The organism is Streptomyces tritici (assembly GCF_048500665.1).
GTDB lineage: Bacteria > Actinomycetota > Actinomycetes > Streptomycetales > Streptomycetaceae > Streptomyces > Streptomyces tritici.
In genome coordinates this window covers 6,601,895-6,658,726 of record NZ_CP183183.1, presented here as the reverse complement: position 1 = coordinate 6,658,726, position 56,832 = coordinate 6,601,895, and the positions used below count along the sequence as shown (strand labels likewise).

Here is a 56,832-nt window from a genome sequence, read left to right as displayed (position 1 = left end):
GCACAGGCGGTGCCAAGGGCCGTGCGCCAGGAACTCGTTGAGGACATGACTGCGCCCCGGCCTCCCTCCTGGAAGGCCGGGGCGCGGTCGACGGTCAGCCCCTCCGCAGGGCGCCCAGCCGGCCGGCCGGGCGCTCCACGGGTTCGTCCCGGGCCTCCGCCCACAGGGAGCGGACGTGGCCCAGGTGGCGCAGCATGCAGGACTCCACGCCCGCGACGTCCCGGGCGAGCATCAGGTCGAGCAGTTCCACGTGCTCCTCGGCCGAGGAGACCAGCTTGCCGGCCTCGTCGAGGCCGGTCAGTCCGTAGAGCCGGGAGCGCTTGCGCAGGTCGCCGACCGTCTCCACGAGCCGGTCGTTGCCGGCGAGGCCGAGCAGGGTGAGGTGGAAGCGGCGGTCCGCCTCCAGGTAGCCGATGAGGTCGTGGGCCCGGGCCTTGGCGACGATCTCCTCGGCGAGCGGGCGCAGCCCCTCGAGCTGGTCGGTGGTGGCCAGTTCGGTGATCCGGACGACCGTCGGGACCTCGATCAGCATGCGCAGCTCGGTGCACTGGTCGAGTTCCTTCTCGCTGACCTCGGTGACCCGGAAGCCCTTGTTGCGCACCGGCTCCACCAGCCCCTCGCGCGCGAGGTCGAGCATCGCCTCGCGCACGGGGGTGGCCGACACGCCGAGCTCGGCCGCGAGGCCGGGGGCGGAGTACACCCCGCCGGGCTTCAGCTCACCGGCGATCAGGGCCGCCCGGAGCGCATGACCGACCTGGTCGCGCAGCCGCTCCTGCGCCTTGACGAGACCGTGCTGTTTCAGGTCACCCACGCTGTGCCTCCGAGAACTCGCGGAGGCACAGCGTACAATGTCACGTTCCGCAGCGACGGCCCGGCCCGTGCGGCGAGACGTCCGGCCAGGGCACGTCAGCTGCGCAGCGGACCCTCGCAGGTGTAGTCCGAGGTGCCCGCCTTCCGCGTCGACCAGATCTCGACCGGGCCGAAGGAACAGTTCATGTCGGCCAGGTTGTTCGAGGCGGCGCCGGCCCGGTCGAGGAGGAAGTAGTCGACCGTCTCGGACATGTCCTTGAAGACCGTGTCCTCACTGCGCCAATTGCTCAGGTTCGCGGTGATGCGTCCCGTGCAGACGAAGCGCCGCATGCCCGGGTCGCCGTTCTCCGCGCACTCGGGCGTGTTCGCGGTGGCGGCCGTGAAGGAGGACCGGACCGCGGCGAGCGAGGCGTCGCGGAGCTGCGCGTTGGGCGTGTAGGTCGTGTTCGGCACGAACAGGTCGTCGACCTTGGCGATCTGCGCGTCCAGGAAGCGGTCGTAGTCCCGCTGGAGGTAGGTGTCCGCGCCGAGGCGGTGCCGCCAGGCGTCGTACTTCGCCACGTCGTTTGCCCGCAGATGCGTGTACATCTCGCGGAGCAGCGAGGGCCGTTCGGTCCACAGGAACTCGAAGAACGTGCCCGCGTAGGCGTAGAAGCGGAACCCGTCGCCGTCGTAGGTGGCGTTGAGCAGCTGCTCCACGCTCATCCGGGGGCCGCCGCCGGCGGTGTCCTGGATGATGCTGCGCACCAGCGACTTGCGGACGGCGATGCCGTCGTCGCGGGTCGCGCCGTCGAAGAACTCGGCGGTGCCCTCGTCCATCGCGGTGGTGCGGTCGCCCTCGTACCAGGGGCCCTCGCCGAAGAAACCGGGGACGGCGAAGCGGCCGTTCAGGTAGTGCACGTACTCGTGCCGGAACAGCTCTTCGAGGGTGAGCGAGGAGTCCTGCGGGACCCGGCGCTGGTACGTGTAGAAGGTGGCGCCGCGCTCGATGTAGATGCCGCCGTTGTTCGTGCCGTACCCGGTCAGGATCGGGTGGTACGTGACGTAGTCGGCGCGGGAGCCGTAGAGCACGATGTTCAGGGTGGTGTTGGGGTCGCCGGCGAGCGGCCGCTCGGTGCCGAGCACGCGGTGGTACTGCGCCTTGACCTGCTTGGAGGCGTAGTAGAGCTGGTCGACGGTGGCCCGGTCGAGGCCGGTGCGGACCTTGATCGCGCCGTTGTCGTAGGTGTACGTGTACGGGAAGATCCGCTTCTCGATGTCGGCCTTGCAGACGCCGTACGGGGTGCACGCCTCGTAGAAGTTGAGCCAGCCGACCAGGCTCGCCCACGGCTCGCTGCCCAGGCCGAAGGCGGACTCCACGGGCGCGAGCAGGGTGCCGAGGTCGGGCACGATCCGGTCTTCGAGGCCGTCGATCTGCGCGAAGCGGCCGTACTCGGCGAGGGCGTCGCGGACCACCCAGGCGTTGACCGTGCCCTTGAGGTGGGTGTGGCCGGAGAAGGCGCGGAAGGCGGCGCGGTACGCGGGGTCGGCGGCGACGGCGGCGTGGAAGGCGCGGTCCTCGTTGCCGGGGTAGACGCCGAGGTAGTTGACGGACAGCGCGGCCAGCGCGGCGCCCGCCCAGGCCGGGTCCTTGTGGGTGGCTTGGTGTGCGGCGTCCATGGTGGCCAGCACCTTGGTGATCAGACCGAGTTGGTGGTGGCGCAGGCCGGGGGCGCTCGCCGCGTACAGGGCCTCGCGGAGGGTGACGGCGTTGCTCGGCGTCGCGTCGAAGGTGCGGGCGGCGGTGCCGAAGTCGGCGACGGCGCGGCGCATGGCGTCGACGGTGGGGGCGTCGGTCAGGTCGATCTCGCTGCGCGAGAAGTCGTGGTAGGCCGCGGCGTGCAGATACGTGAACATCTCCACCAGGTGCGAGGAGTTGCGTCCGTCGTGGCTCGCGGCGAGCGCGGATATGCGGCGGGAGACGGCCTGGACGTGCCCGTCGGACATGACCGGGGTCAGGCGGGCGTCCCAGGTCCAGATGAGGCCGCGCAGACAGCCGTCGGCGAGGACGGCCGGGTCGGCGAGGAAGTCGGCGAAGCGCTCCGGGTCGAGGCCGGTGATGCCGTCGAGGGTGCAGGGGACGCCGGCGGCGGTGCGCCCGGCGGCGCCGCGGGCGGCCGTTGCGGAGGTGGCGGGCCCGGGGACGCGCGCCTGGGCGTGCTTGCCGCCGGGCGCGGGGGCCGGGGCGGGCTTCGCCGAGCGGGCGGTGGCGTACCGCTCCACCTCGTCGAACGGGTTGGGCGCGGGGGCGGCGGGCGCGAGGGCGGCCCGTCCGGTCTTGGCGGCGGGCGGCTCGGCGGCCTGGGTGACGGCCTGCCCCGCGGAGGCGACGAGGGTCACCGCGACGGCGGTGGCGAGCAAGGAGGAACGCACGACTCTGTGCTGGGACACCAAGGACTCCTGGTCTGCGGAGAAGTGGGGGACATGGTGCGTGGAGCGAAGAAGCGCAGCGCGCTGCGTGAGCTGTAACATAGTAATGTGAAATTGCACTGACAACCCTTCTGCGCCCACGAGTTGGGCCGGAGAACGGTCGACGCCACAGCGCCCGCCGGTTGGTCGAACCGGCGGGCGCTGTGGTGCGGGTCGAAGTGACGGTGGATCAGGAGCGGTGGACCGTCACCTCGTGGAGCGAGTAGCCCCACTCGGTCGCCCGGCGCTCCCCGTGCACGCGGACGTACCGGGCCGGCTGGGAGTCGAACGTGGCGGTGTCGTAGCCGCCGTCGCCCGCCTCCGTGGACCAGACGGTCCGCCAGTCCGTGCCGTTCTCGGAGAGTTCGATGCGGTACGCGCGGGCGTGCGCCCGCTCCCAGTCCAGGGTGACCCTGCCCACCCGGTGCACGGCGCCCAGGTCGAGCCGCAGCCACTGGTCGTCGGACCACTCGCTCGCCCAGCGCGTGCCGGTGTCGCCGTCGGCGGCCCGGCCCGCGGAGTAGCTCACGAAGGGGTTCCACCACTCGGTGGTGCTGGCCGAAGCCGGCGCGTGCGCCGCGAGGTTGACGCCGAGTTCGTGGTCCTCGGTCTTCTTCATCGTGGTCAGGTACGACTCGGCGCCCTTCGCCAGTTCCTCCACGACCGCGGGGCCGCCGGGCGTGAGCCGGATCTGCTCGACCCAGTCCGGGACGAGGCCGTTGTGCGCCGCGCCGTCGGTGTTGAGGTCCCAGGTGCGCTGGCCGGTGACCTGACGGTCGAGCACCGCGCCGCCGTCGAAGCTGCGGAACGGGTATTTCACCGCGTTCGGCGCGTCCGCGCCGACCGGTCCGGGCCAGCCTCCGACGCCGTTCATGTCGGTTCCGTAGCCGAGGCCGACCTTGTACTTCTCGCGCAGCGCGGCCTTCTGCTGCGCCTCACCGATGAAACCCTGCGCGCCGTGCATGTACGGGGCGATGAAGCCGCCGAGCCGGTAGACGCGCTCGCTCCAGTCGAGGTCCATCCAGCTGTGGCTGGAGATGACGCCCGGGTACTCCTGGGACTCCAGGATGTCGAGGGCGCGGCCGGCGGCCTTGACGCTCATGTGGTCGAGCTCCAGCATCATGCCGCGCTCCATCATCCCGCGCAGGGCGTACTCGCCGAGCCGGGTGAGGCCCCGCTTGTTGCACCGGGCGTCGGAGGCGTACGAGGGCACGCTCACCCCGGCCGGCAGCTTCTCCGCCATGGCCGGCGGAGCGGCCGCGAGACCGATCGGGTTGTCGTGCTGCGGGCCGGCGCACTTCTCCGTGGCCCAGAAGGTGCCGGTGGACAGGAACTGGCCGATGTTCACGGCGACTCCGGTGGTGCCGCTGTCGAAGCGGACGCCGCAGAGCGCGTTGTCGAACTTGTGGCACAGGAACATGCTGCGGACGCCCAGGCCGTACAGCTCGTCGAGGCCGCGGTCGATGTCCGCCTGGTCGCACTGCGCGACGTCGAGGATCATCTTGCAGCCGAACGGCTCCGAGGTCTCCACGCCGAGCACGACGGCGAGCTTGCCCTGCTCGATGACCGAGCGGGCCTGGTTCGCGCTGGTGACGATGCGGAACCAGCCCTTTCCGGGGCCGCCGTACATCTTGTCGACGTAGTCCTGCAGTTCGTAGGTCTTGCGGGCCTGGAGCCGGATGGAGGTCATCTCGTCGCAGCTGCGGTCCCGGGGCAGGAGCGAGCAGATCAGGCCGTTGGTGACGAGGTCGTTGACGAGGACGCGCTGGCCGCCGCGCCAGGCGCGCTCCACCCAGGCGTAGTAGTTCTGCTGGTGGCTCAGGGAGTCGTGGGCGGGCCAGTCCTTGAAGGTGGGCCAGCCGACGGGGTCGTGCGTGCCGTCGTCGCCGCCGGTCAGGTGCTCGAAGATCGCGCCGCGGCCGTCGGGGTAGTGCTCGGGACAGTCCTTGAGGGCCTCGGCGATGCCCTGTTCGGAGAAGGTCTGGCCGCAGATCATGCGGCCGCCGAAGCCCTCGTTGGACATCAGGTGGTTGTGCGCGTCGACGAAGCCGCGGACCTTGCCCCCGGCGTCCTTGCCGGTGAACGGCGCGCCGGTGACGTTGGTCTGAGAGTCGGGCGCGGGGCGGGCGGTGGGCTCCCACCAGGTGCCGTCGGCCGCGGCGGGCACGGGCGCGGAGCCGAGGAGCACCGCGGCCAGGGCGAGGAAGAGGGTCAGGAGGGCGAACCTCCCGCGGCGGTTGCGTGGGGCGGATCGAGTCATGGGCACGCGCCTTCGGTCGGTGGGGGAACCGGCTCAGCGCCCAGAGGATCGCGGGAATCAGACAGTGAGTCAATAGTCCGGGACAAGCGACCTGTTGACGATCTGCGGAGCCCCGCCGCGCCCGTGTCGCCAGGGGTCGCGGGTGTCAGTGCTCGATCAGGGAGACCAGCTGGTCGGCGGTGATGTCGAGCTGGGCCGCGGCGGCCTGCTCGTCCCGGAGCACGAGGTACTGGAGGGTCAGCCCGTCGATCGTCGCGGCCAGGGACTGGGCGATCAGCGCGACGGGGACCCGCGGTTCGATCCCGCGCACCGCGCTCACCTGCTCGACGAGCGCGGTCGCCGAGGCCACGTACTGGCGGTACTGGGCGCGGGCGAGCGGCTCGAAGCCCGGCTCGCGCAGCGCGTACTGGGTGAGGTCGTAGGTGAGCATGTGCTCGCCGGGGTGGGCGACCAGGTGGTCCCAGTACGTCTGCAGGGCGCCGCGCACCGTCTCACGCAGGGTCCCCCGGGGCTCGACGGCCCGCATGACCCGGGCGACGTAATTGCCGGTGATGGTCTCGATCGCGGCTTCGAGGAGCGCCTGCTTGGAGTCGAAGCAGTAGTGGAACACGCTCAGCGACACCCCGGCCTCGGCGCAGATCGACCGCGTCGTCGTCCGGGCGACGCCGTCCCGCGTCATCGCCCTGATCGCCGCCTCGACCAACTGCCGGCGTCGTTCGGCCGACGGCATCCGCGCCATGCGCACCTCCTGGGATCCGGCCACAGACTAGCCGCTGCCCCCTCCGGGGCCGTCCCGGTCCCCGGGATCGGACGGGGCCCGGCGCTCTCCCTGACATGCAGGTCCGTGGCCGTCGGCCGACCATGAGGAGAGGGGCCGACCTCTGGAGGGGCCTATGAGGCACGTGTCCGTCCTCGTCGTCGGCGCCGGGCCCGTCGGGCTCACCGCCGCGGCCGCGCTGCGCCGCCGCGGTGTGGACGTACGGATCGTCGACCGGCTCAAAGCCCGGCTGCCGTTCGCCAAGGCCGTCGGGATCCAGCCGCGCACCCTGGAGATCTGGGACCTCATGGGCTGCGTGCGGCCCGTCCTGGACGCCGCCGAACCGCTGCGCGGCCAGCTGGCGTACGTCGACGGCGTCGAGCAGGCCCGGATCCGGCTCGCCCTTCCGCCGGAGCTGCCGTACGGCTTCGCCGCGCTGCCGCAGTACGAGACCGAACGCGTCCTGGAGGAGCACCTCGGCGGCTTCGGCACCCGGGTCGAGCGCGGGGCGGAGCTGGTCGCCTTCGAGCAGGACGAGGAGGGCGTCACCGCCCGGCTGGCCTGGGCCCGCGCCGGCGGGGGCGCGACGGAGGAGGAGGTGCGGTGCCGGTATCTGGTCGGCTGCGACGGGGCGCACAGCACCGTGCGCAAGGGGCTCGGCCTGGCCTTCGAGGGCGGCGCGTTCCCCGAGTCGTACCTGCTCGGCGACGTGCGGGTCGACTGGGACCTGCCGGCCGGGTACGCGCTGCGCGCGATGCACCGCGGCGCGGACGGCGCGATCGACGACGTGCTGGTGGCCGTGCCGCTGCCGGGGCACGGCCGGTACCGCGTGTCGGCGACGGTTCCCCCGGAACTGGCCCCGGCCGACCCGGCCGACGGCGTGGCGCACGGCCCGGAGGGCGGACGGGCCCCGGCGCTCGGGGACATCCAGGCGGTCCTGGACCGGCTCTCACCGCAGCCGGCCACCGCCTCGTACCTGCGCTGGTCGTCGGTGTTCCGGATCAGCCACCGGCTGGTGGACCGGTACGGCGAGGGGCGGGTGTTCGTGGCCGGCGACGCCGCGCACATCCATCCGCCGACCGGCGCGCAGGGGATGAACACCGGGATCCAGGACGCCTGGAACCTGGCCTGGAAGCTGGCGCTCGCGGTGGAGGGCGGGGCGCGGGCCGGGCTGCTCGCGAGCTACGACGCCGAGCGCCGGCCGGTCGGCGCCGAGGTCGTCGGACGGACCGTGCGGCACGCCGCCGAGGGCGTGCAGGCCGACCGCACCGACCCGGAGACGCTGCTGCTGCGCGAGGCGCAGCTGCTGGTGACGTACCGCGGCAGCCCGGTCGTCGGCCCCGCGGACGCCTCCGCCGGCGGCGGCCCCGAGCCGGGCGACCGCGCCCCGGACTGCGGCGGGCTGGCCGGCGACCTCGCCGCCTATCCCCTGCGGCTGTACGACCTGCTGCGCGGCCGCGGGCACGTGCTGCTGCTGTACGGCGACGGGAGGTCGGCCGCCGAGCTGCACCGACTCGCGTACGCGGCCGGGCTGTTGTCGCGCGGCCGGGTGGAGTCCTGCGCGGTGCTCGCGCACGGCGGGGCGCCCATCGGCGGCACGGGGCTGCCGGTGTACCGCGACGCGCGCGGCGAGTTCGCGCAGCGGTACGCGGTGCGGGTGCCCACGGCCTTCCTGGTACGGCCCGACGGCCACCTCGGCGCGCGGTTCACGGCGCTGGGCGTGGGCACGCTGGCGGACCGTCTGGCGGCCGTCTTCCGCCGCTGACGCGACTGCGGGCGTCGGAAGCGGACCGAAGCGGGCGTCAGAAGACGGAGAGGCCGGTGAGGGTGGTGAAGCGGTCGAGGGCCGTCACTCCGGCCACCGAGTTCCCCCGCGCGTCCAGGCCCGGGCTCCACACGCACAGGGTGCAGCGGCCGGGGACGACGGCGATGATCGCCCCGCCCACCCCGCTCTTGCCCGGCAGCCCCACACGGTAGGCGAAGTCGCCGGCCGCGTCGTAGGTGCCGCAGGTGAGCATCACCGCGTTGACCTGCTTGGCCTGGCTGCGCGTCAGCAGCCGGGAGCCGTCGGCGCGGATGCCGTGCCGGGCCAGGAAGCCGGTGGCGACGGCCAGATCCGCGCAGGAGGTCTCCACCGAGCACTGCCGGAAGTACTCGCGCAGCAGCGTCGGCACGGGCGTGCTGATGTTGCCGTACGAGGCCATGAAGTGGGCCAGCGCCGCGTTGCGGTCGCCGTGGGCGGTCTCGGAGGCCGCGACGTCCCGGTCGAAGTCGAGGTCGGCGTTGCCGCTCTCGGCCCGGAGGAAGTCCCGCAGCGCGCCGGAGGCGTCGCCGGTGAGCCGGTGCAGCCGGTCGGTGACGACCAGCGCGCCCGCGTTGATGAAGGGGTTGCGCGGGATGCCGTTCTCGTACTCCAGCTGGACGAGGGAGTTGAACGGGTTGCCGGAGGGCTCGCGGCCGACGTGCTCCCACAGCAGTTCCCCCTCGTGGGCGAGGGCCAGGGCGAGCGTGTAGACCTTCGTGACCGACTGGGCGGAGAACGGCTGCTGCCAGTCCCCCACCCCGTACACCGTGCCGTCGAGTTCCGCCACGGCCATGCCGAAGCGGTGCGGGTCGCCGGCGGCGAGCGCCGGGATGTAGTCGGCCGGGCGGCCGCGGTCGCCGAGGCCGCGGATCTCCTCGGCGATCAGTTCGAGCACGGGTTGGAAGGACAGCACCATGATCGGCATTGTCCCCTGCGCCCGAGCGCCGCGTCGCACCCCCTCAGTCGGAGTGCCGCCCGAGTCGGCGGCCCGCCCAGCCCAGGGCGGCCCGGAGCAGGGACACCGCGGTGAGCACCCACACGGCGGCGAACGCCCACAGCAACGCGGGCGCCTCCGTGGCGACCGCGAGCACGAGCAGGAGGACCGTGGCGGCGCACAGCAGGGCGACGACGGCCGAGGGGAGGCGCACGCCGGGCACACGCCAGTGGCCGCGCATGCTCCGCAGGCTTCGTTCCAAGGGCTCGTCGTCGCGCAGGGCGTGCTCGATCTCGTCGAGGATGCGCCGCTCCCGCTCCGAGAGCCGGGCGTCGTCCCTTCCGGAATCCATCCCGACACCTCCTCCCGGTCCGGCGGAAGCCGTGGACGGCGACCGCCACCGCACCGCGGGACGCGCTCCCGCCCCCTGCTGGTACCCGTTCCGGGGGCGCTCAGACCCGGAACGAAGCCTTCCGCACGCGTAGAATCGGTGGCGACGAGGAGCACGTCCGGGATGTCCGCAGGCCGTGCGGGGAGTCACGACGGGACGAAGTCCTCCGGCGAGGAACGGAGACCGGCTTGACCAGCTCTTCCGGGGCGTACGCGCCCCGGTCGCCGTCCGGGTACCCCGACCTGCTCGCCGAGAACCGGCGGCTGCGGGCCCGTGCCGCGCACCGCCATCTGCTCGATCTGGCCACCGGCATCCTGTCCGTCCAGCTCCGTCTGTCCCTGCGGGACGCGGCCGAGCACCTGGAGAGCCTCGCGGAGGCGACCGGGCTCCCGGTCGCGGACGTGGCCGCCGACGTGGTCAACGCGGCGTCCGGGAACGGCAGCCCCGTGGTCGCCGCGCCGCCGGACGGCGGGGCGCAACGGCCCGCCGCCCCCGGCGACGGCGAGCGCGTCGTGGAGGCGCGCCGGGAGCGCCGCGCGGCGGCCGCCGCGGAGACCGCCGGCGACGTCGGCGAGGCGGCGCGCGCCCTGCTGGAGGGCGGGCTCGCCCCGCTCGGCGCGACCAGTCTGTGGCTGTGGCACTGCACCCCGGTCGGGGGGCTGCGGCTCGCCGGTCACGCGGGCGTCGGGGCCACCGAGGCGACGGCCTGGCAGTGGCTCCCGCCGTCCGTCGGCGAGCCCTTCCGCACCGTGCTCGCCGAGGGCATGCCCGCCTGGCGGGACGAAGGCCCGACCGGCAGCGAGGTGCTGCCCGGCGCCGCCCCGGACGCGGCCCGCGCGCTGGTCCCGCTCCGCCGCCGCGGCGCGACGCTCGGCCTCGCCCTCGTCGGCTGGCCCGGCCCCACGACCCTGGAGCCGCGCGTACGGCGGGCCGTCGACGGCCTCCTGGAGGTCGCCGCGACCGTGCTCGGCGGCGAGCCGTCGCCCGGCACGGACCTTCCGCTGCTCACGGATCTCCTCGACGCGCTCGTCCACCCGGCGATGCTGCTGCGCACCCCCGGCCGGTCCGACGCCCCGGTCGTGGAGCACCTCAACGAGGCAGCGGTCTCCGCGCTCGACGGGCCCGAGGTCCCCGAGATCCGCTCCCTGGCGCTCGCGCTGCCGCTGGTCCACAAGGACCTCGCCCGGCTCGCCCGCCGGGCCGCGGCGAGCGGACGGGTCCAGCGGGCCGCGCGGCTCCCCGCCGTCGCCCGCCCGGACGAACCCGCCCCGCTGCTGGACGTACGGGTGCTGCCGGGCGGCGAGGACCGGTCGGTGGTGCTGTGGCACACCCGCGGCGACCCCCGGCTCGCGACGGAGCGCGCCGTCGCACAACTCCAGGGCGTGGCGACCTTCCAGGACAGTCTGACCGGCGGCGGCACGGTCTGGTCCGATCAGGCGTACGGCCTGTTCGGCCTGGGCCGGGACCAGTCGCCGATCCCGCTCCTGGGGCTGCGCTCCCGGCTGCACGACGGCGACGGGGAGGCGCTGTCCGAGCTGCTGCGGACGCTGACCGAGCGCAAGACCGGCGCGCACGCGGTGCTCCGGCTGCTGATGCCGGGCGGCGCGGTACGGCACGTCCGGGTGGCGGCGCAGCCGCTGCTCGACGGTTCGGACGTAACCGGCTTCGCCGGCGTCTACCAGGACGTGTCGGACACGCTGCGCACGGAGGCCGCGCTCACGGCGACGTTCGACCATCTCACCCTGGTCCGCAACCAGGCGGAGGTGCGGCGGCAGTTGGCGCTCCAGCTGCAGCAGGCGATCGTGCCGGAGGTGCCGAACGTCCAGGAGCTGCCGGGCGAGCTGGAGGTCGCCGCGCGCTACCGGCCGGCCGGTGAGGAGTACCAGGTGGGCGGCGACTGGTACGACGTGCTGCCGCTGCCGAGCGGCCGGATCCTGGTCGCGGTGGGCGACATCGCGGGCCACGGCATCGAATCGGTCACCGGCATGGTGGCGCTGCGCAACGCCGAGCGGGCGCTCGCCTTCACGGGCAGTTCCCCACGCCGGCTGCTGAGCTGGCTCAACGAGGTGACGCTGCGGACCGGCGGCGGCACCACCGCGACGGCGGTGTGCGCCCTGTACGAGCCGGAGGGGCGGACGCTGCAGTGGTCGAGCGCCGGCCACCTCCCGCTGCTGCTGCTCCGCGAGGGCCGGGCAGAGCTGCTCGACCCGCCGCAGGACGTCCTGCTCGGCGCGGTGCCCGAGGTCACGTACCAGGAGCAGCGGACGGTGCTGCGGCCCGGTGACACGCTGCTGCTGTACACGGACGGGCTGGTCGAGCGCCGGCACGACGGCCTGGGCTCGGGCCTGTACGAACTGGCCGAGGAGGCGGAGCGGCTGGCGGACCTGCCGCTGGACCGGCTGCTCGACGGGCTGCTCGGAGCGGCGACGGGCGACACCGACGACGACACGAGCATCGTCGCGCTGCGGGTCGGGGGCGGGTGGGAGACCTCAGCTCAGGAGGAGGCGGGCGACGCTTCCTGACGGTTCGTCACTCAGCTGACGGGGCGTCACTCCGGGATCCAGCGCCGGATCCTGCTCATCAGCTCGGCCCCGTCCACCGGTTTGGGCAGGTAGTCGTCCGCCCCGGCGTCCAGCGCCTGGGCCCGGTCGCCCGGCATCACCTTGGCGGTGACGGCGATGACCGGCAGGGCGGCGCGGCCGGAGTGCCGCCGGATCGCCCGGATGGCGGTGTACCCGTCCATGCCGGACATCATCACGTCCATGAGCACGAGCCGGATCTCCGGGTGCGCGTCGAGCAGGTCGAGTCCGGCCTGACCGCCGCCGGCGGTGAGGACCCGCAGCCCGTTGCCCTCCAGGACCTCGGTGAGGGCGTACACGTTGCGCGGGTCGTCGTCGACGAGCAAGACCGTCGGCCGGTCCTGCTCCGCGTCGCCGACGGGCGGGCCGTCCGCGGCGGTGCTCACGGGGGCCTGCCCCGAGTCCTCGCCCTCGGCGCCGCCGTCGGCCTCGGTCGCGGTGCCGCCGGGGGTCTGGGGGTGCTCCCGGCCGGTGGCGGAGCCGGGGAGGTAGAAGGTGAACCGGCTGCCGTGGCCGGGGGTGCTCTCGGCGCGGATGGTGCCGCCGAGGAGTCCCGCGACCTCGCGGCTGATGGACAGGCCGAGGCCGGTGCCGCCGTAGCGGCGGGCGGTGGTGCCGTCGCCCTGCTGGAAGGCCTCGAAGATGTGCTCCAGGCGCTCGGCGGGGATGCCGATCCCGGTGTCCACGACCCGGAAGGCGAGGACGGGCCGGTCGCCGCGCAGCGCGACCGGGAGTTCGTCGGGGACGGCGTGCTCGACGGTGAGCGTGACCCGGCCCTCGTCGGTGAACTTCAGCGCGTTGGACAGCAGGTTGCGCAGGATCTGCCGGACGCGCGCCTCGTCGGTGGTCAGCTCCTCCGGCAGGTCGGGGGCGACGCTGAGGGTGAACTCCAGGGCGCGTTCGTCGGCGACCGGGCCGAAGGTGGACTCCAGGTACTCCAGCAGTCGGCGCAGCGAGAACGGCTCGTGCCGGATGTCCATCTTCCCGGCCTCGACCTTCGACAGGTCGAGGATGTCGTTGATCAGCTGGAGCAGGTCGGAGCCGGCGGAGTGGATGACCTCCGCGTAGTCGACCTGCTTCTCCGACAGGTTGCCCTCGGGGTTCTGCGCGAGCAGCCGGGCGAGGATGAGCAGGCTGTTGAGCGGGGTCCGCAGCTCGTGGCTCATGTTGGCGAGGAACTCGGACTTGTACATGGAGGTACGCGACAACTCCTGGGCGCGCGCCTCCAGTTCCTGGCGGGCCTGTTCGATGACCCGGTTCTTCGACTCGATGTCCTTGTTGCGCTGGGCGAGCAGCGCGGCCTTCTCCTTCAGCTCCGCGTTGGAGCGCTGGAGTTCCTGCTGCCGGGCCTGCAACTCCTGCGAGCGCGAGCGCAGTTCGTCGGCGAGGCGGCGGGACTGGCCGAGGAGTTCGTCGGTGCGCAGATTGGCGACGAGGGAGCTGAGGACGGCGCCGGCGCTGTCGACGAACCGGTCGAGGAAGTCCCGGTGCAGGGCCGTGAACGGCTGCAGCGAGGCGAGTTCGACCGCGCCGAGGACCTGGTCCTCGACCACCAGGGGCAGCACGATCAGGGTGCTGGGCTCGCGTTGGCCGATGCCGGAGGCGACGGTCGCGTACCCGGCGGGCAGCCCCTCGACGACGAGGGTGCGGCGGTCGTGAGCGGCCTGGCCGACGAGGGACTGGCCGAGGGCGAAGCGGCGCGGCTCCCCGCCGGGCGGCTGGGGCGAGCCGTAGGCGGCGGTCATGACCAGGTCGGGCCCGTTCTCGCCCTCCTCGGCGAGGAAGAACGCGCCGTACGGGGCGGAGACCAGCGGCGGCACCTCCGCCATGATCAGTTCGGCGATCTCGGGCAGGCTGCGGGTGCCCTGCAGCAGGGCCGTGATGCGGGCGAGGTTCGACTGGAGCCAGTCCTGCTCCTGGTTGGCGCGGGTGGTGGCGCGCAGCGACTCGACCATGGCGTTGATGTTGTCGCGCAGGTCGCCGACCTCGCCGGGGGCGTCGACGGTGATGGACCGGGTGAGGTCGCCCTCCGCGACGGCGCTGGTGACCTCGGCGATGGCACGGACCTGCCGGGTCAGGTTGCCGGCCAGTTCGTTGACGTTCTGGGTGAGCCGCTTCCAGGTGCCGGAGACGCCTTCGACCTCGGCCTGGCCGCCGAGTCTGCCCTCGGTGCCGACCTCGCGCGCCACGCGGGTGACCTCGGCGGCGAACGAGGACAGCTGGTCGACCATCGTGTTGATGGTGGTCTTCAGCTGGAGGATCTCGCCGCGCGCGGAGACGTCGATGCGGCTGGTCAGGTCGCCCTGGGCGACGGCGGTGGTGACCTGGGCGATGTTGCGGACCTGGTTGGTGAGGTTGTCCGCCATCGAGTTGACGTTGTCGGTGAGGTCCTTCCACGTGCCGGAGACGCCGTGGACGGTCGCCTGGCCGCCGAGGTTGCCGTCGGTGCCGACCTCGCGGGCCACCCGGGTGACCTCCTCGGCGAACGAGGAGAGCCGGTCGACCATCGTGTTGATGGTCTCCTTCAGCTCCAGGATCTCGCCGCGGGCGTCGACCCGGATCTTCTGCGTGAGGTCGCCGCGGGCGACCGCGGTGGCGACCTGGGCGATGGACCGGACCTGGGACGTGAGGTTGTCCGCCATGGCGTTGACGCCGGAGGTGAGTTCCTGCCAGGCGCCCTGGGCCCGCGGTTCGCGGACGCGGCCGCCGAGCAGGCCCTGGCCGCCGACCTCGCCGGCGACGCGGGTGACCTCGGAGGTGAGCAGCGAGAGCCGGTCGACGGTCTCGTTGTAGACGGCGACGATCTCGCCGAGCAGGGGGTCGGAGGAGCCGGCCGGTTCGGTGAGCCTGACGGACAGGTCCCCGTCGCGTACGGCGGTCAGTCCGGCGAGCAGCTGCCGCAGTCCGTCCCGTCCGGACTCGTGCGCCGGCGCCGGTGCGGCGGGTCCCGGGTCACGGTCGCGGGCGTCCGGCCCGGCGGGCCCCGCGTCACGCGCGTACGGCCCGGCGGCGTCGCCGGGCGGTCGGGGGTCGTCGGGGCCTGTTCGGTGCTCTGCCATGGGTGCCTCGCTGGTTCCACTCTAGGTCGCCCGCGCCGATCGGGCCTTGGGCTCACCCGTACGGCCCGGCCGGGACGCCGTGCGCACCCGCGAGCGCGCAGGCTGGTTCGGTCGGGCGTCGGGACGGGAACATGGATTCGGGGAGGTCGACGTGAGCGGAAGCGTGAGTGCGGATACGGGCGGCACGCCCCCTCGGGTGGCGGCGCGGTGGCTGGCGCGCTGTGCGCTGCTCGCGGCGGCGGCCGCCGTGGTGGTGCTGTTGCTCGGACTGGGTGACGGCGGGCTGCTCGTCGTGGGCGGCGGGCTGCTGGGGCTCGGCCTGTGCGCGGCCGGCATGTGGTGGTTCGTGGCCCACCGGGGCCTGGTGCGGCTGGGCGGGGTCCTGCTCGCGGTCGCCGCGCCGGTGGCCGTGCTGCTGCTGTTCACCCTGGACGGGCTGTGGCAGCTCGCGCTGGTCGCCTGCGCGTTCTGGGGCCTGGCCCTGGTCTGCGCCCGCGCGGCGCTGCGCGGCACCCGGCCGAAGAAGACCCGGCACGGCAAGGCCGTACCGGCGCCGCGGCGGCCGGTCCTGATCATGAACCCCAAGTCCGGCGGCGGGAAGGTCGAGCGCTTCGGACTCGTGGAGAAGGCGGAGCGCCTCGGGGCGCGGGTGATCCTGCTCGACCCGTCGGACCCGCAGGACGTCGCCGCGCTGGCGCGGCAGGCGGTGGCCCAGGGCGCGGACCTGCTCGGCGTCGCCGGCGGCGACGGCACCCAGGCGCTGGTTGCGGCGGTGGCCGCCGAGCACGACCTGCCGTTCCTCGTGATCTCCGCCGGCACCCGCAACCATTTCGCCCTGGACCTCGGCCTGGACCGGAACGACCCGTCGCGCTGCCTGGACGCGCTGGCCGGCGGCGAGGAGCTGCGCATCGACCTCGGCGACGTCTCGGGCCGGGCGTTCGTCAACACCGTGTCGTTCGGGGTGTACGCGGACGTGGTGCAGCGGCCCGAGTACCGGGACGACAAGGCGGGCACGGCGCTGAGACACATGCCGGACCTGCTGACCGGCGAGGGCGTGCGGCGGCTCGACGCGCGGGCCGACGCCACGGAGCTGTCCGGCCGGCAGGCGCTGCTGGTCAGCAACAACCCGTACATCACCCCCGACGCCTGGGGCGGCGGCGGCAGACGGCCGCGGCTGGACGGCGGCGAGCTGGGGGTGCTCGGGATCCGGGTGGAGGGCGCGGCGCAGGCCGCGGACCTGGCCGTACGGGGCTCGCAGTCGCCCACGCTGACGGTGATGACCGCGCACCGGGTCGAGGTCACCTCGGAGGACGCCGAGATCCCGGTGGCCGTGGACGGCGAGGCGCTGCGGCTGCCCACGCCGGTGGTGTGCCGGCTGCGGCCGCAGGCGCTGCGGGTGGTGGTGCCGCACGACCGACCGGGGGTGGTGCTTCCCGCACCGCCGGTGGACTGGCGGCTGCTCTTCCGGCTCGCCGTCGGCCGCGGCGCGAGGACGACCGAGGGAGCGAGCCATGCCTGAGCCCCGACCGGAACCGCTGGACTCCTCCGCGTACGGCGTGGATCCCTCGCCCGGTGCGCCGCCGCGCCTGGCGGCCGCGTGGCGGGCCGTGACCGCCGTCCTGGGTGACCTGGACGCGATCGACGGCGCCCTGTACGCGGCCGTGGCCGCGACGCCGACGCCCACGCTGGACCGGGCGCTGCGGCTGCTCTCGCGGACCGCCGACCACTCGAAGATCTCGCTGACAGTCGCGGGGCTGCTGGCCCTGAGGCCGGGCCGGCCGCGGCAGGCGGCGGTGGCCGGGGTCGGCGCGATCGCGGTGGCCTCGGCGGCGGCGAACCTGTTCGGCAAGCGGATGGTCCGCCGGCGCCGGCCGGACAGGGAGGCCGCCCGGGTGGTCGTGGACCGGCACGTGCCGATGCCGGCGTCGGCGTCGTTCCCGTCCGGGCACACGGCGTCGGCTACCGCCTTCGCCACCGCCGTGGGCGTGGTCCTGCCGCCGGCGGCGGTCCCGCTCGGCATCCTCGCGTCGGCCGTCGGCTACTCGCGCGTCCACACGGGCGTGCACTACCCCGGCGACGTGGCGGCCGGGGCGGTCCTCGGCCTGACGTCCGCGGTGGTGTCCCTGGCCCTCACGTACGGGCCCCGGCACCGCCCGGGGGGTTAGGCGGGCTTCCTCGGGACCGGCCGGGGGGGTGAGCGGGGCTGCCGCGGGACCGCCCGGGGGCTGAGCGGGCGGTGCCGGGGGCCGACGGTCAGGCGAGCTTCTTCAGGACTTCCTCGGCGAGGGCGTGCGAGGAGCCCGGGTTCTGGCCGGTGACGACGTTGCGGTCGACGACGACGTTCGACGCCCACGGCTCGCCCACGCCCACCTGGAGGCCGGCCTCGACGAGCCGGGTCTCCAGGAGCCACTTGGCCCGGTCGGCGAGACCGCCGAGGGTCTCCTCTGTGTTGCTGAACGCGGTGACGCGGTAGCCGGCGAAGGCGTTGGAGCCGTCCGCCCGCCTGGCGGCGAGCAGTGCGGCCGGGCCGTGGCAGACCACGGCGAGCAGCGTGCCGGCGTCGAGGGCCTCGGTCAGCAGCCGGCCGGAGACCGGGTCGACGGCGAGGTCCTCCATGGGCCCGTGGCCGCCGGGGACGAAGACGGCGTCGTAGTCGTCGAGCCGGACGTCGTCGAGCGCGAGCGGCTCGCGCAGTTCGCTGAAGGAGTCGAGGATCGCGGCGACGCGGTCGGCCGCCTCCTGGCCGCCGTTGGCCTCGGGGGCGAGGCTGCCGCGGTCCACGGGCGGGACGACGCCGCCGGGCGTGGCGACGACGACCTCGTGGCCGGCGGCCTTGAACGCCTGGTAGGGAGTGGCCGCCTCCTCGGCCCAGAAGCCGGTGGGGTGCTTGGTGCCGTCGGCCAGGGTCCAGTGGTCGGCGCCGGTCATCACGAAAAGGATCTTCGACATGGTTGTGCTGCTTTCCCGTGGAGTGACTGCGATGGCTTCGACCGTAGGATGGGCCACCCATCGAAATCCAATAGGCTCGGGCATATGAGGAATAGAAATTCCAATGGCGGTTCCCCTGGCGGAGAGGGGCGCGCCTCGGGGGGCGCGGGGTCCGGGGCGCTGGACCTGAACCTGCTGCGGACGTTCCTGGCCGTGTACCGCACGGGGTCCTTCACGGCCGCGGCCCGCCTGCTGGGCCTGTCGCAGCCGACCGTGACCACGCAGGTCCGGGCGCTGGAGCGGCAGTTGGGCCGGGAGCTGTTCCAGCGGCTGGCGCGCGGGGTGGCCCCGGGGCCGTTCGCGGACGATCTGGCCGCGCGGGTCGTCGAGCCGCTCGACGCGCTGGCTGCGGTCACCGGTCCGGGCGGCGCGGCGGACGACGCCGTCCCGGAGCCGGTGCAGCTCGCGGGGCCCGTCGAGCTGCTGACCCACTCCGTGCTGCCCGGGCTCGCGCCGCTGATGGACGGGGGCGTGCGGCTGCGCATCACGCCCGGCCTCACCGAACCGCTGCTGGAGGAGCTGCGGGCGGGCCGGTACGACCTGGTCCTCGCGACGTACCGGCCACGCGGCCGCACGCTGGCCTCGGTGCCGCTGTCCGACGAGGAGTTCGTCCTGGTCGCCTCGCCACCGTGGGCGGAACGGATCGGCGGCCCGGCGCGGATCGCGGCGGACGGCCCGGCGGCGCTGCACGGCGCACCCCTGGTCGCGTACGCGGAGGACGTACCGATCGTGCGCCGCTACTGGCGCCACGTCTTCGGCAAGCGCCTGACCCGCCAGCCGGCGCTGACCGTGCCCGACCTGAACGCGGTGAAGGCCGCGGTGGCGGGCGGCATCGGCTTCACCGTGCTCCCCCGCTACCTCTGCGCCGCCGAACTGGCCTCGGGAACACTCGTCGCCCTCCACGAACCGGACGACCCTCCGATCAACACCGCCTTCCTCGTCCAACGCCCCGGCTCCTCCACCAACCCGCACGTCGCCCTGGTCCGCGACCACCTCCTGGAGGCGGCCCGGGGCTGGACGTAGGCCGCGCGAGTGTGGCTCTGCGACGACCGGTCGGTGGTCAGGCGGGCACGCCGGCGCGGTCCAGGACGGCGGCCATGTCGGGCTCGGGGAGCGCCGGGTTCGCGCCGGCGCTCGAGGCCAGTTCGGGGACGTGGAGCGCCTCGCGGAGGCGGTGGAGGGGAAGGCGCGGGTCGCCGGCCGCCGCCTGGCGCGTCCCGGCCACGGGGTCATGGCTGAGGCGTTCGATCAGTGCCGGCGTGGCGGCCGGGTCCCGGACGGCCAGTCGGCGGAAGTTCCCGTCCGGGTGGTCCGCGTAGCGGGCGGCGAGGCCCTCGCGGGGAAAGCGGGGGTGCGTCTCCGCCATCCAGGCGGAGAACGTCCTGCCGAGCCTCGCGTGGACACGCATCAGGACCTCCTCCGGAGTGTCGGGGTGGAAGACGGCCAGGGACTCATCCACCTGCGGGTCCTCGGCGCGGGCGAGCAGGCGCAGCAGGTCGGGCGGCAGGTGGGGGCTCAGCGCGGCGGCGCGCCGGAGCAGCGGGTGGGCGGAGGTCGCGGCGCGCCGCAGCACCTCGGGGTCGGCGAGCCCGTCCCGTACCCACCGCACGCCGACGCTCCCGGCGGCACCCTCGACCGTGGAGTGGATCGCGGTGCGCCGCGTGTCGTCCAGCTCGGGCCTCAGGGAGACCGCGAGCCGTACGGCCTCGTCGGGGTCGACGGCGAGCCGCTCCACCAGGCCGGCCGGCAACGAAGGGTTCTCCGCGAGAGCCGCCAGGTGCGTCCGCGCGGCGACGCACCGCTCCGCGTCGGCGCGGGCGAGGAGCCCTCGGCGCGCCGCCGCGGCGGCGGAATCCGGATCGCGGAGGAGTTCGGCGGTGAGGCGTGCGTCCCGGCGGCACTGCCACAGCGCGGCGGCACGTCGTACCTGGGGGTCGGGGTCGGCCAGCAGTGCCGATCGCTCGCCCGGCGGCAGCGTCTCCCAGGCACGCACCGCTTCCCGGCGCGCCGCCGCGCTGTGATGGGCGGCCATCCATGCCACGAACGACGGTGCCACGTGGGGCGATTCCAGCAGAGCCGTCCGAACGGCAGGGACGGGGTCGTCGAGCAGGCGGACGCACACGGCGTCCGGGAGCGGCGCGACCCTGGTGCGCGCACCGTACACCTCGGGTCCGTACGCGAGAGCGGTCCGCACCTTGGGAGAAGGATCGTCCGCGAGCCGTGCCCGTTGTGCGGGCCGCGCCCTGGCGCTCATGGCGAAGTCGATCCGGACGCCCGGGTCCGGATGGGTCAGGATCGCCACGACGGCCGGCTCGGGGAGTCCGGCGCGCTGGACGGCGTCACGCGGCGGACGGTATCCGTCCCCGTCCGCCGCGAGCAGGCGCAGGAGCAGCGGCGTCGGCAGCGCAGGGTTGCGGGCCACTCCGTCCAGTGCCGAGGCGTGGAACGCCACCATGATTCCCCCGCCCCCGTACTGCTGTGTCCACCCCGACCGGTCCCGACCATGATCTCCCGTAGGGCCGGGGCGGATCAACGGGTTCCCGCCCGGCGAACCCGGGCAGGCGCTCCCCATGAACTCCACCGGGTGGGTCGATATGAGTGCGCTGGCGGAGTGGGTGGGCATTCCGTCCGTGTCGTCCGACCCCGGCCGGGCCGGCGACGTGCGGCGGTCCGCCGGCTGGTTGGCGGACCGGCTGCGGGGCATCGGTTTCGCGCGTGTCGAGGTGTGGGAGACCGACGGGCTGCCGGCCGTGTACGGGTGCCTGCCGGCCGAGGATCCCGGCGCGCCCGTTCTGCTCGTCTACAGCCACCACGACGTCCATGCCGCGGACGCCGCCGAGTGGGAGGTGACGGCGCCGTTCTCGCCGCTCCGGCGGGGCGGACGGCTGTACGGGCGGGGGGCCTCCGACGCCAAGGGGCAGATCATGGCCCATCTGGGGGCCGTCCGCACACACCTCGCGCACCGGGCCGCCCCGGCGGTGACGGTGAAGTACCTGATCGAGGGCGAGGAGGAGATCGGCTCGGTCCACCTGGCCGACCTGCTCTCCGAGCACGCCGACGAACTGTCGGCCGACGTGGTCATGGTGTCGGACACCATGCTGTGGTCCGTGCGGGAAGCGACCGTGTGCGCCGCGGTCCGCGGCTCGGTCACCGCCTCCCTCACCGTCCGCGGCGCCGCACGGGACCTGCACAGCGGCGCGGTGTCCGGCGCCGCCGCCGACGCGGCCCTCGAACTCGGCCGGCTCGTGGGCCTGCTGACCGACGACTCCCGTCGGGTCGCGCTGCCGGGTTTCTACGACGCGGTGGCCGACCCGGCCCCGGATCTCCGCGCGTCCCTCGACTCGCTGCCCTTCGACCTGCCGCGGTGGCTGGCCGACACCGGCACGTTCGCCGCCGACGGGGAGAAGGGCTTCACCGCGCCCGAGCGGCTGTGGACCCGCCCCGCCGTGGAGGTGGCCCGTCTCACGGCCGGGCGCACGGACTCGCCGTCGCTGGGTCTGATCCCCGCGGAGGCCGGCGCGGACCTGCTGCTCAGGCTCGTGCCCGATCAGCGGGCCGAGGAGGTCGCCGACCAGCTGCGGGCCTGGCTGGCCGCCCGCCGCCGCCCCGGCTTCGGCTACGACCTGAGCATCTCCTCCACGCGCTCCGACCCCTACCGCACGCCCGAGCGTCACCCGGCGCTCGCCGCGCTCGTGCGCGCCGTCGGCCGCGCGTACGGGTCGCCGCCCCGCCTGATCGGCAACGGCGGCGCCGCGCCCGCGGCGCAGCTGGCCCGCGCCTGTGACGCCCCGGTGCTGTTCTTCGGCACGGGACTGCCCGGCGACGGCTGGCACGGCCCGGACGAGAAGGTCGAGACCGAGGCCCTCCACCTCGGCGTCCGTACCCTCGCGGCGTTTCTGGAGGAACTGCCGTCCAGCCTCCGGTGAGTGGCCGACTCGGCCGCGTCAGGCCCAGGACGACCGCAGGCGCTCCTCGTAGCCCGCCACCGCGGCAGAATCGTGCGCGATCGCCGCGTAGCGCCAGGTCCGGCCGTCCGGCGGCGGCCCGGCGTACAGCACGATCCCCGCTCCGCGCGCGGGATCGTAGGCCACGCCTGCGGAGCGCAGCCGCGCCACGGCCTCGTCGAAGGAGTACGCCGCCGGGGCCCGCAGCCTGGCCGTCGCCCACGCCGGACGACCGGTCACCGCCGCGGCCGCCAGACGGGCCACCATGGCGTGCGGCGTGGTCGTGGCGGTGCGCCGGACGTTGCTCTCCCCCGCGATCAGTTCGCCCGAGGCCGACACCATCGCGTCGATGCTGAAGGGCCCCGCGTACCCGCGCTCCGCGAGGTACGTACCCAGGGAACGCCCCCACCGCTCCAGCGTCGGCCCGGTCCCGTCGGGCGAGGGCGGCAGCGGAGACGCGTACCCCGTGAAACAACCCGCCTCGGTGCGCATCTCGCCGCTGAACAGCACGTTCGGGCCGTCGGGCCCCGTCTCCGCCTGGACGCTGACCGAGCGCGCCACGTCGATCAGTTCCTCGACGACCCAGAGCCCGGCGGGCCCGCCCACCGGGGCGAGGTCGGCCCCGGTCCACGGTCCTTCCGCCGCCGCGAGGAAGCGCAGGCCGTGCCCGCCCGCGGACCGGTCCGGCTTGACCACGACCCGGCCGTGCTTCGCGAGCAGCTCCGCCGCCGCGTCCGGCACCCCGGCACGGCGGCAGACCCGCCCGTCCGGCACCCTCATGCCCCGGCCGATGGCCGCCTGGCGGAATCCGGCCTTGGTGTTGAGGCGTCGGGTCACCTCCAGGGCGGCTTCGGCCGCGGCTGCCGAGGCGTACGGGGCCACGGGGGCGCCGAGCCCCCGCGCCAGGCCCAGCACGGCCGTGTCGAGGGCCGTGGGGAGGACCGCGGCGACCGGCCGGCCCCCGGCCGCCGTGCGCACCTCCTCGACCGCCGTACGGTCCGGGGTCGGCCGGCCGGGCACCGGGAACGCGTCCGGCAGGGCGAGCACCGTGACCGCGTCGCGGGGCACCCCCGTCAGGGCGCAGGCGTACCGGAGGAACGCCTCGTCGACCGGCACCGGCGACACCAGGACGTCGCCCGGCCCGAGCAGCCACACCTCTCTCGGTGCCTGTTCCGCCCAGCCGCTGAGCAGGTCACGCTCTTCCAGCTCCACGGCGAGGTCGGACACGAGGTTCGCGTAGAGGACCAGAGGGCCGGTCCTGCCCTGGCCGGACTCGCGCGTCACGTCCACGTGCACGTGCACCTCTCCGTGTGTCGGTGGTCCCCGTTATGTCGGTCGTCCCGTTCTCCATGGTGCGGCTCCCGGGCCGGGCTTCACTCGGCGTCGGTGCCGAGGGCCCGGGTACGGAGGGCGAGGAGAGCCTCGAAGCGGAAGCGGGGGTCGGCGAGGCGGTCGCCGAACAGCTCGTCGAGCTGGCGGAGCCGGCGGCGGGCGGTCTGGGGGTGGATGCCGAGGGCGCGGGCGACCTCGGGGGCGGTGCGGCCCCAGGACATCAGCAGGGCGTCGAGCGTCTCGGCGAGCCGCACGGCCCGGCCGCTGGGCAGGCCGGCGAAGGCGGCGAGGACCCGTCGGCCGAGCAGGCGGCCGACGGGCGCACCGCGCAGCAGCTGGAGCTCGGCCAGTTCCTCGTCGACGCGGAGGAACAGTTCGGCACGCGCGTCCGTCCGGCGGTCCAGGGCGAGCCGGGCGCACTGGAGCGAGAGCCACGCCTCGTCGACGCCGACGGCGGGGCCGAGGGCGGCGAGGCGGCCGCGGGCGGCGGCCCGGGCCCGGTCGACGGGGCCGCCGGACTCGGGGTCGGGCACGACGAGGACGGCGTCGTTGCCGCGGTGCGCGGTGAGCAGGGCGGTGTCCCCGGCGGGCAGGGCGAGAGGCCCGGCCCCGCGGACGACGACACAGGCGACGCTACGGGGCAGGGGCCACTCGGCGCGCTCGGCCAGCGCGGCCAGCGCGGCCACGGGGGCGACCGGGGCTCGGTCCCCGGCGCGGGGCTGTTCGAGGAGGCGCTCGGTCAGGGCGCGGCGGGCGCGTTTCACCTCGCCCTCGGAGCGCAGCCGAGCGGAGAGGAAGCCTTTGACGGCCTCGTTGGAGAGGGCGTTGATGTGGATGAGCACGGCCTCGTGGAGCGGGACGACGGTCTCCGGAGGCAGTGCGGCGCCTTGGACGAGTTCGGCGTACCGGCGGCTGCCGATGCGGGCGCCGACCCGGAAGGCGGCCTGGATGCCGTCGGTGGTGCGGCCGCCGAGGAACTCGATGCGGCCGAGCTGCCGGAAGTGTTCGAGGTGGTGGTCCTGGGGGCTGTCGGGGTGCTCGACGAGTTCGGCGAACTGGCGCAGGGCCCGCCGGATGGACTCGACGAGGTCGCGGCCGACGGCGGAGTCGGTGGGCCGCCGGTAGGAGGGCACCTCGTCGCGGATCGCCTGGACCATCTCGGTGACGATGGCGTCGATCCGGGGCCGGATGAGGCCGGCGAGGACCGGGGGCAGCTCGTGCCAGGGCTGACGCGGGAACGTCTCGGCCGGTGAGGCCATCGCTGCGGCTCCGTCTCGTGGGGGCGGGCGGGCGGACGCCGGTGCTCGGGGGCTGCGCAGGGTGAGGCGGGCGGCCGGAAAACGGTCACGCCCATGACAGTTTCCCCGGCCCCGTGGGTGCTCTCCCTGGTTCGGCTCGCGCGCTCGGCTCCAGTGTGGAACCGACGTTACGCGCCGGTAGCTTCTGTGTCTCTCTCCCTTGGGGGATTCCCGGAGGCAGTGTCACGGGCCTCCCCCCGGGCCGTCGGCGCGCCCCCACCCGCACACCGCCGGAGGTACCCCATGCGCACCCTGAGGATCAGACTGATCGCTGCCGCCACGGGCGTCGCCGCCGCCGTGGGCCTCGGCCTGGCCGGCAGCCTGCCGTCCGCCCACGGCGTCTCCGCGACCGGTGACGGCGTCTCCGCGACGGACGACGGTGTCGCCGCAACCGACCCCGTGGGCCCGCCGCAGGACGACTTCGCGTCCGCCTTCGCGTACGCGCTGCTGCACCCCACGGCCGTGCCGTCCGGCGCCAACGACTGGGACTGCCGCCCGGACGCCGCCCGTCCGCGCCCGGTGGTCCTGGTGCACGGCACCTTCGAGAACCGGTACGTCAACTGGGCGGGGCTCGCGCCCCGTTTGAAGCAGCAGGGGTACTGCGTCTTCGCGACGAACCACGGCGGCAGCGGCTCCGGTCCGGTCGCCGGCACCGGCGACCTCGCGCTGTCGGCCGGACAGTTGGCCGCGTTCGTCGACCGGGTGCGCTCCGCCACGGGCGCGGCGAAGGTCGACCTGGTCGGGCACTCGCAGGGCGGCATGATGCCCCGCCACTACATCAAGAGTCTGGGCGGGGCGGCGAAGGTCGACAAGTTGATCGCCCTCGCCCCCACCAACCACGGCACCTCGCTGTGGGGCCTCGGCCTGCTGGCGGCCGCCTTCCCGGGCGGTCGGACCCTCACGGGAGCGACCTGTACGGCGTGCTCGCAGCAGGTGACCGGTTCGGACTTCCTGGAGGAGCTGAACCAGGGCGGCGAGACGCATCCGGACGTCACGTACACGGTGATCGTCACTCGGCACGACGAGGTGGTCAGCCCGTACACCTCGGGGTACCTCGCTCCCCGCCCCAACGTCACGAACCAGAAGGTCCAGGGCTTCTGCCCGCTGAACACCACCGAGCACGTGGACATCAGCTACGACGCCGTGGCCGAGCGTCTGGTGCTCAATGCCCTGGACCCCGCGCGGGCCGTGCGTCCGCGCTGCTGAGGGGTTTGCGAGGGCCCTCCGGGGGCATCAGCGCACGGAAGGGGGCGATCCGATTCCGCTTCCGTGTTCACGACCAGCCTCCGGAGGAGGACGTCATGGAACTCGGCTTCCTCGCACCGCTCTTCACCCGGCTGGGGCCCTGGGCCTCGGTCTACATCGACACGACGCGCGCGACCGAGGACGGGCGCAAGATCCAGGAGCTGCGGGAGCGCGCCGTCGCGGCGCAGCTCATCGACGCGGGCGCGGACGGGTACACCACCCGGGCCGTGATCGACCGCCTCTCGCACGAGCCCGTCTCCGGCGCCCCGCCCGGACGGGCGGTCTTCGCGGCCGGCGCGGAGGTCGTGCTCGACGTGCCGCTGACGGTCAGCCCGCCGAGCATCCTGGCAACCTGGTCGACCCTGCCGCACGTCGCCCCGCTGGCGCAGTACCTGGGCGAGGAGCCGTGCTGCCTGGTCGCGTACATCGACCGCACGGGGGCGGACCTGGAGGTGCGGGACGGAACGGGACGGGCGCGGCTCGGCGAGGCGCACGGCCGCGAGTGGCAGAGCCGCGGCCACCGCAGCATCCCCGAGGACCGTTACGAGTGGCACTACCGGCACCGGGTGGAGAACGCCTGGGAGGCGACCGCCGAGGCGATCGCGGCCGAGATCGAGCGGGCCTGGCCGGAGAGCGGGGCGGACCTGCTGGTGCTCACGGGCGACACCCGGGAGCGCCGCGCCGTGCTGCAGCGGCTGTCCGAACAGCTGCGGACGGCGGCCGTGGAGATCGCCGGTTCGCGGGCCGCGGGCGGCTCCCGCGACGCCCTGGAGCAGCAGCTCGCCGAGGTGCGGCAGCGCTACGCGCGCGAGCGCGTGGACCAGGCGCTCGAACGGTTCCGGAGGGGCCGCGGCAAGCCCGGCGAGCACCGGGTCACCACCGTGGACACCGGCCCCGGCGAGGCCGCGGAGGGCATGCCGGCGGTCGTGGACGCGGCCCGCAACCACCAGGTGGCCACGCTGCTGCTCACCCCGGACGCCGCCGACACGGCCCGCGAGCTGTGGATCGGCCCGGGCCCCGACGACGTGGCGGTCCGCCGCGACGAGGCCCGCGCCATGGGCATCGAGCACCCGGAACAGGCCCGCGCCGACGACGCGCTGCTGCGCGCGGCCGCGGCGGCGGGCGGCGAGGTCCTCGTGGTCCCGTCGGGCCAGGCGGGCCCGGCGGGCGGCCTGGGAGCGGTGCTGCGCTGGACGATGTGACGCGAGGGGTGCCGGTGACACGCGGGTGGAGTTGCTGATCCCCGGTGCGGGGCCCGGGCCGAACGGCCCGGGCCCCGTCGTTCATGGAAGCCCCCCGGTCCTGGCTGTCTGCGGCGGGGGTGGGTCGTCGCGTGTGACGAGCGGCACGGGCGCCGTGGGATGTCACGTTTCGCCGCCCCGGCCGGTCGTACGGGTGTGAGACGACAGCTCCCGGCCGCAAAGCGGCGGCCGGCCGAGAGAGACGAGAACGTCATGCAGCCCTTCCTGGTGACCGGTGGAACCGGAAAGCTGGGACGAGCCGTGGTGCAGCGCCTCGACGACGGGCACCGCGAGATCCGAGTACTCAGCCGCCGGGCCCAGCCCCCTGGCGCGGCAACGTCGTACAGGCACATGGTCGGTGACCTGAGGACAGGAGACGGACTGGACGCCGCCGTGCGCGGAGTGGGGGCCATCGTGCATTGCGCCACCACGTACGGCAAGGGAGACGTCACGGCCGCACGGAATCTGATCGACGCGGCTCTGAGGAGTGGGAGCAACCCGCACCTGGTCTACATCTCCATCGTCGGCGTCGACGTCATCCCGGTTCCGTACTACCGCGACAAGCTCGCGGCCGAGCGGATGATCGCGGACTCCGGGCTGCCGTGGACGGTGCAACGGACCACGCAGTTCCACGACCTGGTGGCGACCTTCTTCGCGTGGCAACGGCGACTTCCGCTGACCCTGACCCTCCAGCGGTTCCGGTTCCAGCCGGTCGACGTCCGCGATGTCGCCGACCGGCTGGCCGGTCTCGCCATGGGCGACCCGGCCGGGAGAGCGCCCGACATCGGCGGGCCGCAGGTGCGCGACATGCGCGACCTCGCCACCGCCTACAACCAGGCGCACGGCCTCCGTCGACGTGTCGTCCCCCTGCGCGTGCCGGGCAGGATCGCCCGCGGTTTCGCCGACGGCGCGAACCTCGTCCCGCACAACGGGGTCGGCACCTTCACCTTCGACGACTTCCTCGTCGGGCAGCGCAAGGACAACGGCGGATGAGCGACGCGAAAGCCGCCGGGGTACGCGCCGGACTGATCTTCTTCGCCCTGGTCTCCGCCGTGCTGGGCCTCTCCATCCTCATCTCACCCGAGGGATTCTTCAGCTGGTCGTGGGTCAACCTGGGCATGGAGTACAACCCGCACCTGATGCTCGACTACGGGGCGATGAACCTGGCCGCCGCGATTCCTCTCGGCAGCGCCGCCGTGGTGATGAGCCCGGCCTTCACCAGCTCCTGCTCACCTTCGGCCGTCCCGCGCTTCCCGGCCGGCGGCGGGAGGGGCGGGCTGGCGGGTGACCGGGTGCCGGTGGCGGAAAAGCCCACGGGCACCCGCGCGACACGCCCTGGGCGCCTCGCCGTCACCCGGCCGGAACGGGGCTCTCCCCCGTACGCGCCAGGGCGCGGCGGGCGTGGACGAAGGCGCGGGGACGGTCGACGGCCAGGACGGCGGTCGTGGCACCGGCGCGCTCGTAGCGGCAGAGGAACGACGCCTCCTCCGGTGATCCCTCCACAAGGACGGGCGTGTCGCCGTCCTCTCGTCGGCCGGCGAACTGGATGCGGACGCCGTACTGGTCGGACCAGAAGTACGGAGCGGGGCGGACGTGTTCGACGGTGCGGCCGGCCAGCAGGTTGCGCACCGCGACCGCCGGCTGCTGCGTGGCGCTCGTCCAGTGCTCGGAGCGCACCCCTCCGACGCGGGCCACGTCCCCGGCCGCGACGACCTGCGGCAGTGCCGTGACACCGCCGCCGTCGCACAGGACGCCGTCGGCGACCGCGAGCGCGGAGCCCGCGAGCCAGCCGGTCTCGGGGACGGCGCCGATGCCGACGATCACCACGTCCGCGGGCAGCACCCGGCCGTCGGCCAGTTCGACGGCGGTGACGGACGCCCTCCCGTGGAGTGCGAGGACACCGACGCCGGTCAGCAGCCGCACTCCCCCACGGCGGTGCAGACCCGCGCAGAACCCGGCCATCTCCGGGCCCAGTTGAGGCAGCAGCGGCAGGCGGGCCGCCTCCACGACGGTGACGTCGTGCCCGAGGGCGGCGCAGGACGAGGCGGTCTCCGCGCCGATGAACCCGCCGCCGATGACGACGACGCGGCGCGGCGTCCCGGCGAGCGCGTCCCGCAGGGCACGGGCGTCGTCGAGGGTGCGCAGGGTGTGCACGCCGCCGAGGCCGTCCGCCCCGGGCAGGGGCCGTGCCCGTGCGCCGGTCGCGACGACCAGGCCGTCCGTGGCGACGGTCCGCCCGTCAGCCAGCAGGAGGGTGCGTCCCCGGGCGTCGAGGCCCCGGGCGCGTACGCCGAGGAGCCACTCGACGGCCAGCTCGTCCTCCTCCTCCGCGTCTGCGAGGGCCAGTTCGGGCTCGGTCGTCTCCCCGGTGAGGAAGCCCTTCGACAACGGCGGGCGGTCGTACGGGCGGTGGGGTTCCCCGCCCACGATCACCAGCCGTCCGTCGTATCCCTGCGCGCGCAGCGCGCGTGCGGCGTACAGTCCGGCGAGCGAGGCGCCGACGACGGTCACGGTCCTCATGCCGCGCTCCCCTCCCCCAACGCCGGCCGGACGTGCACGACTCCGTCCGCGACGACCACCTCGTGGGTGCGGACGGGACGCCGTGCCGGCAGGCACGTGGGCACCCCGGTGCGAATGTCGAATGCCGCGGCGTGCAGGGGGCATTCGACCAGACAGCCCTCGAGCCACCCCTCCGACAGAGAGGCGTCCTGATGACTGCACGTGTCGTCGATGGCGTACAGCGCGCCGTCGGCGTTGAACACCGCGATCGGCGGCGTGGTGTCGACGCGGACGGCGGCGCCGGCGGGAAGGTCTTCGAGACGGCAGACGGGTATCAACGGGCCCCCCTCGGTCCAGGACTCTTCGGTAACATGGCGTTGCGTATGGCGCATGAGGGAGCGCTATGCGCAACAGAATCCGGGCGACGCTGCCACCGCGTCAAGGGCCTGCCCGGACATCCCGCCCCGACCGACCGCACGATGGCGAGAGTTGAGCGATGACGAGCGACGAGACGACGCACGAACGGGCCCCCAAGGGGGGCTCGGGCGCGATCCAGTCCGTGGACCGCGCGGTGAGCGTCCTGGAGATCCTGGCGCGGCTGGGCGAGGCAGGGGTGACCGAGATCGCCGACGAGCTGGAGGTCCACAAGTCGACCGCCTTCCGGCTGCTGGGCGTGCTGGAGAACCGCGGCCTGGTCTCGCAGGCGCAGGACCGCGGCAAGTACTTCCTCGGCGCCGGCGTGCTGCGGCTGGCCGGCGCGGCGGCCGTGCGGCTGGACATCTCGCAGGAGGGCGTGCCGGTCTGCCGTGAACTCGCCGACGAGCTGGGTGAGACGGTGAACATCGCGGTCCTCGACGACAACGCGGCGGTCAACATCATGCAGGCCCGCGGTTCGGCCTCGGTCACCGCGCAGAACTGGCTGGGCCGCCGCACCCCGCTGCACGCCACGTCCAGCGGCAAGGTGCTGCTCGCGCATCTGCCGATGACGCTGCGGGAGGGTCTGCTGGCCCGGGCGCTGCCCCGGTTCACCGAGCACACGGTGACCAGCGCGAACATGCTGCGCGCCGAGCTGGACGCCGCCTGCGCGCAGGGATTCGCCATCGCCGCCGAGGAACTGGAGCTCGGGCTGCACGCGGTGGCGGCCCCGGTGCGCGCGCACGACGGCCGGGTGATCGGCGCGCTGAGCGTGTCGGGCCCGGCGTACCGGCTGGAACGCGACCGGCTCCCGGAGCTGGCCGCGCGTACGGTCACCGCCGCCGACGAGCTGTCCCGGCGCATGGGTTACGGGTTCTGAGCCGGCGGCCGCGCCGTCCTGCGGCCGACACGCCGCACGCCCCCGCGACGCGGGGCCGGGGAGCCACCCGGCCCCGCGTCGCCGTATCCACCCCCGGCCGGGCGGGAACGGCGGCGCGGGGCCCCCGCGGGTTTTACGCCGCCTCGTACCCGCCCTCTTGACGCTCCGTCGGGTCGCTCCCACGATGTTCCCCATCGCGCAACCCATCGTGCACTGCGCAACAACCCGAGGAGCCCATCGTGCCCCATGAGGTCCGTGCCGCCGTTGCCGTGAAGAAGGGCGCACCCGTCGAGGTGCGGACGATCGTGGTGCCGGATCCCGGCCCCGGCGAGGTACTCGTCGACGTCCGGGCCTGCGGGGTCTGCCACACCGACCTGCACTACCGGGAGGGGGCCATCACCGACGACTTCCCGTTCCTCCTCGGCCACGAGGCCGCCGGCACCGTCGCGTCCGTCGGCGACGGAGTCACCGACGTCGCGCCGGGCGACTACGTCGTGCTCGCCTGGCGGGCGCCCTGCGGGACCTGCCGGTCCTGCCGCCGGGGCCGCCCCTGGTACTGCTTCGACTCCCGCAACGCCGCGCGGCCGATGACGCTCACCGACGGCACGCCGCTGACGCCGGCGCTCGGCATCGGCGCCTTCGCCGAGAAGACCCTCGTCGCGGCCGGGCAGGCGGTGAAGATCGACCCGGCCGCCCGTCCCGAGGCCGCGGGCCTCATCGGCTGCGGCGTGATGGCCGGGTACGGCGCGGCCGTGAACACCGGCAAGGTCGGCAACGGCGACACCGTCGCCGTGATCGGCTGCGGCGGCGTCGGCAACGCGGCCGTCGCCGGCGCCTGTCTCAACGGCGCCCGCAAGGTCATCGCCATCGACGTCGACGACCGCAAACTCGACCTGGCGGAAAAGCTCGGCGCCACGCACACCGTCAACTCCCGCGGCACGGACCCCGTCGATGCCGTGCGGGCGCTCACCGACGGGTTCGGCGTCGACCTCGCCATCGACGCCGTCGGCCGGCCGGAGACGTACCGGCAGGCGTTCTACATGCGCGACCACGCCGGCACCCTCGTCCAGGTCGGCGTGCCCGACCCGGAGATGAGGATCGACCTGCCGCTGATCGACCTGTTCTCGCGCGGCGGGGCGCTCAAGTCCTCCTGGTACGGGGACTGTCTGCCCAGCCGCGACTTCCCCGTCCTCGTCGACCAGTACCTCTACGGCCTGCTGGACCTCGACGCCTTCGTCACCGAGACGATCGCCCTGGACGAGGTGGAGTCCGCCTTCGCCAAGATGCACCGCGGCGAGGTGCTGCGCTCGGTGGTGGTCCTGTGACGGCCGCGCGCTCCCGGGGCCCCCGGGTCGTGATCGTCGGCGCCGGGATCGTCGGCTGCTCGCTCGCCGACGAACTGACCGCCCGCGGCTGGACCGACGTCACCGTCCTCGACCAGGGCCCGCTGCCCGCACCGGGCGGCTCCACCTCGCACGCCCCCGGCCTGGTCTTCCGCACCAGCCCGTCCAAGACCCTCAGCGACTTCGCGGGCTACACCATCGAGAAGTTCACCTCCCTGGAGATCGACGGCCTCTCCTGCTTCAACCCCGTCGGCGGCCTGGAGCTCGCCACCACCGAGGAGCGCTGGGCGGAACTGCACCGCCGCGCCGGGTACGCCGCCTCCTGGGGCGTCCGCGGCGAGCTGGTCTCCCCCGAGCGCTGCCGCGAGCTGTGGCCACTGCTCGACACCCGCACGGTCCTCGGCGGCTTCCACACCCCGGACGACGGGCTGGCCCGGGCCGTCCTCGCCTGCCGCGCCCAGACCTCCCGCGCCGAGGCGCGCGGGGCCCGCTTCCTCGGCCGGCACACCGTCACCGGCGTCGAGCGGCAGGGCGGCCGGGTCACCGGCGTGGTCACCGACCACGGCGCCTTCCCCGCCGACCTGGTCGTCTCGGCGGCCGGATTCTGGGGCCCGGTGCTGGGCCGGCTCGCCGGCGTCGACGTCCCGCTGCTGCCGCTGGCCCACCAGTACGCGAAGACCGGGCCGCTGCCCGAGCTCACCGGCGTAAACGACCCGCGCACCGAGGCCACCCGGCCGATCCTGCGCTTCCAGGACCGCGACCTGTACTTCCGCGAGCACACCGACCGCATCGGCATCGGCAGCTACGCCCACCGGCCGATGCCCGTCGACCCGTTCACCGTCCCCGCGTACGACGAGGCGCCGGTGATGCCGTCCTCGTACCCCTTCACCCCGGAGGACTTCGCGCCCAGCTGGGAGGACTGCCGGCGGCTGCTCCCGGCACTCGCGGACACGCGGGTCGAGGAGGGCTTCAACGGGGTGTTCTCGTTCACCCCCGACGGGATGCCGCTGCTCGGCGAGTCCCGCGAACTGCGCGGCTTCTGGCTGGCAGAGGCCGTGTGGGTGACGCACTCGGCGGGCGTCGCGAAGGCGGTCGCCGAGTGGATGGTCGACGGCCGCCCGCAGGTCGACGTGCACGGCTGCGAGCCGAGCCGCTTCGAGGAGGCGCAGCGCTCCCCCGCGTACGTCGCCGAGCGCGGCGCGCAGCAGTTCGTCGAGGTGTACGACGTGCTGCACCCGCTGCAACCGATCGAACGGCCCCGGCCGCTGCGGGTCTCGCCCTTCCACGCCCGCCAGCGGGAGCTGGGCGCGTACTTCCTGGAGGGCGGCGGCTGGGAGCGCCCGCACTGGTACGAGGCGAACGCGTCGCTCGCCGAGGGGCTCGAACTCCCGGAGCGGGACGCCTGGTCGGCCCGGTACTGGTCGCCGGTCGCAGCCGCCGAGGCGCTGGCGACGCGGGAGCGGGTCGCCCTGTACGACATGACGCCGCTGCGCCGGCTGGAGGTCACCGGGCCGGGGGCGCTCGCCTTCCTCCAGCGGATGACCACCAACAACCTGGCGAAGAGGCCCGGCGCGGTCACGTACACGCTGCTGCTCGACGAGGCCGGCGGCATCCGGTCCGACCTGACGGTGGCCCGGCTGACCGAGGACCGGTTCCAGCTCGGGGGCAACTCCCCCGCCGACGAGGACTGGCTGCTGCGGCACGCCCCCGCGGGGGTGAGCGTCCGGGACGTGACGTCCGGGACCTGCTGCATCGGCGTGTGGGGGCCGCTGGCCCGGGAGTTGGTGCAGCCGCTGAGCCGGGACGACTTCTCGCACGAGGGCTTCGGCTACTTCCGGGCGAAGCGGGCGTACGTCGGGCATGTTCCCGTGACCGCGCTGCGGCTCAGCTATGTCGGCGAGCTGGGCTGGGAGTTGTACACCAGCGCCGATCTCGGGCTGCGCCTGTGGGACACGCTCTGGGAGGCCGGACAGGCGCTGGGCGTGGTCGCCGCCGGGCGCTCGGCCTTCAACAGCCTGCGCCTGGAGAAGGGTTACCGCTCCTGGGGGCACGACATGACCACGGAGCACACCCCGTACGAGGCCGGGCTCGGCTTCGCCGTCCGCATGGACAAGGGCGACTTCGTGGGCCGGGCCGCGCTGGAGCGGGCCGGGGAGCCGCGGCGGCGGCTCACGGCGCTGCTGCTGGACGACCCGGCGGCCGTGGTGCTCGGCAAGGAGCCGGTCCTCGTCGACGGCGTCCCCGCCGGGTACGTCACCAGCGCCGCGTACGGCTGCACGCTCGGGCGCTGCGTCGCGTACGCCTGGCTGCCGCCGCTCGCCTCCGGGTCGCCGGTGCACATCGAGTACGCCGGCGAGAAGGTCCCGGCGACCGTCGCCGACGAACCGCTCTTCGACCCCCGGATGGAACGCATCCGCCGCTGAACCCAGCCCCCAGGGAGGACCTTTCCGTGTCACCTGCCTATGACGTGATCGTGGTCGGCCTCGGCGGGATGGGCAGCGCCGCCGCCTGTCATCTGTCCGCACGCGGGGCCCGTGTCCTCGGTCTGGAGAAGTTCGGTCCGGTCCACAATCGCGGTTCCAGCCACGGCGGTTCGCGGATCACCCGGCAGTCGTACTTCGAGGACCCGGCGTACGTGCCGCTGCTGCTGCGGGCGTACGAGCTGTACGAGACGCTGGAGCGGGACACCGGCCGGGACGTCGCGACGCTGTGCGGCGGTGTGATGGTCGGCCGGCGGGAGTCCCGTACGGTCGCCGGCTCGCTGCGCTCGGCGCTGCAGTGGGACCTGCCGCACGAACTGCTCGACGCGAAGGAGCTGCGCCGCCGCTTCCCGACGCTGACCCCGGCCGACGACGAGGTCGGTCTGTACGAGGCGCGGGCCGGGCTGCTCCGCCCGGAGAACACCGTCGCCGCCCATCTGCAGCTGGCCACGCAGCGCGGCGCGGACCTGCACTTCGAGGAGCCGATGCTGCGCTGGGAGCCCTGCCGCGAAGGGGTCCGGGTGCACACCGCCGAGGACAGCTACACCGCCGGGCAGCTGGTGATCTGTCCGGGCGCGTGGGCGCCGCAGCTGCTCACCGACCTGGGCGTGCCGTTCACGATCGAGCGGCAGGTCATGTACTGGTTCCAGCCGGACGGGGGCACGGCGGCGTTCCGCCCGGAGCGCCATCCGGTCTACATCTGGGAGGACGCGCAGGGCGTCCAGATCTACGGCTTCCCCGCGATCGACGGCCCGGAGCAGGGCGCGAAGGTCGCCTTCTTCCGCAGGGGCGTGCCGTGCACGCCGGAGACCATCGACCGGACGGTGCGCGACGAGGAGGTCGCGGCGATGGCCGACCAGCTGTCGCGGTGTCTGCCGAGCCTGCCGGGCCGCTTCCTGAAGGCCGCCACCTGCATGTACTCCAACACCCCCGACGAGCACTTCGTCCTCGCCCGGCATCCCGCGCACCCCGAGTCGGTGACCGTGGCCTGCGGGTTCTCCGGGCACGGCTTCAAGTTCACGCCCGTCGTCGGCGAGATCGTCGCCGACCTGGCGCTGACCGGCGCGACCGCGCACCCCATCGAGCTCTTCGACCCGCGGCGGCTCTCCGCCGCCCCCGCCTGAGGAGTACGCCGTGACGACGACCCCCGAGTCCCCTGACCTGCTCTCCCCGAGCCTCGCGCCCACCCTCCCCGGCCACTGCTACACGGATCCCGGGATCTTCCGGCGGGAGCAGGAGCGGGTCTTCGAGTCGCTTTGGTTCTGCGCCGTGCGCTCGGCGGACCTCGACCGTCCGGGCGCCTTCCGCACGGTGCAGATCGGGCGCGAGAGCGTGCTCGTCACCCGGAACCGGCACGGCGAGCTGCGCGCCTTCCTGAACAGCTGCCGGCACCGCGGGGCGCGCCTGTGCACCGAGGAGTCCGGCGAGGTGCGGCGCTCGCTGCAGTGCCCGTACCACGCCTGGACGTACGACCTCGACGGCCGGCTGATCGCGGCGCCGAACCTGGTGAGGATGCCGGACGTCGACCGCGGCGCGTACGGCCTGGTGACGGTGGCGCTGCGGGAGTGGCTGGGCTACGCCTGGGTGTGCCTGGCCGCCGAGCCGCCGTCGTTCGAGGAGACGGTGATCGGGGCGGCGGTGGAGCGGCTCGGCGACACCGCCTCGATCGAGCGGTACCGCACCGAGGAGCTGGCGCTCGGCCGGCGGATCACGTACGACGTGCGGGCCAACTGGAAGCTGATCGTCGAGAACTTCATGGAGTGCTACCACTGCGCGACGATCCATCCCGAACTCACCGATGTGCTCCCGGAGTTCGCGGAGGGGTACGCGGCGCAGTACTACGTGGGCCACGGCGCGGAGTTCGGCGAGGAGATCAAGGGTTTCACGGTCGACGGGAGCGCGGGCTTCGACCGGCTGCCGCACGTCGCGGACGAGCAGGACCGCCGCTACTACGCGATCACGGTCAAGCCGACGGTGTTCGTGAACCTGGTGCCGGACCATGTGATCCTGCACCGGATGTTCCCGCTGGCGGCGGACCGCACGGTGGTGGAGTGCGACTGGCTGTACGCGCCCGAGGTGGTGGCCTCCGGCGCGGACGTGTCGAAGTCGGTGGAGCTGTTCCATCGGGTGAACGTGCAGGACTTCGACGCCTGCGAGCGCACCCAGCCGGGGATGGCGTCGCGGGCCTACCGGTCCGGCGGGGTGCTGGTGCCGAGCGAGCACCACATCGGGATCTTCCACGCATGGCTGCGCGAACGGCTCGCCCTCGAACCCGCCGATCTGCCCGCTGACCAGGTATGACGCCTGTCACATTTCGGCATGGAACCGGGCCGGCGGGTGAGGCACCCGTCCGCAAGAGCGCCCGCCTCAGGGCGCTGACCAGGAGGAACGAGACACATGCCCGAACTCTTCATCGGCGGCTCATGGCGCTCCGCGCTCGACGGGCGCACCCGTGAGATCCGCTGCCCCGCCGACGGCGGTCTGGTCGCCGTCGTCGACGAGGCCGGCGGCAAGGACACCGCCGAGGCGATCGCGGCCGCCCGCCGGGCCTTCGACGAGGGCCCCTGGCCGTCGACGCCGGCCGCCGAGCGCGGCGATCTGCTGCTGCGGGTCGCGGACCTGCTGGTCCGGGACAAGGACCTGCTCGCCCGGGCGGAGTCCCTGGACACCGGCAAGCGGCTGGTGGAGAGCGCGTACGACGTCGACGACGTCGCCGCCTGCCTCCGGTACTTCGGACGGCTGGCGGCGACCGAGGACGGCCGGGTGGTCGACGCCGGCTCGCCGACGGCGGACAGCCGCGTCGTGTACGAGCCGGTGGGCGTGTGCGGCCTGATCACGCCGTGGAACTATCCGCTGCTGCAGACGGCCTGGAAGGTCGCCCCGGCGCTGGCCGCGGGCAACACGTTCGTCCTGAAGCCGAGCGAGCTGACGCCGCACACGGCGATCCAACTGATGCGTCTCCTGGCGGAGGCGGGCCTGCCGGAGGGCGTGGCCAATCTGGTGCTCGGCGCCGGTCCCGAGGCCGGCGCGCCGCTGGCCGAGCACCCGGACGTGGACCTGGTGTCGTTCACCGGCGGGCTCGTCACAGGCCGCCGGGTGATGGCGGCCGCGGCCGCCACGGTGAAGAAGGTGGCGCTCGAACTGGGCGGCAAGAACCCCAACGTGGTCTTCGCCGACGCCGACTTCGACGCGGCCGTCGACATGGCGCTGACCGCCGTGTTCCTGCACTCCGGGCAGGTCTGCTCGGCCGGGGCGCGGCTTCTGGTGGAGGACTCCCTGCACGACCGGTTCGTCGACGAACTGGTGCGCCGGGCGGAGCTGATCCGGCTGGGCGGCCCGTTCGACGAGCGGGCGCAGACCGGTCCGCTGATCTCGGCCGCCCATCGCGCGAAGGTCGAGGCGTACGTCGCGGCCGGGCTCGCGGAGGGTGCGGTGCTGCGCTGCGGCGGCGCCCCGCCGGAGGGCCCGGAGTACGACGCCGGTTTCTACTACCGGCCGACGGTCCTCGACGAGTGCCACGCCGGGATGTCGGTGGTGCGGGAGGAGTCCTTCGGTCCGGTGCTGACCGTCGAGCGGTTCCGCGACGAGGACCAGGCGGTCCGGCTGGCCAACGACACGATCTACGGCCTGGCCGGCGCGGTGTGGACCTCCGACGAGGCCCGGGCCCGCCGGGTCGCGGCCCGGCTGCGCCTGGGCACGGTGTGGATCAACGACTACCACCCCTATCTGCCGCAGGCGGAGTGGGGCGGCTTCAAGCAGTCCGGCACCGGGCGCGAGCTCGGTCCGGCCGGGCTCGCCGAGTACCGCGAGGCCAAGCACATCTGGCGCAACACCGCACCCGAGCCGCAGGGCTGGTTCGCCTGACGCCCCGCGTCCCGCGACGCATGCCCTGCTGTTCCGCTGTTCCGCTTCCCGTACCGGTCCGCACGCCCCCTCCAGGAGACGACCATGACCACTGCACCGCCCGGTCCCAGAACGGCCGGTGAACCCGCCGACGACGCCGAGCTCGCGGAGTTCGGCTACCGCCCCGAGCTCAAGCGCACCCTGGGCAACTTCCACACCTTCGCCGCCGGGATCTCGTACATCTCGATCCTCACCGGCACCTTCCAGCTGTTCTACTTCGGCTACGCCAGCGGCGGGCCCGCGTACTGGTGGTCCTGGCCCCTGGTGTTCGTCGGCCAGTTCATGGTGGCGCTGTGCTTCGCCGAGCTGGCGGCCCGCTACCCGGTGGCCGGCTCGATCTACAACTGGTCGAAGAAGGTGGGCAATCCGCACGTCGGCTGGCTGGCCGGCTGGATGATGCTGCTGGCCTCGGTCGTGTCGATCGCGGCCGTGGCCCTCGCCTACCAGTTGACGCTGCCTCAGATCTCCTCGTTCTTCCAGTTCGTGGGCGACGGCACCGGCACGTACGACGTGGCGACGAACGCGGTGCTGCTCGCGGCGGGCCTGATCCTGTTCACGACGCTGGTGAACGCCTTCGGCGTGAAGCTGATGGCCCGCATCAACACCGCCGGCGTCTTCCTCGAACTGATCGCCACGGTCGTCCTGATCGTGCTGCTCGCAGTGAACGTGGTGCGCGGCCCGGAGGTCGTCACGGACACCGCGGGGACCGGCTCGGGCCAGTCGTTCGGCTACCTCGGCGCGTTCCTCGTGGCCTCGCTGGCGTCCGCGTACGTCATGTACGGCTTCGACACGGCCGCCTCGCTGGGCGAGGAGTCGCTGGACCCCTCGCGCAACGCGCCGCGCGCCATCATCCGCGCCATCGTGGCCTCGTTCGTGCTCGGCGGACTGATCCTGCTGCTCGCGCTGATGAGCGTGTCCAGCCTGCGCGGCGAGAAGCTGTCCACGGACGGTCTGCAGTACGTCGTGCTCGACGTGCTCGGCCCGACCGCCGGCAAGGCCATGCTGTGGTGCGTGCTGATCGCGGTCACCGTGTGCGCGCTCGCCGTCCACACCGCTGCGGTCCGGCTCGCGTTCGCGATGGCGCGGGACAACAACCTGCCCGGTTCGGCGCGGCTGGCGAAGGTCAGCCCCCGCTTCGGCACCCCGGTGCTGCCGACCGTGATCATCGGCGTACTGGCCCTGGCGATCCTGCTGGTGAACATCCGTCAGCCGCAGATCTTCACGGTGGTCACCAGCATCGGCATCGTGATGATCTACATCGCCTATCTGCTGGTCACCGGCCCCATGCTGGTGGCGCGGCTGCGCGGCAAGTGGCAGCCGGCCGAGGGCAAGTTCTCGCTCGGCCGCTGGGGCCTGCCCGTCAACATCATGGCCGTCCTGTGGGGCGGGTTCATGACCCTCAACCTGATCTGGCCGCGGGCCGCCGTCTACAACGCGGCCGCCCCGTACCACTGGTACCTGCGCTGGGGCGCGGTCCTGTTCGTGGGCGCGATCGCGCTCGGCGGCTTCGCCTACTACTGGTTCGTCCAGCGGCACCGTACGGGGGTGCTGGCCGAGCACGCGGCCGTCCCGTCCCCGGCCGCCGCACCCAAGGAGGTCACCCACTGATGAGCGCCGCGAACGAACGGCAGGACGTCTTCGACTACGTCGTCGTCGGCGGCGGCACGGCGGGCAACGTCGTGGCCGCCCGGCTGAGCGAGGACCCGGGCGTCACCGTGTGCGTCCTGGAGGCCGGTCCGAGCGACGTCGGCAACGACGACGTGCTCAAGCTGGAGCGCTGGATGGGCCTCCTGGAGTCCGGCTACGACTGGGACTACCCGGTCGAACCGCAGGAGCGGGGCAACAGCTTCATGCGGCACGCCCGCGCCAAGGTGCTCGGAGGCTGCTCCTCGCACAACTCGTGCATCGCGTTCTGGGCGCCGGCCGAGGACCTCGACGACTGGGCGGCCGGCGGCTGCACCGGCTGGAGCGCGGCGGACCTGTTCCCGCTGTACCGGCGCCTGGAGAACAACGACGCGCCCGGCGAGCACCACGGCCGCACCGGCCCGGTGAAGCTGCGCACCCTCAAGGGCGGCGACCCCTGCGGTACGGCCCTGCTGGAGGCGTGCGCGCAGGCGGGCATCCCGACGACGCCGTTCAACACCGGGCGGACGGTGGTCCGCGGGGCCAACTGGTTCCAGATCAACTCGGACGAGAACAACATCCGGCAGTCGTCCTCGGTGGCCTATCTGCATCCGATCATGGGCAAGCGGCCCAATCTGGAGATACGCACGGGCGTCCGGGCGAAGAAGCTCGTCCTGGAGGACGGGCGCTGCGTGGGCGCCCAGTACCTGGACCCTGATCTGGTGCACACCCGGACGGTGCGGGCCCGGCGCGAGGTCGTCGTGTCGTGCGGCGCCATCGACACTCCGAAGCTGCTGATGCTCTCCGGGATCGGCCCGGCGGCGCATCTGCGGGAGGTCGGCGTGGACGTGGTCGTCGACGCGCCCGGCGTGGGCGAGAACCTCCAGGACCACCCGGAGGGCGTGATCATGTGGGAGGCGAAGCAGCCCATGACCACCACGTCCAGCCAGTGGTGGGAGGCCGGCATCTTCTACGACACGCAGCCCGGCCTGGACCGTCCGGACCTCATGTTCCACTACGGCTCCGTGCCGTTCGACATGAACACGGCCCGCTACGGCTACCCGACGTCGGAGAACGCCTTCTGTCTCACCCCGAACGTGACCCGCGCCCGCTCGCGGGGCACGGTACGGCTGCGGACCCGCGACTTCCGGGACAAGCCGATGGTGGACCCGCGGTACTTCACGCACGAGCACGACGTGCGCGTGATGACCTTCGGTCTGAAGCTGGCCCGCCGCATCGCGCAGCAGCCGGCGCTCGCGGGCTGGACCGGCGCGGAGCTCGCGCCGGGACCGGACGTGCGCTCGGACGCCGAGCTGCTGGAGTACATCCGGACCACGCACAACACCGTCTACCACCCCGCGTGCACGGTGAAGATGGGCGCGGACGACGACGCCACCGCGCCGCTGGACGCGCGGCTGCGCGTCAAGGGCGTGACGGGGCTGCGCGTCGCGGACGGGTCGGTGATGCCGGACCTGGTCACGGTGAACCCCTGCATCACCACGATGATGATCGGCGAGAAGTGCGCGGACCTCCTGCGGGAGGACGCCCGCTGACCCTCACGGGTCCGCGCCGGGCCGGCACACTGCCGCCGGCGCGGACCCGCGCGCGTCTTCTGTCGAAGGCGCGCGGGTGGCGGACGAGCCCGTGGCGGAGGGGTGGCTGTGGGCTGCCTGCAGGAGCTTGGCGGCGCCGCGGACGGCCGTGGTGGCGGAGCCGGGGCGACGCGCAGCGGAGCTCGCAGCCGGCCGGCGAGGCGGTCGGCAAGACGGTCGGTGATCCCGGGACGCAGGGCGCCTCCGCCGGCCAGGAGGACGCCGCGCCGCAGGGCGGCGCCGGTGAGCGACGTACGGTCCTGCCGGAGCATCGCGGTCAGCATCGAGACCGCCGCCTCGGCGATCTGCTCGTGGGACTTCCACGTCGATCGAGATCGCCACGACGAGTCGAAGCTGTTCTTCTTCTCCAGCGATCCCGACGCAGGGAACGCCGCCGCACGACCGTAAGGCTGCACGGCAGGGACGGGGGAGGATCCAACAGGAGGCAGGCGCGGGACACTTCTCGTGATCACCGAGTCACCAGGGAGCCCGCAGATGACCCGCACCACGGAGGCCCTGAGCGGGTCGGCAGCGGTCGACGATGCGGCACGACGTGTCACGCGCCCGTTCTACGTGTACGCGGTGCTGACCAACTCGCTGTTCCAGCGCGGCGTATTCGTCCTCTTCCTGCTCCAGCAAGGCTTCTCCGCCGGGCAGGTGGCCCTCCTGCAGACGCTGCTCTACGTCGTCAGCGGACTGGCGGAGGTGCCGACGGGAATCATCGCCGACCGCATCGGCAGGCGGGCCGGCATCGTGATCGGCCAGACGTTGATTGCCGGATGCCTGCTCGGCCAGGCGGCGTTCTCCGACTACGGGATGTTCCTGGCCCTGTTCATCGGGCAGGGCGTGGGCATGGCCTGTGTGTCGGGTTCGGACACCGCCCTGCTGTACGACCTGCTCGTGCGTCGTGGCGCAACGGCCGACTACGTCAGGATCAGATCCCGGTTCACCATGCTCGGGACCGTCACCTCGGGAGCCGCCATCGTGATCGGCGGCCAACTGCAGCGGATTTCCTGGACAGTCGTCTACGTCGGTTCGGCGGCGTGCCTCGCCGTGGCCGTGGTCGTCCTGATGTCACGGGTGCCCGAGATCCGCGGCGCGGACGCGGTGGACGAGAAGGACGGAGCCGAGGGGAAGCACGGCGACGTCACAGCATGGCGGGCGGTGCTCCGGGTCGCCACGCCGGCGCTCGTGACGCTGGTCGTGGTGTCCGGCTTGATGCACGCGACTTTGACGCCGTACATCATTTTCACGCAGAAGACTCTCGCCGATCAGGGAGCGGGCACCGCCTGGGTCGGCGTGGTCATCGCGGCGGGATTCTTCGCCGGCGGCCTCACCCCGCTGCTGTCGGACCGCGCGGACCGGCGCATCGGGTACCGGGTCGTCGTCCCGGTGTCCCTCCTGGCGCTCGCCGCGGCACTCGGCCTGAGCGGCCTCGGCGTCGTCTGGGTCACCACCGCCGCGTTCCTCGCCCTGGTCGGGATCCCCGAGATCACCGCCGTGCTCGTCGACAACGTGTTCAACGAGTCCGTGCCGTCGCGCCACCGCGCGAGCCTCCTGTCGATGATCGCCTTCGTGGAGTCGGCGCTCATCGGCACCGGCTATCTCGTCCTCGGCACGCTCATGGACAACCTGGGCTCCAGCCTGGGCATGGCCGCCTACGCCGCGGTCCCCCTGCTGGCATGCCTCCTCTGGCTCCCGGTGCTCTTCCGAGGAGCACGGCAACACTGCGGCGGACCACGTGCTGTTACCTTCCCCCGCCGGCACTCGTCAGAGGGGTGACGACCGCATGCGAACGGTCGCCGCACCCACGAGTGAATCGAGCACAGGATGCTGAGCAACATCATGTACGTGACCGTCTACGTCACCGATCAGGACCGCGCGCTGGAGTTCTACACCGAGGGACTCGGGCTGGAGAAGCGGATCGACGTCCCGGGGCTGGACGGACGATTCCTCACCGTCGGCGTTCCCGACACCCCGGTGGAGATCATCCTGTCGTCGAACGCGGCGGCCGCGGGACAGCCGGGTACCGCGGGCGGACCGGGTCCGCTGATCCTCGAATCCGAGGACCTGCGCAAGGACTTCGCGATCATGCGCCGTCGCGGCGTCGCCTTCGAGGAGTCCGAGCCCGTGGACTACCCGTTCGGGGTCCGCGTCGAGGCGGTCGACCCGGACGGCAACCGGATCTCGCTCCGTCAGCAGCGCAAGCCGTGACCGCCCACCCGCCCGGCCTCCTTGCCGAGGCGTTCGAGACCCAGCGCGATCGGCTGCGCGCCGTCGCGTACCGTGTGCTGGGCTCGCACGCCGATGCCGAGGACGTGGTCCAGGAAGCCTGGATGCGCCTCGCCCGCCAGGACGCCGCGAGCATCGACAACCTGGCCGGCTGGCTGACCACCGTGGTCGGCCGCATCAGCCTCGACCTGCTGAGATCCCGCACGGCCCACCCCGTGACCGCGTACGAGCAGGAGTCCGCGGAGTTCGTGGTGACGCCCGTCGACGGCCCCGCGCCCGACGAGCAGGCGCTGCTGGCCGATTCGGTCGGCCTCGCCCTGCTCGTCGTGCTCGACTCGCTCACCCCGGGCGAACGCCTGGCGTTCGTCCTGCACGACATGTTCGCCGTCCCGTTCCAGGAAGTCGGCCAGATCCTGGGCAGATCCGCCGACGCGGCCAAGATGCTCGCCAGCCGCGCCCGCCGCAAGGTCCGGGCCGGGGACCGACCGGCGGGCCCCGGCCCGGAGCACCGACAGGTCGTCCAGGCGTTCCGAGCCGCCGCCGTCGGCGGCGACTTCGAGGCGCTCCTGCGCGTCCTCGACCCGGACGTGAAACTGACCGTCGACACCGCCGACGGGGTGGTCGTCACCCTCGGCGCCACCAGGGTCGCCGCGGGCGCCCGCATGTTCTCCGGCGAGGCCGCCCGCCACCGGCCTGTCCTGCTCAACGGCATCCCCGGCCACATGTCCTGGCGCCCCGACGGAACCCCTCTCTCCGTCATCGCCTTCACCGTCGTCGAAGACCGGATCACCCGCATCCACATCGTCGTCGACCCGGCCAAACTCGCGTCGATCCAACTGCCCGCCCCCGCTTGAACCGGCATCGTCAGGTCAGTCGGGTCCCGTCACCTTGGGTTGTGGGAGGATGCCGCCCATGACGTACATCCGAAGGGGCCGTGCCTCGTAGAACTCCAGCATCGCTTCGGCCGCGGGAACGCGGCTGGGCTGGACCCTGGGTGCGGTATCGCGATGTCCCAGGTCTGTCGGGAGCAGCGAATGCCGCTGTCCGCGTGCTCGAACGGGAGCGGTTGTCTCCGGGCATCGTGGCGGTGGCGCTGAGCGTATGGTCCGTACGCGTCCACGGCACGAGACGCCGATGGAGACAATGGGAAGCGGAATTCACCTGCCCCTGCTGCGGCCCGGGTTGGGCCCGGGACAAGCTGCAAGACGCCCTGTTCATGCTCCCGCCAAGGGCCGCCAACGAACTTCGGGTGCAGGTCGAGCGCCTGGACGCGATACTCCTCGCGCGAACGCATCCCGAGCCGACAGCGGACCCGGAGTCGGCGTGGTGGCACCGCACGTGCTGACCATGGAGCAGACGTACGCGTGGATGCCCGGCGGCTTCGCCCCGCCGCCGGACCTCGCACCACTCTGCTACGAACGCACTCCCGCGCTCGCGAAACTCACCCGGACCCCACCTCGACCGACTCGCAGGCCGACCGTTCCAGAGCACGCTCAACACTGCCGGCCATGCGCCGTGCCGGGGTGCCGGCGAGGGTGTCAGGCGCCCACGTAGTCGGCGAGGTGTTCGCCGGTGAGGGTGGAGCGGGCGGCGACCAGGTCCGCGGGGGTGCCCTCGAAGACGATGCGGCCGCCGTCGTGGCCCGCGCCCGGGCCGAGGTCGATGATCCAGTCGGCGTGCGCCATGACCGCCTGGTGGTGCTCGATGACGATCACGGACTTGCCCGACTCGACGAGCCGGTCCAGCAGTCCGAGGAGGTGCTCGACGTCGGCGAGGTGCAGACCGGTGGTCGGCTCGTCGAGGACGTAGACGCCGCCCTTGTCGGCCATGTGCGTGGCCAGCTTCAGCCGCTGACGCTCGCCGCCGGAGAGGGTGGTGAGGGGCTGGCCGATGGTGAGGTACCCGAGGCCGACGTCGGCGAGCCGCTGGAGGATCCGGTGCGCGGCCGGGAGGTGCCCCTCGCCGCCGCCGAAGAACTCCTCCGCCTCGGTGACGGACATCGCCAGGACCTCGCTGATGTCCCGGCCGCCGAAGCGGTACTCGAGGACCGAGGCGTCGAAGCGCTTGCCCTCGCACTCCTCGCAGGTGGTGCTGGCCCCGGCCATCATGCCGAGGTCGGTGTAGATCACGCCGGCGCCGTTGCAGGTCGGGCAGGCGCCTTCGGAATTGGCGCTGAACAGGGCCGGCTTGACCCCGTTGGCCTTGGCGAACGCCTTGCGGATCGGCTCCAGGAGACCCGTGTACGTGGCCGGGTTGCTGCGGCGGGAACCGCGGATCGGGGACTGGTCGACCGAGATCACGCCCTCCTCGGCCGGGATCGAGCCGTGCACCAGGGAGCTCTTCCCGGAGCCGGCGACGCCGGTGATCACGGTGAGCACGCCCAGCGGGACGTCGACGTCGACGTTCCGCAGGTTGTTGGCACTGGCCTTGCGGATCTTCAGTACGCCGGTGGCCTCGCGGACGGTCTCCTTGACCCGGGCGCGGTCGTCGAGGTGGCGGCCGGTGACGGTGCCGGCGGAGCGCAGGCCGTCCAGGTCCCCCTCGTAGCAGACCGTGCCGCCCTCCGTACCGGCCCCGGGGCCGAGGTCGACGACGTGGTCGGCGATGGCGATGACCTCGGGCTTGTGCTCGACGACGAGGACGGTGTTGCCCTTGTCGCGCAGTCGCAGCAGCAGGTTGTTCATGCGCTGGATGTCGTGGGGGTGCAGGCCGGCGGTGGGCTCGTCGAAGACGTACGTGACGTCGGTCAGCGAGGATCCGAGGTGGCGGATCATCTTGACCCGCTGCGCCTCGCCGCCGGAGAGGGTGCCCGCCGGGCGGTCGAGGGAGAGATAGCCGAGGCCGATGTCGACGAACGAGTCGAGGGTCTGCTGCAGCGTGGTGAGCAGCGGCGCGACGGAGGGCTCGTCCAGGTCGCGGATCCAGTCGGCGAGGTCCCGGATCTCCATGGCGCACAGGTCGGCGATGCTCTTGCGCTTGATCTTGGAGGAGCGGGCCTCGGCGGTGAGCCGGGTGCCCTCGCACTCGGGGCAGGTGGTGAAGGTGACCGCCCGCTCCACGAAGGCGCGGATGTGCGGCTGCATGGCCTCGCGGTCCTTGGAGAGGAAGGACTTCTGGATCTTGGGGATCAGCCCCTCGTAGGTGAGGTTGACCCCGTTGACCTTGACCTTGGTCGGCTCGCGGTAGAGGAAGTCCTGCATCTCCCTCTTCGTGAACTCGCGGATCGGCTTGTTCGGGTCGAGGAAGCCGGACTCGGCGTAGATGCCGACGGTCCAGACGTTGTCGGACTTCCAGCCGGGGATGGTGAAGGCGCCCTCGGCGATGGACTTGGTGTCGTCGTACAGCTGGGTGAGGTCGATGTCGGAGACGGCGCCCCGGCCCTCGCAGCGGGGGCACATGCCGCCGGTGATGCTGAAGCTGCGCCGCTCCTTGACGGTCTGCCCGGCCTTCTTCACGGTGACCGCTCCGGCCCCGCTGATCGAGGCGACGTTGAACGAGTACGCCTTGGGGCCGCCGATGTGCGGCTTGCCGAGCCGGCTGTACAGGATGCGCAGCATCGCGTTGGCGTCGGTGGCGGTGCCGACGGTGGACCGCGGGTCGCCGCCCATGCGGCTCTGGTCGACCGAGATCGCGGTGGTCAGTCCGTCGAGCACGTCGACCTCGGGGCGCGCCATGGTGGGCATGAAGCCCTGGACGAAGGCGCTGTACGTCTCGTTGATCATGCGCTGCGACTCGGCGGCGATGGTGTCGAAGACGAGCGAGCTCTTGCCGGACCCGGAGACTCCGGTGAACACCGTGAGGCGGCGCTTGGGGATCTCGATGCTGACGTCCTTGAGGTTGTTCTCCCTCGCCCCGACCACCCGGATCAGGTCGTGGCTGTCCGCCGCGTGCGTCTCCGCCTTCTTGGTCCTGCTCATCGTCTCTCCACTCCTCCGGCGCACCCGCCGACGACGTCCCCGTGGCCGTCGCCCCTCGTGTCGCCCCCTGTGACGGCCAACCTATCGGCGGCTCTCCGCCGGCGCTTCTCGATTCCTGATCGAAGCGGCGGAGCGAGCTGAGCGGGGAGGGAGACGGGGGAACGCGGCAGGACGGGAGTGGCAGTACGGGAAGCGGCAGGACGGGAGTGGCAATACGGGAAGCGGCAGCACGGGAGCGGCAGCACGGAGCGGCCGCCCGGCACGTTGCCGGACGGCCGCTCCCTGCAGCGCCTCGCGTCAGCGCCGTCTGGCGCCCGCCCTGTCGACCAGCGCCACACCGACGGCGGCCAGCCCGATCTGGATCAGCCACTCGATCCAGTCGACTCCGTCCGTGTCCGCGACCCCCGTGGCCTCGGCGATGGCGGTGCCGCCCAGTGCGGCGCCGATTCCGATCAGGATCGTGAGCCAGATCGGCACATGCTGCCGGCCGGGAAGGACCAGCCGGCCGAGTATGCCGATGATGGTTCCGATCACGATTGCACTGATGATCCCCGAAACCTCCATGGCCGCTCTCTTCGTCGATTCTCTCCAGCCGTCGCAGAGCCACTTTCCAGAAACTCCGGGAACATGCGCGACGCGGAAAAGGGCGAGCTACGGTGGAAATCACGGGGAGGCGAAATTTTGGATGTTGTGGGTGGTGAAACGTCACGCGTAAGGAACGGCGCAGGAAAAGGAACGACGAGGAGACCGAGCCGGAACCGAACGGCCCGGTCGAGGACGAGAACGAGTCGGAAGACGAGCCGGAAGACGAGCCTGAGGAGGAGTCCGAGCAAGAGCCCGAGGGCGATGTCGAGGGCGACGAGGAGTTCGAGGACGAGTACGAGGCCGACGACGAGGCCGATGACGAAGCCGACGAGCACGGGGACGGCGACCGGGACGACGACGCCGAGGACGCCGCCGACGACCGGGACGGCCAGGACGAGGACGCCGGCGAGGGCAAGCGCACGGGCGACCCGGACGACGGCAAGCGCACGGGCGACGCCGAGCGCCTCCCGCCGGCCGAAGCCCTGCGCAGGATCGTCGACCAGCTCACAGGGCTGCTGGGCCGGGCCCCCGAGTCCGTGTCGTCCCTGAAGCCCACGGAATTCGGCTGGACGGCCCAGGTCGAGGTCCTGGAACTCGAGCGGGTGCCCGAGACGACCAGCGTCATGGCGACCTATGAGGTTGGACTCGGCCCGGACGGGCAGTTGCTGGGTTACGAACGCGGCAGACGTTACACACGTGCCCAGGTCGACCGGAGCGGCGACCGGGACTGAACATCACAGCCGCCCCTCGAAACGGAGGGAGGAGGCCGACGTGTCTGTAGTGCAGCAGGGCGGCGGCGTACCCGCAGCAGGAGGAGGAGGTTCGGGCAATCTCTACGACGTACTCGAACTGGTCCTCGACCGAGGTCTGGTGATCGACGCCTTCGTCCGGATCTCCCTTGTGGGGATCGAGATCGCGAAGGTGGACGCCCGTGTGGTGGTCGCCAGCGTCGACACGTATCTCCGATTCGCCGAGGCGTGCAACCGCCTCGACCTGGAAGCCGGCCGCAAGGCCCCCGACCAGCTCAGCGACGTCGTCGAGAAGACGACCGAGGGCGGAGCCAGGGGCAAGAGCAAAGGCGCCCTGACCGGAGCCATCGAAAGCTTCACGGACTCGTTGACCGGCGACCGTGGCAAGGAACAGGAACACGAGGAAGAACGCGGACGGCGTCCTCGCCGTGAGAAGCAGAAGCACGCCGAGGAGGAGGACTAGCGATGGTTCTCTACGTCTACGCGATCACGAACGATTCGCATCCCCTCCGGCTCGACGGCCTGCCGGCCGTCAGCGGCGACGAGGACACGACGCTGCGGTCGGTGAAGGAGGGTTCGCTCTGCGCCGTCGTCAGCGAGCTGACGCGGGAACTCACCGCGAAGCGCGACGACGTCGAGGCCCATCACACGGTGCAGGACCGGCTGTGGGCCGACGGCGTCACCCTGCCCCTGGGATTCGGGTTCACGGCCGAGGACGAGGACGTCGTCCACGCCGTCCTCCGCGAGGGGGCGGACCTCTACGCCGAGCGGTTGGAGGAGCTCAAGGACCGGGTGGAGTTCAACGTCAAGGGCATCCTCGACGAGGACACCGCGCTCCGGCAGATCGTCGGCGAGTCCGACGACGTCCGGCGACTCAACGACGCGACGCGCGAAGGCGGCGGCACCTACGAGGACCGCCTGGAGCTCGGCCGGCTGGTGAACGAGGCGGTGCAGGCCAAGCAGCAGGCTCTGGCCGAGTCCGTCCTCGCCGAGCTGCGGCCGCAGATCCACGCCGAGCGGTCGGAGCCGTCGCAGCAGTACTTCGTGAACAGCTCGTTCCTGGTCGACCGCGACCGTGCCGACGAGTTCGCCAAGACCGCCGGGCGGCTGGCCGACGACGGGCCCGACGGGGTGGAGCTGCGGATCCGCGGCCCTCTGCCCCCGTACAGCTTCGTCTGAGGCACCGGCACCGACCCGTTTTCACCGCACGGCAGACGACCCCTGGAGGTGCCGTGGGACTGCTGATCGAGATCGCCGCCCTGCCCCTCGCCCCGTTGAGAGGCGTGGGGTGGGTGCTGGACAAGGTGGTCAAGGCCGCCGAGCAGGAGTACTACGACCCCGGTCCGGTGCAGGAGCAGCTCGTCGAGCTCGAACGGGCGCGGCAGGCGGGGCGTATCGACGAGGAGGAGTTCGCCCGGCGCGAGGAGGCACTCCTGCAGCGCCTGGAGGAGATCAGGGCCTACCGGGCCGGGGGCGGATGAGGAGAGAAGCAGCATCATGCACAACGCGAAGATCGGAACCGCCCTGATCGGCGGTTATGTGCTGGGCCGTACGAAGAAGGGGAAGCTGGCGCTCGGGCTCGCCATGGCCATGGCCGGCTCGCGGATCAAGCCCGGCGAGATCCGCGGCGCGCTCGCGCGGTCGCCCTTGCTGAGCAACGTGAACCAGCAGGTCCGCGGGGAGCTCGTCGGCGCGGGCAAGGCCGCCGCCACGACGGTGCTCAACGCCAAGGCCGAGCGTCTCGCCGACACGCTGCACCAGCGCACGGCGGACCTGCGGAACGGCTCGCAGGAGGGCGCGCAGGAGGGCTCGGAGGAGGAAGCGGCGCCGGAGAAGTCCGACCGCCCCGAGGGGAAGCGGGAGGCCCCCGAGAGGAAGACGCAGGCCCCTGCGAAGAAGGTGCCTCGCTCCTCCACGTCCGGGACGCCGAAGGCGCCTCGCACGAGGAGCACCAGGAGGCACGACGATGACTGACACCAAGGGTTCGGAGCGACCGGGCCGGGGTCCCGGCACGGACCGGCTGATGCAGGAATTGGGCTCGTACGTCGAGGCCCGCCTCGAGAAGGCGCTGACCGGCGTCGGCGGCCGCATGGGCGACGCCGCGTCGAAACTGGGCGCGGCCCGCATTTCGCCCGGCAAGCTGGTCGGCAAGAAGATGCTGTCCTCGACGGCCTCGCACCTCGCCGAGTCCACGTCGCACGCCAAGGACGCGCTCGTGGACAAGGTGAAGAGCGCCGCCGGCAAGGACGGGCACACGTCCGGCTCCGCGGCGACCGGAGGCCAGAAGAGCCTCACGGTCATCGAGGACATCGACGTGGGCGTGCCGGTCCGCGATGCGTACAACCAGTGGACGCAGTTCCAGGAGTTCGACCGCTTCGCCAAGGGCGTGGTCGAGGTCGAGCAGCAGGACGACACCACGACGCAGTGGCAGGTGAAGATCGGCAAGTCGAGCCGCGCGTGGACGGGCCGGATCACCGAGCAGATCCCCGACGAACGCATCGCCTGGACGTCCGAGGGCGCGAAGGGCACCACCAAGGGCGTGGTCACCTTCCACCCGCTCGGCGAGAACCTGACCAAGGTCCTGCTGGTCATGGAGTACTTCCCGCACGGCATCGTCGAGAAGGCGGGCGCCCTCGTCCGCGCCCAGGGCCGCCGGGCCCGGCTGGACCTCAAGGCCTTCCGCACCTTCGTGATGATGCGCGGCGAGGCGACGGGCGGCTGGCGCGGCGAGATCCACGACGGCGAGGTCGTGTCCCGCGACGAGCCGGAGTCGGAGCCGGAGTCGACCGAGGACTCCGACGAGGACGAGACGGAGCCGGAAGGCGCGTACGAGGACGAGGACGCCGAGGACGACGAAGAGGAGCCTGAGGACAGGTACGAGGACGAAGAGGAGGCTGAGGACGAAGACGAGGACGAGGACGAGGAGGACGACGAGTACGAGGACGTGGAGGAAGACGACGAGGCTGAGGACGACGAGGAGGACGAGGACGAGGAGAGCGAGGGCCCCGCGCAGACCGACGAAGGCCCCCGCAACCGTCGTAGCCGGAGGCGCTGACAGCGCGTCCGCGTCCAGGGAGCGAGGTCGATTCCGTCGTGACCGCATCAGAATCCGCCGGAGGTCCGGCCGCCCATCCGCTGTCCCCGTACGGCAACTCGCAGGGCGCGAACCTCGCCGACATCCTGGAGCGGGTGCTCGACAAGGGCATCGTCATCGTCGGTGACATCCGGATCAATCTGCTCGACATCGAGTTGCTCACCATCCGGCTGCGGCTGCTGGTCGCCTCGGTCGACAAGGCACGGGAGATCGGGATCGACTGGTGGGAGCACGACCCCGCGCTGTCCTCGCGTGCCGACGGGCGCAAGGAGCTGCAGGAGGAGAACGAGCGCCTGCGCGCCGAGCTCAGGGAGCTGCGGGACCGCCCCAAGGCCCGCTCGGAGCTGACGGAGGGCCGGTCGAGCCGTCGGCGCCGGGACTCCGAGGCGGAGGAGGAACGTGCCCCCGCCGCGGAGCGCCGGAGCCGTCGGCGCACTTCGGCCGGCCGCGACGCGGCCGCCCACGACAGGGCGGAGGGCAGACCCCGCCGCAGGGCCCGCGCGGAGGACGACGCCGACGACGAGGCCGCGTACGCGTACGAGGCCGACGACGAGCGGCGGGACTGACTCATGGACCGGGATCCGCTCATGGGTGCCGAGCTGAGCTACGCGTACGCCGTCCTGCGCCCGACCGCCGCCCTGGACGGGGACGCGCTGGGCGGCGTCGACGGCGTCGCGGGCGGGGCGCTGCGGCTGGTCGGCACGGACGATCTGGCGGCGGCGGTGAGTTCCGTGCCGGAGGCGGACTTCTCGGAGGCCGCCCTGAAGCGGCACCTGGAGAACCTGGACTGGCTGGAGCGCGTGGCTCGGGCGCACGACGGAGTGGTCGCGTTCCTGGCTTCGTACACCACCGTCCTGCCGCTCCGGCTGGCGACCGTGTACGTGGACGACGACCGCGTCCGCGACGTGTTGCACCGCGGCGAGGCAGCCTTTACGCGGCTGCTGGACCGGCTGGCCGACCACGTGGAATGGGGCGTGAAGATCTACGCCGAGACCACCGGCGGCGCGTCGGCGGGCGAGGGCCGCGGCGACGTGGACGCGGCGGCGGGAGCCTCCGATCCCGGCCGGGCCTACCTGCGCCGCCGCCGGCAGGAGCGCGAGGAGCGGGGCGCGGCCCGGTCGGCCGCGGCCGAGGCCGTGCGCAGGATCGACGTGGCGGCCGGCGCCGTGGCGCTGGAACGGGCCCGGCACCGGCCGCAGCAGGGTCAGCTGGCCGCGGGCCCCGGGGAGAACGTGGCCAACGACTCGTACCTGGTCGCGCGCGAGCGCTCCGAGGAGTTCCGCGAGCGGGTGCGGGACGCGGCGGACGGCCTGCGGGGCGTGCGGGTGGAGATCACCGGGCCGTGGGCGCCCTACTCGTTCGCCGCGCTCCCGGAGACCGGGGCGCCGGAGGAGGTGCGAGAGCGGTGACGGCAGCCGGTGCCGAACCCCTCCCGGAGCGGCAGGTGGCCTTGATCGACCTCCTGGACCGCCTGCTCAGCGGGGGTGTGGTGCTGACCGGGGACCTGGTCCTGTCGATCGCCGACATCGATCTGGTGCGCGTCTCGCTGCGTGCCGTCATCGTGTCGGTCGAGGGGGACGACGGCTGGTCGCTGGCCTCGCTGATGCCCGCGACGGCCCGGGCGCTGGAGGTGCGCCGCGATGACCGGCCCTCCTGAGCCGTACGAGGACGCCGGCCCTCTTGAGTCTTACGGGGACGCCGGCCCTCCTGAGCCTTACGGGGACGCCGGCCCGGACCGAACGTACGGCGGCGCGGGCCCGGAGCGCGACCGAAGGCGCGAGGTGGCCGCCGCGGCGGAGCGGGCGTTCGCGCTGCTGCCCGCCCGGCCGGACGACCTGTCGCGCGTGGAGGCGGGCGCGCGGGAGTCCGTACGGCGGCTGCACGCCGACCCCGACACGGTGGAACGGGACCTCGTCCGCCTCGTCCTGACCCTGGTCGAACTGCTCCGGCAGTTGATGGAGCGTCAGGCGCTGCGCAGGGTCGACCGGGGCGACCTCAGCGAGGACCAGGAGGAGCGGCTCGGCCTGACCCTGATGATCCTGCACGACCGCATGGCCGACCTCTGCGACCGCTACGGCCTGACCCCGGAGGACCTCAACCTCGACCTCGGTCCTCTGGGCCCGCTGCTGCCGCCCTGAGCGACGAAGCCCCCGTCGCCGGGGGCGCGGCCCCCGCGCGACCGCTCACCTAGTTGTGGCCGAACTTCCGTTCCTTGCGGTGACCCGGTTCGGAGATGGCACGGGCCGGGTCGGACGCGGGCGTCCTCGGTTCGGGCTTGGACTCGGACGGCGGGGTGCGGTCGGCGTGGCCGCCGGTGCGGGCGCCGGCGTTCCGGCGCGTCTGCTTCTTGCCCACGATCATCCCTCCTGTGGTGGATCCCGGGCGGGAGTACCCCAAGCCTCACACACCAGGCAATGCGGTGCATGTCAGCCAGGGGCGCCCCGGCGGAAGGTCCGGCGGTACGCCGTGGGCGAGACGCCCACCTCCGTCGCCAGGTGCTGGCGCAGCGAGACCGCGGTGCCGAAGCCCGCCTCCGCGGCCACCCGGTCCACGGTGAGGTCCGTGGTCTCCAGGAGCCGGCGGGCGAGGTCGACGCGCTGCCGGGTGAGCCACTGGCCGGGCGTCGTGCCGACCTCCTCGCGGAAGCGGCGCGAGAACGTGCGGACGCTCATCCGCGCGTGCGCCGCCAGCTCCGCCAGCGACAGCGGCCGGTGCAGCTCCCCCACTGCCCACTCCCGCGTCGCGCTCGTCGTGGCGACGGTCTCCTCCGGGAGGGGGCGCTCGATGTACTGCGCCTGGCCGCCCTCGCGGTGCGGCGGCACCACGCACAGCCGGGCCACCCGGTTGGCGACCTCGCTGCCGTGGTCCTTGCGCAGCAGGTGCAGGCAGAGGTCGATGCCGGAGACGACGCCCGCCGCGGTCAGCACGTCGCCGTTGTCGACGTACAGCACGTTCGCGTCGACGCGGATCGCCGGGAAGCGGCGCTGGAAGTGCCCGGCCTCGTTCCAGTGCGTGGTCGCCGGCTTCCCGTCGAGCAGCCCGGCCGCGGCGAGGACGTACGAGGCCGTGCAGATGGACACGATCCGCGCGCCCGGACGCAGCGTGCCGAGCGCCCGCGCCAGCGGTTCGGGCAGCCAGTCGCGTTCCGCGTCCGGGCCGCAGGTGAACGGCGGGATGACGAGCGTGTCCGCCGTCGCGAACGCCTCCGGGCCGTGTTCGACGCCGATGGTGAAGTCGGCGCTGGACCGCACCGGTCCGCCGTCCAGGCCGCAGGTGACGACCTCGTACAGCGGCGCGCCGTCCGCGTCCGCCGCGGTGCCGAAGATCCGTACCGGGATGCTCAGTTCGAAGGGATAGACGCCGTCCAGGGCCACGACCACGACTCGATGCATGGCCGGATTCTTTCACCTCATGGCATTCTCGCCACTCGTTCCCCTGTCGTCCGTGCGGAAATCTTGGTGGCGCAAGAAGGCAGGTCGAACAAGGGAGTTGATGTCATGCGCGCCATCGGTCAGGACACCTTCGGCGGTCCCGAGGTCCTCAAGGTCGTGGAGGCCGAGAAGCCGGTCCCCGGCCCGGCGGAGGTGCTCGTGCGGGTGCACGCGGCGGGGGTGAACCCGACCGACGCCTGGCATCGCAGCACCGGCGGCCTGGCCGGGACCGGCGCGCCGGTCCGGCTCGGCTGGGACGTGTCCGGCGTCGTCGAGGCCGTGGGCCTGGGCGTGACGCTGTTCCGGCCGGGCGACGAGGTGTTCGGCATGCCGCGTCAGCCGCTGCCGGCCGGCACGTACGCGGAGTACGTCGTCTCCCCGGCCCGCCACCTGACCCTCAAGCCCGCCGGGCTGCCCCACACGGAGGCGGCCGCCCTGCCGCTGGCCGGTCTCACCGCCTGGCAGGCGCTGGTCGACACGGCCGGGGTGCGGCCGGGGCAGCGGGTCCTGGTGCACGCGGCGGCCGGCGGCGTCGGTCACCTCGCGGTGCAGATCGCCAAGGCGCGCGGCGCGTACGTGATCGGCACCGCGAGCGCCGCCAAGCACGCCTTCGTGCGCGGGCTCGGCGCGGACGAGGTCGTCGACTACCGCACGACCGACTTCGCCGAGACCGTGCGCGACGTGGACGTGGTCGTGGACGCCGTCGGCGGCGCGTACGGGCCGCGTTCGCTGCGCACCCTGCGGCCCGGTGGCCTCGTGGTCTCCCTCGCCTCCCCCGCCGAGGCGGCGCTCGCGGAGGAGGCCGAACGGCTAGGCGTCCGCGCCCAGTTCATGGTCGTGGAGGCAGACGGCGCGGGCATGCGCGAGCTGGCCGCCCTCGTCGCCTCGGGCACGCTGAAGGTACGGGTCGACACGGTCCTGCCGCTGGAGGACGCGGCCAAGGCGCACGAACTGGCGGAGAGCGGCCGCACGACGGGCAAGCTCGTCCTGTCGGTCGCGG

49 protein-coding genes and 1 pseudogene (1 of these 50 running past the window's edge) are annotated in these 56,832 nt (G+C 73.1%); 32 read left to right on the top strand and 18 right to left on the bottom strand.

Annotated features, from left to right (window positions below):
• Nucleotides 1–94: 94 nt before the first annotated feature.
• The 4 genes from ACNJ93_RS30585 to ACNJ93_RS30570 all read right to left on the bottom strand — a co-directional run bounded on the left by ACNJ93_RS30585 (nt 95) and on the right by ACNJ93_RS30570 (nt 6,257).
• Nucleotides 95–811, bottom strand: coding sequence for a GntR family transcriptional regulator (locus tag ACNJ93_RS30585; protein WP_418960701.1), 717 nt, complete (start codon nt 809–811; stop codon nt 95–97).
• A gap of 95 nt (nt 812–906) precedes the next feature.
• Complete coding sequence (locus tag ACNJ93_RS30580) at nt 907–3,240, bottom strand: collagenase (protein ID WP_418960700.1); 2,334 nt, start codon at nt 3,238–3,240, stop codon at nt 907–909.
• Between the two features lie 208 nt (nt 3,241–3,448).
• Entirely contained in the window at nt 3,449–5,518 is a 2,070-nt protein-coding gene (locus ACNJ93_RS30575; protein WP_418960699.1) for a discoidin domain-containing protein, read from the bottom strand.
• A 145-nt stretch (nt 5,519–5,663) separates the two neighbouring features.
• Nucleotides 5,664–6,257 carry a TetR/AcrR family transcriptional regulator gene (locus tag ACNJ93_RS30570; protein WP_418960698.1) on the bottom strand — a complete coding sequence of 198 codons (594 nt, stop codon included), beginning with the start codon at nt 6,255–6,257 and terminating at the stop codon, nt 5,664–5,666.
• Between the two features lie 154 nt (nt 6,258–6,411).
• Here ACNJ93_RS30570 and ACNJ93_RS30565 point away from each other — a divergent pair, with 154 nt between their 5' ends.
• Nucleotides 6,412–8,040: an FAD-dependent monooxygenase gene (locus tag ACNJ93_RS30565; RefSeq protein ID WP_418960697.1), complete on the top strand. Its 1,629-nt coding sequence runs from the start codon at nt 6,412–6,414 to the stop codon at nt 8,038–8,040.
• 37 nt (nt 8,041–8,077) lie between these two features.
• Here ACNJ93_RS30565 and ACNJ93_RS30560 read toward each other — a convergent pair whose 3' ends face one another.
• Nucleotides 8,078–9,004, bottom strand: a complete 927-nt coding sequence (locus tag ACNJ93_RS30560) for a glutaminase (RefSeq protein WP_418960696.1) — start codon at nt 9,002–9,004, stop codon at nt 8,078–8,080.
• Between the two features lie 34 nt (nt 9,005–9,038).
• A complete protein-coding gene (locus ACNJ93_RS30555) occupies nt 9,039–9,365 on the bottom strand; it encodes a DUF3040 domain-containing protein (protein WP_418960695.1) in 327 nt (108 codons plus the stop codon).
• Between the two features lie 227 nt (nt 9,366–9,592).
• Between ACNJ93_RS30555 and ACNJ93_RS30550 the strand changes: the two genes are divergently transcribed.
• Nucleotides 9,593–11,926: a SpoIIE family protein phosphatase gene (locus ACNJ93_RS30550; protein ID WP_418960694.1), complete on the top strand. Its 2,334-nt coding sequence runs from the start codon at nt 9,593–9,595 to the stop codon at nt 11,924–11,926.
• A 26-nt stretch (nt 11,927–11,952) separates the two neighbouring features.
• Here the strand turns inward: ACNJ93_RS30550 and ACNJ93_RS30545 are convergent, their stop codons facing one another.
• Entirely contained in the window at nt 11,953–15,042 is a 3,090-nt protein-coding gene (locus ACNJ93_RS30545; protein WP_418960693.1) for a HAMP domain-containing protein, read from the bottom strand.
• A 151-nt stretch (nt 15,043–15,193) separates the two neighbouring features.
• Here ACNJ93_RS30545 and ACNJ93_RS30540 point away from each other — a divergent pair, with 151 nt between their 5' ends.
• Both ACNJ93_RS30540 and ACNJ93_RS30535 read left to right on the top strand, forming a co-directional pair.
• Complete coding sequence (locus tag ACNJ93_RS30540) at nt 15,194–16,561, top strand: diacylglycerol/lipid kinase family protein (protein ID WP_418960692.1); 1,368 nt, start codon at nt 15,194–15,196, stop codon at nt 16,559–16,561.
• The gene (locus ACNJ93_RS30535) at nt 16,554–17,207 is read left to right on the top strand and encodes a phosphatase PAP2 family protein (RefSeq protein WP_418960691.1); all 654 of its coding nucleotides are present in this window, start codon (nt 16,554–16,556) and stop codon (nt 17,205–17,207) included. The genes ACNJ93_RS30540 and ACNJ93_RS30535 overlap by 8 nt, the downstream gene beginning before the upstream one ends.
• A gap of 88 nt (nt 17,208–17,295) precedes the next feature.
• On the opposite strand, the gene ACNJ93_RS30530 is transcribed toward ACNJ93_RS30535, so the two are convergent.
• The gene (locus ACNJ93_RS30530; protein ID WP_418960690.1) at nt 17,296–17,991 is read right to left on the bottom strand and encodes a type 1 glutamine amidotransferase domain-containing protein; all 696 of its coding nucleotides are present in this window, start codon (nt 17,989–17,991) and stop codon (nt 17,296–17,298) included.
• Nucleotides 17,992–18,075: 84 nt separating this feature from the next.
• Between ACNJ93_RS30530 and ACNJ93_RS30525 the strand changes: the two genes are divergently transcribed.
• Nucleotides 18,076–19,053, top strand: a complete 978-nt coding sequence (locus tag ACNJ93_RS30525) for a LysR family transcriptional regulator (RefSeq protein WP_418960689.1) — start codon at nt 18,076–18,078, stop codon at nt 19,051–19,053.
• A 37-nt stretch (nt 19,054–19,090) separates the two neighbouring features.
• On the opposite strand, the gene ACNJ93_RS30520 is transcribed toward ACNJ93_RS30525, so the two are convergent.
• Nucleotides 19,091–20,485, bottom strand: coding sequence for a Mucin-2 (locus ACNJ93_RS30520; RefSeq protein WP_418960688.1), 1,395 nt, complete (start codon nt 20,483–20,485; stop codon nt 19,091–19,093).
• Between the two features lie 115 nt (nt 20,486–20,600).
• On the opposite strand from ACNJ93_RS30520, the gene ACNJ93_RS30515 reads away from it, so the two are divergent.
• Nucleotides 20,601–21,956 carry a M20/M25/M40 family metallo-hydrolase gene (locus tag ACNJ93_RS30515; protein WP_418960687.1) on the top strand — a complete coding sequence of 452 codons (1,356 nt, stop codon included), beginning with the start codon at nt 20,601–20,603 and terminating at the stop codon, nt 21,954–21,956.
• An 18-nt stretch (nt 21,957–21,974) separates the two neighbouring features.
• Here the strand turns inward: ACNJ93_RS30515 and ACNJ93_RS30510 are convergent, their stop codons facing one another.
• On the bottom strand, nt 21,975–23,264 hold the full coding sequence (locus ACNJ93_RS30510; RefSeq protein ID WP_418960686.1) for a peptide ligase PGM1-related protein: 1,290 nt from the start codon (nt 23,262–23,264) through the stop codon (nt 21,975–21,977).
• Between the two features lie 83 nt (nt 23,265–23,347).
• Entirely contained in the window at nt 23,348–24,565 is a 1,218-nt protein-coding gene (locus tag ACNJ93_RS30505; protein WP_418960685.1) for a helix-turn-helix domain-containing protein, read from the bottom strand.
• Between the two features lie 282 nt (nt 24,566–24,847).
• Between ACNJ93_RS30505 and ACNJ93_RS30500 the strand changes: the two genes are divergently transcribed.
• From ACNJ93_RS30500 to ACNJ93_RS30490, 3 genes are all read left to right on the top strand, one after another.
• Nucleotides 24,848–25,810 (top strand): esterase/lipase family protein, encoded by a 963-nt coding sequence (locus ACNJ93_RS30500; protein ID WP_418960684.1) that lies wholly within the window; start codon nt 24,848–24,850, stop codon nt 25,808–25,810.
• Nucleotides 25,811–25,905: 95 nt separating this feature from the next.
• Complete coding sequence (locus ACNJ93_RS30495; protein WP_418960683.1) at nt 25,906–27,051, top strand: hypothetical protein; 1,146 nt, start codon at nt 25,906–25,908, stop codon at nt 27,049–27,051.
• Between the two features lie 252 nt (nt 27,052–27,303).
• The gene (locus ACNJ93_RS30490) at nt 27,304–28,083 is read left to right on the top strand and encodes an SDR family oxidoreductase (RefSeq protein WP_418960682.1); all 780 of its coding nucleotides are present in this window, start codon (nt 27,304–27,306) and stop codon (nt 28,081–28,083) included.
• 357 nt (nt 28,084–28,440) lie between these two features.
• On the opposite strand, the gene ACNJ93_RS30485 is transcribed toward ACNJ93_RS30490, so the two are convergent.
• On the bottom strand, nt 28,441–29,610 hold the full coding sequence (locus tag ACNJ93_RS30485) for an NAD(P)/FAD-dependent oxidoreductase (protein WP_418960681.1): 1,170 nt from the start codon (nt 29,608–29,610) through the stop codon (nt 28,441–28,443).
• A complete protein-coding gene (locus ACNJ93_RS30480) occupies nt 29,607–29,927 on the bottom strand; it encodes a bifunctional 3-phenylpropionate/cinnamic acid dioxygenase ferredoxin subunit (RefSeq protein WP_418961582.1) in 321 nt (106 codons plus the stop codon). The genes ACNJ93_RS30485 and ACNJ93_RS30480 overlap by 4 nt, the downstream gene beginning before the upstream one ends.
• Nucleotides 29,928–30,085: 158 nt before the next feature.
• Here ACNJ93_RS30480 and ACNJ93_RS30475 point away from each other — a divergent pair, with 158 nt between their 5' ends.
• From ACNJ93_RS30475 to ACNJ93_RS30440, 8 genes are all read left to right on the top strand, one after another.
• On the top strand, nt 30,086–30,883 hold the full coding sequence (locus ACNJ93_RS30475) for an IclR family transcriptional regulator (protein WP_418960680.1): 798 nt from the start codon (nt 30,086–30,088) through the stop codon (nt 30,881–30,883).
• A gap of 239 nt (nt 30,884–31,122) precedes the next feature.
• The gene (locus tag ACNJ93_RS30470) at nt 31,123–32,208 is read left to right on the top strand and encodes an S-(hydroxymethyl)mycothiol dehydrogenase (RefSeq protein WP_418960679.1); all 1,086 of its coding nucleotides are present in this window, start codon (nt 31,123–31,125) and stop codon (nt 32,206–32,208) included.
• A complete protein-coding gene (locus tag ACNJ93_RS30465) occupies nt 32,205–34,649 on the top strand; it encodes a GcvT family protein (RefSeq protein ID WP_418960678.1) in 2,445 nt (814 codons plus the stop codon). Before ACNJ93_RS30470 ends, ACNJ93_RS30465 begins: the two co-directional genes overlap by 4 nt.
• A 26-nt stretch (nt 34,650–34,675) precedes the next feature.
• Entirely contained in the window at nt 34,676–35,830 is a 1,155-nt protein-coding gene (solA, locus tag ACNJ93_RS30460; RefSeq protein ID WP_418960677.1) for an N-methyl-L-tryptophan oxidase, read from the top strand.
• 10 nt (nt 35,831–35,840) lie between these two features.
• A complete protein-coding gene (locus ACNJ93_RS30455; protein ID WP_418960676.1) occupies nt 35,841–37,007 on the top strand; it encodes an aromatic ring-hydroxylating oxygenase subunit alpha in 1,167 nt (388 codons plus the stop codon).
• Between the two features lie 96 nt (nt 37,008–37,103).
• Nucleotides 37,104–38,570, top strand: coding sequence for an aldehyde dehydrogenase family protein (locus ACNJ93_RS30450; protein WP_418960675.1), 1,467 nt, complete (start codon nt 37,104–37,106; stop codon nt 38,568–38,570).
• Nucleotides 38,571–38,654: 84 nt separating this feature from the next.
• Nucleotides 38,655–40,217 (top strand): APC family permease, encoded by a 1,563-nt coding sequence (locus ACNJ93_RS30445; RefSeq protein ID WP_418960674.1) that lies wholly within the window; start codon nt 38,655–38,657, stop codon nt 40,215–40,217.
• Nucleotides 40,217–41,785 (top strand): GMC family oxidoreductase, encoded by a 1,569-nt coding sequence (locus ACNJ93_RS30440; protein ID WP_418960673.1) that lies wholly within the window; start codon nt 40,217–40,219, stop codon nt 41,783–41,785. Before ACNJ93_RS30445 ends, ACNJ93_RS30440 begins: the two co-directional genes overlap by 1 nt.
• 3 nt (nt 41,786–41,788) lie before the next feature.
• Here the strand turns inward: ACNJ93_RS30440 and ACNJ93_RS30435 are convergent.
• Nucleotides 41,789–42,132: pseudogene (locus ACNJ93_RS30435) on the bottom strand (hypothetical protein); the annotation flags it as partial.
• Here ACNJ93_RS30435 and ACNJ93_RS30430 point away from each other — a divergent pair.
• The 4 genes from ACNJ93_RS30430 (at nt 42,068) to ACNJ93_RS30415 (ending at nt 44,910) form a co-directional block, all read left to right on the top strand.
• Complete coding sequence (locus tag ACNJ93_RS30430) at nt 42,068–42,232, top strand: hypothetical protein (RefSeq protein ID WP_418961624.1); 165 nt, start codon at nt 42,068–42,070, stop codon at nt 42,230–42,232. The pseudogene ACNJ93_RS30435 and the gene ACNJ93_RS30430 sit on opposite strands and share 65 nt — an antisense overlap.
• An 87-nt stretch (nt 42,233–42,319) precedes the next feature.
• A complete protein-coding gene (locus ACNJ93_RS30425; RefSeq protein ID WP_418960672.1) occupies nt 42,320–43,606 on the top strand; it encodes an MFS transporter in 1,287 nt (428 codons plus the stop codon).
• Between the two features lie 48 nt (nt 43,607–43,654).
• Nucleotides 43,655–44,038 carry a VOC family protein gene (locus ACNJ93_RS30420; protein WP_418960671.1) on the top strand — a complete coding sequence of 128 codons (384 nt, stop codon included), beginning with the start codon at nt 43,655–43,657 and terminating at the stop codon, nt 44,036–44,038.
• Nucleotides 44,035–44,910: a sigma-70 family RNA polymerase sigma factor gene (locus tag ACNJ93_RS30415; protein WP_418960670.1), complete on the top strand. Its 876-nt coding sequence runs from the start codon at nt 44,035–44,037 to the stop codon at nt 44,908–44,910. Before ACNJ93_RS30420 ends, ACNJ93_RS30415 begins: the two co-directional genes overlap by 4 nt.
• A gap of 684 nt (nt 44,911–45,594) precedes the next feature.
• Here ACNJ93_RS30415 and ACNJ93_RS30410 read toward each other — a convergent pair.
• Nucleotides 45,595–47,973, bottom strand: coding sequence for an ATP-binding cassette domain-containing protein (locus ACNJ93_RS30410; RefSeq protein ID WP_418960669.1), 2,379 nt, complete (start codon nt 47,971–47,973; stop codon nt 45,595–45,597).
• Between the two features lie 297 nt (nt 47,974–48,270).
• Complete coding sequence (locus ACNJ93_RS30405; protein WP_418960668.1) at nt 48,271–48,537, bottom strand: GlsB/YeaQ/YmgE family stress response membrane protein; 267 nt, start codon at nt 48,535–48,537, stop codon at nt 48,271–48,273.
• Nucleotides 48,538–49,040: 503 nt separating this feature from the next.
• On the opposite strand from ACNJ93_RS30405, the gene ACNJ93_RS30400 reads away from it, so the two are divergent.
• The 10 genes from ACNJ93_RS30400 to ACNJ93_RS30355 are packed head-to-tail and all read left to right on the top strand — an operon-like array spanning nt 49,041 to nt 54,539.
• Nucleotides 49,041–49,289, top strand: a complete 249-nt coding sequence (locus tag ACNJ93_RS30400) for a gas vesicle protein (protein ID WP_418961581.1) — start codon at nt 49,041–49,043, stop codon at nt 49,287–49,289.
• Nucleotides 49,290–49,329: 40 nt separating this feature from the next.
• The gene (gene gvpJ / locus ACNJ93_RS30395) at nt 49,330–49,770 is read left to right on the top strand and encodes a gas vesicle protein GvpJ (protein WP_418960667.1); all 441 of its coding nucleotides are present in this window, start codon (nt 49,330–49,332) and stop codon (nt 49,768–49,770) included.
• Between the two features lie 2 nt (nt 49,771–49,772).
• Nucleotides 49,773–50,486 (top strand): GvpL/GvpF family gas vesicle protein, encoded by a 714-nt coding sequence (locus ACNJ93_RS30390; protein WP_418960666.1) that lies wholly within the window; start codon nt 49,773–49,775, stop codon nt 50,484–50,486.
• 53 nt (nt 50,487–50,539) lie between these two features.
• A complete protein-coding gene (locus tag ACNJ93_RS30385) occupies nt 50,540–50,788 on the top strand; it encodes a gas vesicle protein GvpG (protein ID WP_418960665.1) in 249 nt (82 codons plus the stop codon).
• 16 nt (nt 50,789–50,804) lie between these two features.
• Nucleotides 50,805–51,281: a hypothetical protein gene (locus ACNJ93_RS30380; RefSeq protein ID WP_418960664.1), complete on the top strand. Its 477-nt coding sequence runs from the start codon at nt 50,805–50,807 to the stop codon at nt 51,279–51,281.
• On the top strand, nt 51,274–52,362 hold the full coding sequence (locus ACNJ93_RS30375) for an SRPBCC family protein (RefSeq protein ID WP_418960663.1): 1,089 nt from the start codon (nt 51,274–51,276) through the stop codon (nt 52,360–52,362). The genes ACNJ93_RS30380 and ACNJ93_RS30375 overlap by 8 nt, the downstream gene beginning before the upstream one ends.
• 38 nt (nt 52,363–52,400) lie before the next feature.
• On the top strand, nt 52,401–52,967 hold the full coding sequence (locus ACNJ93_RS30370; RefSeq protein ID WP_418960662.1) for a gas vesicle protein: 567 nt from the start codon (nt 52,401–52,403) through the stop codon (nt 52,965–52,967).
• Nucleotides 52,968–52,988: 21 nt separating this feature from the next.
• On the top strand, nt 52,989–53,810 hold the full coding sequence (locus ACNJ93_RS30365; RefSeq protein WP_418960661.1) for a GvpL/GvpF family gas vesicle protein: 822 nt from the start codon (nt 52,989–52,991) through the stop codon (nt 53,808–53,810).
• A complete protein-coding gene (locus ACNJ93_RS30360) occupies nt 53,807–54,058 on the top strand; it encodes a gas vesicle protein (RefSeq protein ID WP_418960660.1) in 252 nt (83 codons plus the stop codon). The genes ACNJ93_RS30365 and ACNJ93_RS30360 overlap by 4 nt, the downstream gene beginning before the upstream one ends.
• Nucleotides 54,042–54,539 carry a gas vesicle protein K gene (locus ACNJ93_RS30355; RefSeq protein WP_418960659.1) on the top strand — a complete coding sequence of 166 codons (498 nt, stop codon included), beginning with the start codon at nt 54,042–54,044 and terminating at the stop codon, nt 54,537–54,539. Before ACNJ93_RS30360 ends, ACNJ93_RS30355 begins: the two co-directional genes overlap by 17 nt.
• Nucleotides 54,540–54,588: 49 nt before the next feature.
• Here ACNJ93_RS30355 and ACNJ93_RS30350 read toward each other — a convergent pair whose 3' ends face one another.
• A complete protein-coding gene (locus ACNJ93_RS30350) occupies nt 54,589–54,756 on the bottom strand; it encodes a hypothetical protein (protein ID WP_418961623.1) in 168 nt (55 codons plus the stop codon).
• 71 nt (nt 54,757–54,827) lie between these two features.
• Nucleotides 54,828–55,793 carry a GlxA family transcriptional regulator gene (locus ACNJ93_RS30345; RefSeq protein ID WP_418960658.1) on the bottom strand — a complete coding sequence of 322 codons (966 nt, stop codon included), beginning with the start codon at nt 55,791–55,793 and terminating at the stop codon, nt 54,828–54,830.
• Nucleotides 55,794–55,898: 105 nt separating this feature from the next.
• Here ACNJ93_RS30345 and ACNJ93_RS30340 point away from each other — a divergent pair, with 105 nt between their 5' ends.
• Nucleotides 55,899–56,832, top strand: the 5' portion of a protein-coding gene (locus tag ACNJ93_RS30340) for an NADP-dependent oxidoreductase (protein WP_418960657.1). The gene runs 5 nt beyond the window's last position; the window shows 934 of its 939 coding nt (coding positions 1–934); the start codon lies at nt 55,899–55,901; its stop codon lies off the right edge, out of view.

What these genes read in the sequence shown, in the direction of transcription:
- ACNJ93_RS30575 (WP_418960699.1), bottom strand. Translation starts at nt 5,518, where the DNA reads ATGACTCGATCCGCCCCACGCAACCGCCGCGGGAGGTTCGCCCTCCTG.
- ACNJ93_RS30570 (WP_418960698.1), bottom strand. Translation starts at nt 6,257, where the DNA reads ATGGCGCGGATGCCGTCGGCCGAACGACGCCGGCAGTTGGTCGAGGCG.
- ACNJ93_RS30565 (WP_418960697.1), top strand. Translation starts at nt 6,412, where the DNA reads ATGAGGCACGTGTCCGTCCTCGTCGTCGGCGCCGGGCCCGTCGGGCTC.
- ACNJ93_RS30560 (WP_418960696.1), bottom strand. Translation starts at nt 9,004, where the DNA reads ATGCCGATCATGGTGCTGTCCTTCCAACCCGTGCTCGAACTGATCGCC.
- ACNJ93_RS30555 (WP_418960695.1), bottom strand. Translation starts at nt 9,365, where the DNA reads ATGGATTCCGGAAGGGACGACGCCCGGCTCTCGGAGCGGGAGCGGCGC.
- ACNJ93_RS30545 (WP_418960693.1), bottom strand. Translation starts at nt 15,042, where the DNA reads ATGGCAGAGCACCGAACAGGCCCCGACGACCCCCGACCGCCCGGCGAC.
- ACNJ93_RS30535 (WP_418960691.1), top strand. Translation starts at nt 16,554, where the DNA reads ATGCCTGAGCCCCGACCGGAACCGCTGGACTCCTCCGCGTACGGCGTG.
- ACNJ93_RS30530 (WP_418960690.1), bottom strand. Translation starts at nt 17,991, where the DNA reads ATGTCGAAGATCCTTTTCGTGATGACCGGCGCCGACCACTGGACCCTG.
- ACNJ93_RS30525 (WP_418960689.1), top strand. Translation starts at nt 18,076, where the DNA reads ATGAGGAATAGAAATTCCAATGGCGGTTCCCCTGGCGGAGAGGGGCGC.
- ACNJ93_RS30520 (WP_418960688.1), bottom strand. Translation starts at nt 20,485, where the DNA reads ATGGTGGCGTTCCACGCCTCGGCACTGGACGGAGTGGCCCGCAACCCT.
- ACNJ93_RS30515 (WP_418960687.1), top strand. Translation starts at nt 20,601, where the DNA reads ATGAACTCCACCGGGTGGGTCGATATGAGTGCGCTGGCGGAGTGGGTG.
- ACNJ93_RS30505 (WP_418960685.1), bottom strand. Translation starts at nt 24,565, where the DNA reads ATGGCCTCACCGGCCGAGACGTTCCCGCGTCAGCCCTGGCACGAGCTG.
- ACNJ93_RS30500 (WP_418960684.1), top strand. Translation starts at nt 24,848, where the DNA reads ATGCGCACCCTGAGGATCAGACTGATCGCTGCCGCCACGGGCGTCGCC.
- ACNJ93_RS30495 (WP_418960683.1), top strand. Translation starts at nt 25,906, where the DNA reads ATGGAACTCGGCTTCCTCGCACCGCTCTTCACCCGGCTGGGGCCCTGG.
- ACNJ93_RS30490 (WP_418960682.1), top strand. Translation starts at nt 27,304, where the DNA reads ATGCAGCCCTTCCTGGTGACCGGTGGAACCGGAAAGCTGGGACGAGCC.
- ACNJ93_RS30485 (WP_418960681.1), bottom strand. Translation starts at nt 29,610, where the DNA reads ATGAGGACCGTGACCGTCGTCGGCGCCTCGCTCGCCGGACTGTACGCC.
- ACNJ93_RS30475 (WP_418960680.1), top strand. Translation starts at nt 30,086, where the DNA reads ATGACGAGCGACGAGACGACGCACGAACGGGCCCCCAAGGGGGGCTCG.
- ACNJ93_RS30450 (WP_418960675.1), top strand. Translation starts at nt 37,104, where the DNA reads ATGCCCGAACTCTTCATCGGCGGCTCATGGCGCTCCGCGCTCGACGGG.
- ACNJ93_RS30445 (WP_418960674.1), top strand. Translation starts at nt 38,655, where the DNA reads ATGACCACTGCACCGCCCGGTCCCAGAACGGCCGGTGAACCCGCCGAC.
- ACNJ93_RS30440 (WP_418960673.1), top strand. Translation starts at nt 40,217, where the DNA reads ATGAGCGCCGCGAACGAACGGCAGGACGTCTTCGACTACGTCGTCGTC.
- ACNJ93_RS30425 (WP_418960672.1), top strand. Translation starts at nt 42,320, where the DNA reads ATGACCCGCACCACGGAGGCCCTGAGCGGGTCGGCAGCGGTCGACGAT.
- ACNJ93_RS30420 (WP_418960671.1), top strand. Translation starts at nt 43,655, where the DNA reads ATGCTGAGCAACATCATGTACGTGACCGTCTACGTCACCGATCAGGAC.
- ACNJ93_RS30410 (WP_418960669.1), bottom strand. Translation starts at nt 47,973, where the DNA reads ATGAGCAGGACCAAGAAGGCGGAGACGCACGCGGCGGACAGCCACGAC.
- ACNJ93_RS30405 (WP_418960668.1), bottom strand. Translation starts at nt 48,537, where the DNA reads ATGGAGGTTTCGGGGATCATCAGTGCAATCGTGATCGGAACCATCATC.
- ACNJ93_RS30390 (WP_418960666.1), top strand. Translation starts at nt 49,773, where the DNA reads ATGGTTCTCTACGTCTACGCGATCACGAACGATTCGCATCCCCTCCGG.
- ACNJ93_RS30380 (WP_418960664.1), top strand. Translation starts at nt 50,805, where the DNA reads ATGCACAACGCGAAGATCGGAACCGCCCTGATCGGCGGTTATGTGCTG.
- ACNJ93_RS30375 (WP_418960663.1), top strand. Translation starts at nt 51,274, where the DNA reads ATGACTGACACCAAGGGTTCGGAGCGACCGGGCCGGGGTCCCGGCACG.
- ACNJ93_RS30365 (WP_418960661.1), top strand. Translation starts at nt 52,989, where the DNA reads ATGGGTGCCGAGCTGAGCTACGCGTACGCCGTCCTGCGCCCGACCGCC.
- ACNJ93_RS30355 (WP_418960659.1), top strand. Translation starts at nt 54,042, where the DNA reads ATGACCGGCCCTCCTGAGCCGTACGAGGACGCCGGCCCTCTTGAGTCT.
- ACNJ93_RS30345 (WP_418960658.1), bottom strand. Translation starts at nt 55,793, where the DNA reads ATGCATCGAGTCGTGGTCGTGGCCCTGGACGGCGTCTATCCCTTCGAA.